Here is a 57,671-nt window from a genome sequence, read left to right on the forward strand (position 1 = left end):
ACGGCATTTTATAGGGCCACAAAATGGGTAGACGATAAAAAGATTCCCGGAACGCTGAACACGCAATGCGTCTTGCCGGTAGCGGTCATGGCACTGGCTTACATCAAGTCGATAGAAGTGGATATTTTGACTTTGGTTTTGTGTATTGTTTCCCAAACCTTGGGATCGTATATTCTGCCGCGCTTTGTGGTCAAGCTTCCGATTAAGACCATTCGCCGGGTGATTGGCTTTGGTCTTTTGGGTGCAACGGTTATCATTTTGATGGGTAAGTTTGGGTTATTCCCGATTGGCGGTGAGCTGACCGGTTTGACCGGCGTTAAGCTGTGGGTTACGGTTGCTTTGTTTGCCGTCTTTGGTGCTATGAATACCATCGGTATCGGCTCTTATCCGGTAACGATGCTAACAGTGTATGCTGTTGGTCTGAACCCGGTTATTGCTTTTCCGATTATGATGGGTGCGTGTACGTTTTCCGTGCCGGTGGGCAGTATGGAGTTTGTTCGCTTGGGACAATATGCCAGAAAGATTACGCTGATTTCTTCCTTTGTTGGTATCTTAGGGGTGTTATTGGCGGTTTTCGTGGTAAAGTCAATGGATATCGGAATGCTGCAGTGGTTAGTTGCCGCTATTTTGGTTTATAGCGGGGCAACGATGCTGTATAAGGAATATGCTCCGCAAAAGAAGGAGGCGTAAAAGGATAGGCTTTTATTGTCAGCTTCTTTGTCAAATGGTGTTGGTACAATTTAAAGAATAAAATCAACTTTCAAGGTGAGATTGCATTAGCGCTCTCACCTTTTATAGTAATGGGATAATAAGTTTTTTGTGATAAAGATTCTGTTTTTAAAATGGAAGAAACTGCGGTAACTTAGAGCAATGGCTTTCGGATTAATTATTTTCTAATTTGTTTCCAATTAGATTTTAATCATTTTCCACAACCAGCGGACGACTTCGCGTTGAATTTTTGCTAAGATAAGAATTGAAAAACCAAAGATTATCTTATATAATAAAAGGAGAAGAAGATGCTCAGGAATAAGGAAAAAATTGACGAAATCCGGACGGTTATCGAAAGCCCTGACAATATGCGCTTTACCGCCCGCAATGATTATGCGTTTAAGAAGTTGTTCGGACGGGCAGAGAATATCATCATCTTGCGGGAGTTCTTATCGGTGGTGCTGGAACTGGATAAGGAAGAACTTAGAGATATCGTGATTGAGAATCCAGCGGTGGGGAATTATTATGCCGATGACAAACAAGGGATATTGGATATTAAGCTAACTTTGCCGAATGGGCAAAAGGTTAATATTGAAATGCAGAATCTATGGGAGCCGCATTATGAAAAACGGACATATTTTTATTGGGCAAGCCGGTATCTGGAAAATTTTAAACCGGGCAAAGCCTATAAATATTTAGCCCGATGTGTCAGCATCCATATCTTAGGTGAGAAATTCCCGCTGACAGAGGAGATTCATTCGATTTACCGGGTGATGAATGTAAAAAGCTTTCAGCTGTTTTCGGATGATTTGGAGTTTCATTTTTTGGATTTGACGAAGGTAAAGCCGGAAGAAAATCAAAGTGATTTGGAACAATGGCTGCGTTTTATTCAAACCGATGACAAAGCTGTCCGGGAAGAATTAGGAAGGAGGAATGCGGTTATGCAATATGCCAATGAAGTCATGAATCAGTTCTATGCGGATAAGAAAGAAAGATGGAACTACGAAGCCGCGGTTCGCTATGAGTCCGACCGGGCGACATTGTGGGAAGCAGGCGTGGATAAGGGGCGGGCAGAGGGTATCCTTATTGGTGAAAAAAGAGGAGAAAAGCGAGGCGAAAAGCGAGGTGAAAAACGTGGCAAGCTGCAAACAGCTAAGAATATGAAAGCGAAAAACTTCGATGTCGAAACAATTCGAGAGATTACCGGCTTGACGGCCGAGCAGATTGCAGAGTTGTGACCGGGGCTTTGCTTTGCAGCAGCAGAAAGATAAGGCCGGGTTAGAAAATGGTTTAGAGGGATACGATGAAATTATCAGAACAGGCACAAAACTTAACAACCGGCAATATTTGGCAAAAAATGTTGCTCTTTGTTTTGCCGATTTTTTTGGGAACCGTTTTTCAGTCCTTTTATACGATTGCTGACGCGGTAATTGTCGGTCGTTTTTCCGGCCGGGATGGACTGGCGGCCTTGGAATCTGTTTATTTTTTGACAAAACTGCCGGTTAATTTCTTTACCGGCCTGGCTTCCGGTGCGGCCATCATTATTTCTCAATATTTCGGAGGGCGAAAGCTGGATCGCATTTCCGCCGCCAGTCATACGGCGGTGCTTTTTGCTTTTTTAGGCGGCGCCCTGCTGTCGGTCGGAGCTTGTTTGACTGCTCCGTTTTTTGTTCGGCTGATTGAAGTACCGGCGGAGATTGAAAAGGCGGCACTGACTTATGTCCTGATTTATTTCGGCGGAATGGCGTTTTCCATGCTGTATAATGTTGTCGCCGGAATTCTTCGGGCACTGGGCGATTCTAAGACGCCGTTTTATTTTTTGATTTTAGCCACCATTTTAAATGTCGGTTTAGACCTGCTGTTTGTGGCTGTCTTTGACTGGGGAGTAACCGGCGCGGCCGTGGCCACCCTGCTTGCACAAATTGTGTGTGCGGGACTGATTGTGTTTTTTTTAATGAAAACCGATTTACCCTGTAAACTCCGTCCGGCTCAACTCCGGTTTACCGCAAAATATCTGCGCAAAATCGTAAAGCTTGGCCTGCCGATTGGAATCCAGGCGATTGTTTACCCGTTGGCCAATATCGTTATTCAGTCGGCCATCAATACCTTTGGTGTCAGCTGTATTGCCGCCTGGTCGGTCTGCGGCAAACTGGACTTTTTGATTTGGTCGCTGTCGGACGCTTTTTATCTGGCGATTTCAACTTTTGTCGCCCAAAATTATGGAGCCGGTCAGTACCGGCGGGTACGGCAGGGGGTGCGGGCGGCACTGCTGCTGGCAGGCTGTCTGGTTTTGACAATTAGCGCAATTCTGTATTTCTGGCATATTCCGCTTGGCTATGCGCTGGTGGATGATGCCGAAGTAATCAGCATTATGTCGCAGATTATTCATTTATTTGCACCGCTTTACTTTTTATATATTTTTGGCTGCATCCTGCCGGGCGCGATTCAGGGGACCGGCGAAACGGCGGGGCCCATGATTTTGACTTTGATCGGCACCTGCGCCAGTCGAATCTTGTGGATTTATTTGGTATTGCCGCGGTATCGCAGCTTTATGACGGTTATGCTGTGTTTTCCGGTATCATGGGCACTGACGGCGGTGCTGCTGCTTGTTTTTTATGGCCGGGTGGCCCGGCGGCTTACGGATCAATAAGGGCGGCTGCTTCTGACCAGGAGATTCGGTTCCTGCTGATGAATATATGCTTCCAAGGTGTTTTTATCCACCAGTGACGGCACGACACCTTCCCGGGAAATACAGAACCCGGCGGCATAGCCGGCAATGGCAACCGCTTTTTTTAAGTCAAAGCCATACAGCAGATATGAAGCCAGAGCGGAAATAAAGGCATCGCCCGCTCCGGTATTATCAATTGAAGGAAAACTTTTGGCCGGAAAGCGTTCGTTTAGTTCCTCTGACAGGACATAACAGCCTTCCGCCCCCAGTGTGACAATGACGATAGCTACGCCTTGCCGGTAAAGGGAAGCGGCTTTTTCTTCAATCGGGCGGCCGCCCGGACAAATCTCAGACAGTTCTTTCGCGTTTAAGACTAAAATATCAACGCTGCTCAGCAACTCAGGACTTAAATAATTACAGGATGACGGTTTTAAAATCGTTTTGCCGCCGTGTTTACGCATCAGCCGACAAGCGGTTTCGGCCGCCGGCATGGGAATTTCGGTGCTGACTAAGCAATAGGCAGTATTTTCAAATAAATATTCTTTTTGCAGTAAATCAGCCGGCGACAGACTGTCATTGGCACCGGATAAAATCGTAATCGTGGATTCGCCCTTGGGTTCAACAAAAATATAGGCTTTGCCGGTAGAAAACTGCGAGCTCCGTTTTAAGCCGTCCGTATTGACGGTATGCTGCTGCAAGGCATCGTAAATAATATCCGCTTCCGATTGGCTGCCGACGGCGCTGATGATGGCTGCCCGGTGTCCCAGTTTAGCCGCGCCAATGGCTTCATTGGTTGCTTTGCCGCCGGCGTACAGGGAGGACTGGGTGGTGAGGATGGCTTTGCCGGAGGTCGGCAGCTGCGGTACCTTTAAATAAATATCCAAATTGGTGCTGCCGACGGCCAGGATCTTTTGGCTGTGCATAAAATGCGGCACATCAATGGTGGTTCGGCTGCTTAAAGCATATTCGGATTGAAAATGCTCCATAGGCAGCGGCAAGTTTTCCAGGCGGTGCAGAAGCTTTTGCCCTAAAAACCGACCATAGTCGTAACGGGAAATCGAAAAAGCGGAAATATCGGGAAAGCTGTCCTCCGGTCGGATATCATCCCGCAGGGAAAGCAGGGAGAAGTCCCAGGGGATTTGATAATGCTGGGCTAGGCTGCGGGCATAAAGATCGGCGGCGGCGGCATAATGGGAAGAAACTACGGCGGTAACCGCCCGACTGCTGATTTTATGCAGCAGCAGCGGCAGGCTTTGCTCATTAAACACCAAATCTTCGCGCAGTGGAATTTGCCGGTCAAATAAGCATTTCTTATAGCCGTTAAAAAAGTCCTCGGTTCTGGCGCCGGACAGCAGCAGGCAGGCAATGTCCCGATGATGACAGGCAATTAAGGCTTGCGTGGCCTGGTAGCCGAAAGCCTGATAATCAATGTTTTCCGATGAGGCAGTCGGAGAATTGAAAAGTAAGTAGGGGATTTTCAGTTTTTCCAGTTCAGGGGCAAAGTCTAAGCTGTTTTCGGCGGCCATTTCCCATAAGACGGCATCGGCCTTGTTCTTGCCGAAACCGGCCAGCGCTTTCTGTTCCTCGGCCGGGTCGCCGCCGGACTCGGCTAAAAGCAGCTGGTAGCCGTGCTCGCAGGCGACGGCCAAAATGCCGCTTAGGGTTTTGGATAGGCTTTTATGGGAGCGCAGCAGTACACCGATCAGGAAGCTCTTGGCGGTTGCCGGCAGAAAGGAATAGGGCGCATAATTATACTCCTTGGCAATCCTTAATACCTTTTCTCTGGTTTCCTGACTGATGCTGCTGTCTTTTTGATTCATGACCTTGGAAACGGTTGAAACCGAAACACCGGCCAGTCTGGCAATATCCTTTATATTCATATCCCAACCCTCTCATTTTCTGGTTTTTATCCTTAATTTTTCCCTGTAATGCTTTTATCATAACCTAATTACCGCCAAAAGTAAAGGCTTTTCCGTAAGCGGGAGTTTTTGCGCCGTCATTTTGCATAAAAATAGTTAGAAAATAATCAAAAAATAGACAAAAACACAAAAGAATATTGACAGAGACTAGGGGAAGCGCTAATATAAAGGCAATCAAGAAAAAAATATAGGAAACCATTTTCCTGTATAGAGCTGTATAGAATACGAAAAATGACAAGGCAGAGCCGATAAGACCGGGAAAGGCAAAAGATGAACGAAAAACAAAAAATTATTATGGATGTGGATCCGGGGATTGATGATTCCTTGGCGATTGTATTTGCCGGAATGGCCAAAGCAAGCTTAGAGCTTGTGGGCATAACGACAGTGAGCGGCAATGTTGAGGTTAACCAGGCTTCTTTAAATGCGATCAAGGCGCTGCAAATGTGCGGCCAGACGCAGGTTCCGGTTTATAAGGGAGCGGCGCAGCCGCTGTTCAAGGAATATTGCGACGCGACAGATACACATGGCCGGGATGGGCTGGGCGAAACATTTTTTTCGATAACAGATTGCTGTCAACCTATGCCGGCAACGGATTTTATTATTCAGCAGCTGGAACGCTTTCCGGGTGAGATTACGATTTTGGCTTTGGGGCCGTTGACCAATTTAGCTTATATTTTGCGGAAAAACGAGGGGGCGTTAAAAAAGGCCAGGCAGATTGTGATTATGGGAGGTGCGGCCAAAGTTCATGGGAATTGCTCACCGGTAGCGGAATATAATTTTTGGGTCGATCCCCATGCGGCGGCTGAGTTTTTTGTGGCAGGGCTGGAAAATGTAGTTATGGTGCCGCTGGATGTAACCTATTCCATTTTGCTGACGCCCAATATCCGGGAGATGATTCACCAGTTTGAGCTGCCGCTGGCGGATTATGTCGATAAAATTACGCGCTTTTATGTGGATTTTCATTGGCGGCAGGAGCGGACGCTGGGCTGTATTATCAATGACCCGCTGACCGTTGCCTACTTACTAAAACCGGAGATTTTAGGGCTTGCGACGGCGACGGTGCAGGTGGAAACAGAGGGGCTGTGTATCGGGCAGTCGATTTGTGATTTCCGTGCGCAAACCGGCAAAACTCAAATTGCTCTAACGGTAAATGAAAAGGAGTTTTTTCGCCTGTTTTTATTAACTTTATTTCCGGAAAGAGAAAAAGATATTTTACGAATGGAACAAAAAGGCTGGATTTAGAAGGAGCGGTTTATGCGAAAAATAATTATTGATACGGATCCGGGAATTGATGACGCATTTGCGATTGCGGCAATGGCCTTATGCAAAGAGGTTGAGATATTGGGGATTTGCAGTGTCGGTGGAAATAAAGGTATTGAAGTTACAACCCGCAATGCGTTATCCTTGGTGCGGTGGCTGGATTGTCCCGCTCTGGTCTATAAAGGAGCGGCGCAGCCATTGAATGAAATGGGGGGCGCCAGTCATACGGAAGATGCGATCCATGGTGTTAACGGCTTAGGCGGTGTTTTTTTGCCGGAGAATCCGGCGGGATTAGCGGCGCAGCCGGCGGAGGATTTCATCATTGAAATGGCAGAAAAATATCCGGGCGAAGTTGAGATCCTGGCTTTGGGGCCATTGACTAATTTGGCACTGGCAGCAGAAAAGAATGAAGCGGCGTTCAAAAAAATAAAAGCGATTTACTCCATGGGCGGCGGAGTGCTGTGCGGAAACGTAACGCCGGTGGCCGAGTTTAATTATTGGTTTGACCCGGAGGCGGTGGCGAGGGTGCTGCAAGTAACGGCGGAAGTACCTTTTTATATGCTGGGACTGAATGTCACCAATCAAGTTGTTTTTAGGCATCAGGATGTTTTCTTTTTGGAAAAGGAAGGCGACGAAAAAGGAAAGCTGCTGGCGCAAATGGTGCGTTCGTATTTGGACTTGTTCTGGCAGGACAGGCGCTTAATGGGCTGCGTTATCCATGATTTAACAACGGCATTGTTTATGCTGCAGCCGGAATTGGCAAAACCGGAACAGATTTGCCACGCCAATGTGAGAATGGCGGTGGAAGGGATCGCCCGCGGGCAGACGGTGGTTGATCTGGTGGATTCCTGGCATTTGCAGAAAAATGCTTTTGTGGTTATGGGGATTCAGGCAGATGCCTGCAAGCAAATGTTCATGGAATTACTGTTACCGGAAAAAGCGGAACTTTACCAAAAATATGTATTATAAACTTAACTTTTCCATATTTGTCCGAACAACCTTTTTTAGGCAGGCCGCTCATCCGGGCAGAAGTGCGAAGTACTTCGATTAGGGTAGGCCACCCGCCCGGGCAGAAAGCGGAGCTTTCGATCAGTGGAAAGTTGAGATATAAATCATGGAAAAGGCGGTAAGAGATAGAGCCGAACCGGGGACGATGGGGGTGTGTATTCGAGTAAAAGCGGGAAGTATTTTGGTAAGGGAAAGCCTAAGTTAAAAAAGGAAATTGCAAAGCAGCAAGGAGAGGAGAAAACAGTGAAAAAGAATTTATCTTTAATGAGTATTTTATTATTTCCAATTGCGATTGCGATTAATTTTGTCGGTGGCCAGATTGTTGCGCTGCTGCGGCTGCCGGTGTTTTTGGATTGCATCGGTACCGTGTTAGTCGGAGCATTAACGGGGCCGATCGGCGGCTTGATTGTCGGGGTAATGACTAATTTGATTTTGGGGATTACAGCTCCGACCTTTATTCCTTATGCAGTAGTATCGGCAGCGATTGGCATAGTATCTGGAATTTGTGCGAAGAGAGGAATGTTTAAAACTGTTAAAATGACTCTGTTGACCGGCGTGTTTGTTTGGATCGTAACACAACTGACGGCGATTCCGATTACGACTTTAGTGTTTGGCGGAGTAACGGGCAGCGGGACATCTTTTATTACCGGCTTTTTAGTTGGAGCCGGACAAGGGCTGTTTCAGGCAGTTTTCACGACCAGTATCTTAACAGAAACCATTGATAAGTTCATTACGGTTTTAATTGCGTATTTTCTGATTAAATCTATTCCGGCTAGAACTTTATCCAAGTTCCCATTGGGCGAAAAATATTTGGAAAATTAAGTGCAGTTGCGCGTTTGGATATATGGAAAAGCTCTGTTTTTAACGGAGGCTTTTATGTTGATGGGTTGATTTGGGTGAAGGGGGCGCTTTATGAAGAAAAAAGTTATTTCTGAACTTTACCCGATTACGAAATTAGCGGTAGTTGCAGCGCTGATTGTGATTGGATTTTTGTTTCAAAATTATGTGTATGGGTATTTTATTGTTTTGCCGTTTACTGTTTTAGCGGCATTTATTGATCGAAGCGGGAAGTCTTATTTGAAAAAAATTACAACGGCGATGTTGTTTTTTGTTCTGTTCTTTCTGGCCTTTAAAATTATGCTAGATACATCCGATTCCAGGATTTTGCTGAAGTGGGGTTTCATTACTGTCAGGGAGCAGGGACTTCTTAGCGGGGCAAATGATTCGGCTTTGATTATGGTATTTGCCGCAAGCTTTTTGCTGTTTTTTGAAACCACGGACATGGCGGATTTTATGATTTCTTTAAATAAGCTGGGGCTATCGCATGTAGGTTCTTATATTGCTTTATCTACCCTGCAAATGATTCCGGAAATGGGGAAAAAGAGTAAGGTGATTTTGCAGGCGCAGCAGGCACGGGGAATTGAAACAACCGGCAGCTTGTTTACCCGGATGAAAGCCTTTATTCCGGCGCTGGGGCCTTTGATTATCTCATCTATTACCGATTTGGAAGATCGGGCGGTTACTTTGGAGGTGAGAGCCTTTTCCAGCGAAAATCCCAAAACCTTTTATCGGGAACTGCCGTTTCGGCTGGCGGATAAGCTGATCTTGGGAATAACCTTTTTACTGCTGATCGGTTGCATTGTGGGGAGGATTATCCTATGGCTCAAATAGAAATAAAGGATGTTAGTTTTCAATATCCGCTGACGGATTTTCGGGCGCTGGAAAAAGTAAACTTAGAAATTGAAAAAGGAGAGTTTTTGGCGCTGATCGGCAAAAACGGGGCAGGAAAAACCACGCTGTGCAATGCCATTCGCGGATTGATTCCGCACTTTCAAAAAGGAAAGTACGAGGGAGAAATCAAGATTGACGGTGTCAGCACGAAGGAGATGGATTTGGGGAGTTCGGCAGCGAAGGTGGGCTTAGTATTTCAAAATCCATTTATCCAGGTAAGCGGGGTCAAGCGGACGGTGTTTGAAGAAGTATTATTTGGTTTGGAGAACCTGGGTGTTCCCCGTTCGGAAATGATAGACAGAACCAATGATATGCTGTGTCAGTTAAAAATTGACTATCTTAGGGATAAAAACCCAACCGAACTGTCCGGCGGGCAAAGGCAGCGAGTGGCGATTGCTTCGGTATTGGTAATGAGTCCGGAAATTTTGATTATTGACGAACCGACCTCGCAGTTAGATCCGATCGGAACAGAAGAAGTATTTGAAACAATCGCATTGATGAAAGAAAAGAAAATAACGATTATCTTGGTGGAGCAAAAAATCAATTTGATTGCCGAATATGCCGATCGGGTGGCGGTGATGGATAAGGGGAAAATTGTATTATATGGCTCGGCCAGAGAAGTGCTGACCAATAAAGAAATTGAAAATTATGGGGCGGCCTTACCGGAAGTGACGAAATTCAGCTATTTCCTGATGGATAAAAAACAAATTCAGCTGACAGAGATACCGATTACTTTGCAGGAAGCCAAAAAAACTTTTGTCGGTCGTTGCGCGGGGAAAGGGGCGGAGGACTTGTAATGGATGGAATAAGTTTAGATCATGTGAGTTTTCGCTATGATAATGGTTTTGTGGCAGTAGACGATGTCAGTCTGGAAATTGCCAAGGGAGAAAAAGTGGCAATCATCGGCCAAAACGGAGCCGGCAAGACGACAACGGTAAAACTGATGAACGGACTTTTGCGGCCATATTCCGGCTGTGTTCGGGTCGAGGGCGAGGATATTGCCGGAAAAACAACGGCAACCGTATCTCGCCGGGTAGGCTATGTTTTTCAAAATCCGGGAGATCAAATTTTTAACAAGGATGTCTATTCTGAAATCGCTTATTCCCCGAAGTACATGAAATTAAGTCCGGATGAGGTGAAAAAGCGGGTTCAGGATGCGGCCGAACTTTGCGGTATAGAAAAATATCTGACATTAAATCCTTATGAGCTACCGTTTTCTTTGCGCAAGTTTGTCACGATCGCATCGGTGATTGCGATGGGCTGTGAGTATGTTATTTTAGATGAACCGACAGCCGGGCAGGATTTAGAGGGGCTGCGCCTGCAAAAAAGAATTATTGATGAACTGATCGCCCGCGGAAAAACGGTCATTACCATTACGCATGATATGGAGTTTGTGATTGATAATTTTAGCAGGGTGATTGTCATGGCCAATAAAAAAGTAGTGGGGGATGGGGATGCTAGGGAAATTTTCTGGAACTTTGAAGTGCTAAAGCAGGCGGATTTAAAACAGCCCAATATTTTGCAGTTAGCAGATTTTCTGGGAATCCCGGATATTATCAATACCGGAGAGCTGATAGAGGCATTGCGATGACGAGGCAAACCAAATATGTAATTCTTTTCTTTATGTTTGTGACATTTTTCACGGTATTTGAGATGAATGTGGTCTTGCCGCTGGCCCCCTCGATTGCCAAGCGATATGGGATTGCTTTGGCGGATATTTCGCTTTTAAACTTGGGCTATTCCCTGATGGGGCTTTTGGCTCCGGTTTTCGGATATTATTCAGACAGATACAATATTAAATGGGTTTTATTACTGAACTTATTCATTTTTTGCGCGGGCTGCGCAGTGATGGTTTGGGGAACAGGGATTTTTGTTTTTGTGGCGGCCCGGTCCCTGATCGGTTTAAGCTATTATTCGATTGTCGGATTGACGGCGGCCTATACCGCCGGCGCTGTCAGTCCGGATAAAATCGGCTATGTTGGCGGGTTCTATAAGTTGGCATTTGGTATTGGCATTGTAACCTCGCCGATGCTGGGAGCATGGATCACAGAGTATTTTGATTTTACTGTGATTTATGTTCTGCTCTTGGGCGCAGGGCTTTTGGGGGCGGCAGGGGTGCTGTTTTTGCCGCCGACGGAAGAAAAAGAAGAGAAGATCACCTGGCCGGAAGCAAAAAGCCTGCTGAAAGAACGAAAAGTAAAGGTTTATATGCTGATTACCTTTGCTTTGTCCGTTCCGGCGGTCTTCTTTTATAACTATTATTCGGTGCATCTGGAAATGCTGTCCTTTTCGCAGGCCGAGATTGGCAGGATGTATACCTTTGTTTCGGCGGGGAGTGTAGCAGCAGCGTTTTTGATCATCTTGTGCGGGGAAAAAATCGGCAAGCTGCGGCTGGCGATTTGGGGTTTGGTCTTGTGTACGCTGACAGCGATGCCGCTGGCTTTCGGCAGTAAGTTGATTTTAATCATTACTTCGTTTTTCTTTGGCATTGGCTATGATACTATTTGGGGGCTGCATTTTCCGCTGAGCTCTTTGATTTACAAAAAAGGAAACAGCACTTTCTTAACAATTTTGAGTTTATCCATGGCGTTTACCAATGTGGTTGCTAACTTGACAGCTCCTCTCGTTTATCATGCCGGCGGCTTTTTATGGAATATGATTCTTTGTTTTGCGGCGCTGCTTTTGACCACCCTTTTGTATGTCAAGGAAAATCACCAGGATTTACGTTAAGTTATTTCGCTTATTTTCCAGCTTTCCTTGCCGGCTGTTTACCGGTTTTCTTAATCGCGGAGTTGACTCGGTGCAAGGATGTTCGCTTTATGAATTTTCGGGTTCAAAATCTGACTTTATTTTTTGGTCAGGTTGAAACTAAGGACGCACTCGCAATCGTTGACATTTTGACGAATTGCGAGTGCGTTTGTGCTTTAACGTCATTTTGCATAAAAATAGTTAGAAAATAATCAAAAAATAACCAAAAACACAAAAGGATATTGACAAGAACCAAGGGAAGCGTTAATATAAAAGCGATAAAGAAAAAGTTATAGGAAAACATTTTCCTAAGCAAAAAAGAAAGGGGAAGCAAATGAAGAAAGTATTAAGTTTGTTGATGGCATGTCTGCTCTGTTTCAGTTTGGCGGCATGCGGCAGTGCGGACAGTGGGAAGAAGGACAGCGGAAAGCCGGACAGTGGCCAGACGGATAGTGGAAAGAAAGAAGAAACCACCAAAACCGAGGAAGGCAAGAAAATCAGAGTATGTATTGTTTATACCGGAAATCTGGGCGACAAATCGTATAACGATTCCTGTAACGCCGGAGCGGAAAGAGCAAAAGCAGATTTTGGCATTGAGCTGAAATCCTTGGAAGGAACAACGGCCCAGGAATGGGAAGCAAACCTGGTAGCGGCCTGCGAGGAAGGCTATGATTTAGTTATCGGTGCTTCGTCCAATATTGCCGACTATATTACCGAGCATGCCGAGAACTACCCGAATGTTAAGTTCGCAGTGATTGATACGACCGTTGATCTGCCGACGGTTGAGTCCATCAGTTTTGCTCAAAACGAAGGTTCGTTCTTAGCCGGCGCGGCGGCAGCAATGTTTACTCAAAAAACGGATATTGAGGGTGTCAATTCAGAAAAAATTATCGGCTGGGTCGGCGGTATGGACATTCCGGTGCTGCATGACTTTTACATCGGCTATGAGCAGGGTGCCAAATATATTGATCCGGACATTAAGATTTTGCAGGCGTTTGCCGGCAGCTGGATTGATCCGTTAAAGGGCAAGGAACTGACACTGGCACAGTATGAGCAAGGCGCAGACATCGTTATGAACGTTGCTTCCGGTACCGGTTCGGGTATTTTGGAAGCGGCCAAAGAAGCGAAACGCTATGCCATCGGCGTAGACTTAAATCAGGATAATGACCAGCCCGGCCATGTTTTGACCTCAATGGTAAAAAGAGTCGACAACGCCTGCTATCTGGTTATTGAATCAGTGGTTAAGGGAACCTTTGAAGGCGGCAGCACCCAATATCTCAGCCTGAAAGAGGGCGGCGTCAGCTTAACCGATTTTTCGGTAATCAAAGCAGCCCTGGGCGATAAGTTCCCGCAGGACATCGTTGATAAGTGTAAAGAATTGGAACAAAAGATCATTTCCGGAGAAATTAAAGTTCAAAATTACGAAGGCTTTGGCCCGAAATAAAGCGTAAAAAAAGCTGCCGCACGGGGGTGGTACCGACCAGTCGGTAAAGTCATCCTGCGCGGCAGCTTATTTTTTGGAACAAAAGAGAAAAGGTTACAGTTCAGGCAAGCTCCCGATAATCTGCCGATATTTCGGTGAATTATGAGTATGGGCGGTAAGCATAAATATCCGTGTGTCTGAACCCGACCGGCAAATGAGGGAAAAGATGAGCGAATACATTGTAGAAATGAATAATATTGTAAAATCGTTCGGTGAGGTGCGGGCGGTGCGGCATGGCGAGTTTACTCTGGAAAAGGGCGAAATTCACTCTCTGATCGGAGAAAACGGAGCCGGCAAGTCAACGATGATGAAGCTGCTGTACGGGATGTATCCGATTGATGACGGAGAAATTATCGTCCGCGGCAAAATGATGCCGAAGCTGGAGCCAAGACTGGCGATTCAGCTGGGTATCGGTATGGTGCATCAGGAGTTTGTACTGGTTAACGATCTAACGGTTTTGGAAAATATTATTTTAGGCTTTGAGCCGAAAAAAGGTTTTACCATCGACTTTGACCGGGCCAGAAAAGACGTGAAGCGTTATATTGAGCAGTATAATATGGAGATTCAGCTGGATAAAAAGGTGGGTCAGATTTCCGTCGGCGAAGCGCAGCGGGTAGAGATTATCAAGACACTGATGCGGGGAGCGGAGGTCATTATTTTAGACGAGCCGACGGCGGTGCTGACGCCGCAGGAAACCAGAAAGCTGTTTGAAATCCTCCAGAATTTAAAGGAAGAAAAAAAATCAATTGTATTTATTTCGCATAAATTAAATGAAGTCATGGAAATCTCCGACCGGATCAGCGTCATGCGTCAGGGCAATTATATTCGGACCGTGCCGAAGGCAGAAACCAATCCGCTGGCGCTGACTAAGGATATGATTGGCCGCGAAGTTTTCCTCAATATTGAAAAGGATTATGACCGGCCCGGCGAAAAGATTTTGGAAGTCAAAGATGTCTGGGTGCCGAGCCAAAAGGAATCCTCTAAAATCAGAGGATTGTCCTTGTCCGTAAAGGAAGGGGAAATTGTCGGCATTGCCGGTATTGACGGCAACGGTCAATCGGAACTGATTGAAGCGATTACGGGCTTACGCCGGACGGAAAAAGGGCAGGTGCTGTTAAACGGCCGGGACGTGACGAATAAAAGTCCCAAAGAAGTGCGGCAGGCAGGTTTGGCGCATATTCCCGAGGACCGCAATGTTCGCGGGCTGAACCGGGAGATGAGCATAGAGGATAATCTGGTGGCGGTGGAAATCGATCAGCCCCGTTTTTCCAAAGGCCTTTTAAGAAATGAGCAGGCCCAGGCTGAACACGCCGGGCAGCTGGTCGGGCAGTTTGACATTCGGCCGGCCGACTATAAACTGGCGGCCTCGTCATTATCGGGCGGCAATGCCCAAAAAGTAGTCGTTGCCCGGGAAGTATCAATGAAGAAAAAACTGCTGGTTGCCTCCCAGCCGACGCGGGGGATTGACGTCGGAGCCATTGAGATTATCCGCTCCGCTTTGGAAAAAGCCAAAAAAGAAGGGGCGGGAGTGCTTCTGGTATCGGCCGAACTGGAAGAAATTATTTCTTTGTCGGATCGGATTTTAGTGATGCATGAAGGCCGGATTACCGGCGAAATGCCGGCGCAGGAAGCCAATGAAAATAACTTGGGCCTGTTGATGATGGGAGCAAAAGTGCAGGAAGGAGAGCAAAGTCATGAATCAATCCGTTAGGGCAGTTGTAAAAATAGGCTTGACTCTTTGCCTGGTGCTGGCCATCGGCGCGGTCTTTATTTTGGCGATCGGGGAAAATCCGGTCAGCGCTTATCGGGCGGTGTTAAAAGGTGCATTCGGTACCCGGCTGGGTCTGGGCAATACGATTGCCGGCTTTACACCTTTGCTTTTGACTTCCACGGCTTTTGCGGTGGCAGCCAAAGCCGGTGCCTTTAACGTCGGTGTCGAAGGCGAGGTTTGTCTGGGCGGGATTGCAGCCGCTTATATCGGCATTAACTGGGGCTTTTTACCGAAGCCGTTACTGCTCTTGGCCTGTTTTTTGGGCGCGATGGTGGTGGCCGGATTGTGGGCCTGCATCCCGGCTTTTTTAAGAGCATATTATGATGTTTCGGAGGTCTGCGTCACGATTTTGATGAATACGGTTGCCCTTTATATCGCCTCTTATCTGGTCAGCGGGCCGATGAGCGCCGGAACGGCCAATCCGCAGTCGCATCCCGTGCTGGTAACGATACCCAAGATTATGAAGCCGTCGTCGGCTAATGCCGGTATTTTTTTGGCGGCGGTCGTGGTCGGGCTGGTGGTGTTTATGCTGTATAAAACCAAGTGGGGCTACAAAATCCGAACGGTCGGCACCAATCCCTATCATGCCGATTATGTCGGGATTTCTTCAAAAAGAGTATTTATCCAGGCCATGATTTTATCCGGGATGCTGGGCGGAATGGCCGGCTGCATTGAGGTGCTGGGTGTGCATGGTTATTATTTGGATAACTTTGCCCGGGACTTGGGTACCAACGGCATGCTGGCGGCGTTAATTGTTAAATCCAATCTGATTTTCACGCCCTTTATGGCATTCTTTTTGGGAGCGCTTAAATCAGGAGCAATGGCCATGCAGCAGTCAACCGGCGTACCGAAATCAATTGTGGATACGATTTCTGCCGTTTTTATCATTGTGGCAACAATGGAGCTGCTGTTCCAGTGGAAAGCAAGATCCTCATTTCTTTCTAAATTAAAAAAGACGCAGCCGCAGACAGGAGCGGAACAAACCGAAGGAGGGAGCGAAAATAATGGAAAATCTGGCGAAAATCTTTAATCTTTCTTTGATTTACGCAACCTTTCGGGCGTCAACGCCGATTATTTACGCGGCGCTGTGCGCGGCTATCACGCAGCAGGCCAATATTTTAAATATCGGCACCGAAGGCATCATGCTGATAGGAGCGTTTACGGCCGTGGCGGTCAGCTTTTTTACCGGCAGCTGGATAGCCGGAGTTTTGGTGGCGATGTTGGCCGGCGGGCTGATTGCAATGATTATGGCGGTTGGACATATTCGCTATAATTCCGAGATTTGTGCGATTGGCATGGGCATTAACCTGTTGGCTATTGCCGTGACCAAGTTTTTGATGCAGGTTATTTTTAAGACCAACGGAACCTTTTCCAATCCGTCGATTGTACCGATTCCGCGGATTTCCGTACCGTTTTTAAAAAACATTCCAGTGATTGGCGAGATTTTAAATGATTGGAGTCTAACGGAATGGTTTGTCCTGGCATTCATTATCTTTCTTCAATTTTTATTTTATAAAACCGTTTGGGGACTGCGGCTGCGGGCAGTCGGCAAGCTCCCGATAGCGGCCCAGACGGCCGGCATTCATGTCAATGCCGTCAAATATCAGGCCATGTTTATTTCCGGAATTATCGGCGGCCTGGCCGGTGCACATTTATCGCTGGGTTACAGCCGGCAGTTTGTGGAAAATATGACAAGTAGCCGCGGTTTTATGGGCGTGGCAGCCATGTATTTCGGCGGCGGCGATCCGGTGCTGACGGCGGTGGGTTGTCTGCTGTTTGGCTTTGCTGATTCCATCGGCGCCCGCTTGCAGGCCTATGGTTTTCCGGCTCAGTTTGTCCTGATGATGCCGTATCTGGTTACGGTTTTAGTGCTGGCGGTGTCAATGTTTATTAAGATTAAAACTCATAAGAAAAAGGAGTCGTCGCTGATGACGAATTGATAACTCAATTTTCCTCGGGCGGGCGTTCTTGCCCTGGTCGAAACGCTATGCGTTTCTGCCCGGGTGGGCGACCTACCCTGATCGAAAGCTTCGCTTTCTGCCCGGGCGGGCGACCTACCAAAAAAAGGTTGTGCTGACAAATGCGGGAAATTGGATTCATAATTTCAAAAAGGAGAACAAAATGGAAAAAACAAAGATTATATTGGACTGTGATCCCGGACATGACGATGCGGTGGCGATTATGCTGGCGGCCAAAAATCCGGCGATTGAACTGCTTGGTATTACGGTGGTAGCCGGCAATCAAACCTTGGACAATACCCAGCGCAATGCTTTAAACATAGTCCAGCATCTGGATTTGGACGTACCGGTTTATGCCGGCTGCGGTCAGCCGATGGTACGGCAGAAGGTGACGGCCGGGGATATTCATGGCAAAACGGGCCTGGACGGTCCGGTTTTTGCAGCGCTGACCCGCGAACTGGAAAAGGAACATGCCGTTTCTTTTATCGTCAGAACACTGATGGACTCAGCCGGTGATATTACTATGGTAACAACCGGACCGATGACGAATTTGGCTATGGCGATGCGGATGGAGCCGAGAATTATTGAAAAAATTCAAAAAATTGTGCTGATGGGCGGCGCTTATACCAATGGCAATGTCACACCGGCAGCCGAATTTAATATTTTTGCCGATGCCGATGCGGCTCATGTTTGTTTCAGTGCCGGCCGGCCGGTGGTAATGGTTGGCCTTGATGTCACCCGTAAGGCGCTGTGTTACCCGGCGATTGTCGAGCGCATGGGTAAAATCGGCAACAAGGCTTCGGGCTTATTTGTCGATCTGATGGGACATTTTTGCCGGACGCAAAAGGAAATTTTCGGCTGGGAGGGCGGGCCGCTGCATGACCCGATTACAATTGCTTATTTGATTGACCCGACAGTCTTGACGCTGAAAGCAATGAATACCGAAATCGAGCACAGGAGCATTCAATCCTATGGCCGGACCAACTGTGACTACTTTGGCTATATGAAAAGAGAAGCCACGGCCGATATAGCGATTGATATTGATGTGGAAAAGTTTTGGGATATGGTTGAGGACGGTCTGCGTCTATACTCGTAGGGCGGGAAGGAGGACGTTAAGTGAAGGATTTAAAAGCAACATTGCAGGCGAATCAGGAAAAATATATCGAGGCCTTAAAACAGATTGTGGCGATTGATACGCATGATTTGGGGCATGGTATTCTGGGAGGGCTGGAAAAGCCCGGTCAGGAGTTTATGCTGGATTTATTCGGCCGGATGGGAGCGGAGGTTTTGACCGATCCGATGACGGAAGAAAGCATTCAGCGCTGTTACCGGCAATATCAGGAAGGAAACCTGGGGCATAATTATCAGGACCGGTTTAATGTCTATGCCACGTTTCGGGCAAAGCAGCCGGCGCCGACCCTGATGTTTAACGGGCATATGGACGTGATGCCGGCCGATAACACCGAGGACTGGACCAATCCGCCATTTGCGCCGGTGATTCGGGACGGCAAAATGTACGGCCGGGGAACGGCTGATATGAAGGGCGGCCTGATGGCGGCGGTGATGGCGGTTCAGCTACTGAAAGATGCCGGTTTAGAGGAGTTGCCGGTCAATGTCGCCATTACTTCGGTGTGTGATGAAGAAGGCGGCGGGAATGGCTCGATGCAAGCGATTATGAGCGGACAGCGGGCCGACGGTGTGGTAGTTTGCGAGGGAACGAGCGATGAGCTGATTTTGGCGCATATGGGTTTTGTTTTCTTTCGAGTGCAGATTAAAGGCAAGGCCTGCCATTCCGGGGATAAGACCAAGGGCGTAAATGCGATCGAAAAGGCGATCAAACTGATGGAAGCCTTGCGCGATAAGGAGCATGAGTGGCTTTTGCACTATAAACATCCGCTGCTGCCGCCGCCGAACTTAAACGTCGGCGTAATCAAGGGCGGCGATGCCGGTTCCACTGTGGCCGGAGAGTGCGAGTTTTCCACTTGTGTCCATTATATTCCCAATCAAATGTCGTACCAGCAGGTGGTGGATGAGTTTACCGAAACAATTCAGCGCACGGCAAAAGCCGATCCCTGGCTGGAGCAAAATCTGCCGGAGATTACGATTTATCAGGCCGGCGGCGGGTTTGAAATGGAACGGGAACATCCCTTTGTTCATGCTTTTGAGCGGGGGTATCTGGCGGCCAGGGATAAGGCCGTAAAAATTGTCGGTTCGCCGGCCGGCTGCGATTCCAGACTGTGGAAGAATATTGCCGGTTGTCCGACCATTCAGTTTGGCCCCGGCAATTTGGCGCAATGCCACGGAATTGATGAATGGGTCAGCCTGGATGCATATTTGGAGAGCATTTTGATTTATGCGCATTTGATTTTGGAGTTCGGTAAACCGGAACATTAAAGCAATAAGAATAAGGGAAAAAAGGCGAGAACCGCCGAAGCGGTGCGCTGCTTAAAACAATGAGAGAATAAAGTCCAACCAGCTGATATATCAGGAGGAGATAAGATGAGCAAAAAAGTTTTACTGGCCGGGGAATCCTGGATGAGTTACACCACCCATGTTAAGGGGTTTGATACCTTTTATACTTCGGTTTATGAAACCGGTGAAAGATATTTAAAAGCGGTGATGCAAAAAGCCGGGTATGAGTTTGTATTTTTGCCGAATCATTTGGCAATGGAAGAATTTCCCTTTACTTTAGAGGAATTAAAGCAGTATGATGTCATTATGCTGTCGGATATCGGCGCCAACACTTTGCTTTTGCCGACGGCCACTTTTACCAAAAGCCAGGTTCGGCCCAACCGCTGCAATCTGTTGAAAGAATATGTCCTGCAAGGCGGCGGGCTCTTGATGATCGGCGGATACATGACTTTTTCCGGGATTGATGGCAAAGGCAAATGGGGGGATACGGCAGTGCAGGATGTTCTTCCGGTCAAGCTTTTGTTCGGCGATGACCGGCAGGAGCACTGCGAAGGGATTCAGCCGCAGACGGTCAAAGCGCATGCCATCCTGCAGGGCATCGGCGAGTGGCCGAAGGTTTTGGGCTATAATAAAACCACCATCAAGGCAGAGGCCGAGCTGTTAGCGACGGTTGGAGACGATCCCTTTGTGGCGGCGGCTGAGTACGGCGCCGGCCGGACGGCGGTCTTTACAACGGATTGTGCGCCGCATTGGGCACCGGCCGAGTTCTGTGAATGGCCGGGTTATGAAACGCTGTTTGTCAATCTGGTAAAATGGCTGACTAAGGAAGTGTAATTATATCGTTCAGGCAAGCCGTCTGTAGCGGCGGAAGGAGTTCCGCCGGCATAGCAAGTATCAATCGTTGCTTGCCTGAACTGTAATCAAGTGTAAGGTGGTATCAAATGAAAATATTAAACTTTGGTTCGCTGAATATTGATTATGTATACAGTCTGGATCATTTTGTAAAAAAAGGAGAAACGATCTCATCCGATAACTTAGAGGTGTTCAGCGGCGGCAAGGGTCTGAACCAGTCGATTGCCATGGGCCGGGCGGGAATCAGCGTTTTTCATGCCGGGGCAGTCGGCACCGACGGAGAAAGCCTTTTGCAGCTGCTGCGGCAGGCGGGGGTGAGTACGGAGCTGGTGGCGGTATCAGAAGCGGTTCGGACCGGCAACGCCATCATTCAAAGAGACCGGAGCGGCGATAACTGTATTATTTTATACGGCGGAGCCAATCAAAGCATTTCCTCCGGGCAGATTGAGCGGACACTGGCCTTGTTTACAGCCGGTGATTATCTGGTGCTGCAAAACGAGATTAACGGCATGAAGGAAATTATGGAAAAGGCGCATCAGCGCGGGCTGCGGATTGTCCTCAATCCCTCGCCGATGAATGAGAAAATAGAAGGGCTTCCGCTCCGCTTTGTCGATTATTTCATTTTAAATGAAATTGAAGCCAAGGGTCTGCTGGGCAGGGAGGACTTGGAGGAAACGGACGAAAAAAAGCTGATTCGGCAGCTGGCAGACCGTTTTCCTGAGGCGGGAATCCTGTTGACTTTGGGCTCGGACGGCGCGATGTATTTGGATAAAAACGAAAATCTCTATCAACCGGCCTATAAGGTGGCGGTCAGGGATACGACGGCGGCCGGCGATACCTTTACCGGTTATTTTATGGCCGGTTTGCTGAAAGGTCTGCCGAAAGCGGAATGTATGAAGCTGGCAGCCAAGGCGGCGGCGATTGCCGTGTCCCGACCGGGAGCGGCGCCTTCCATTCCGGAGTGGGCGGAAGTCGAGCATTTCGGCGGCGAAGCCTAAAGAGCGGGAAAGGCACGCTGGTCTTTGGGCGGGTTTTGCGGCGAACGCAGCCGGCGAAAATTGCGGCTTTCAAGCGGAGAAAGTTGAGGAAATAAGAAAAATGAAAGCGGAAGAAGCGGTTCAATTTTTGGAAGAAATTTTAAGAATTCCATCGGTCAACGGCGAGCATGATGAAGGCAAGGTGGCGGAATATCTGCACCAATATTTCAGCTGGCATGGTATTGAAAGCAAGATTGACCGGCTGGATGAGAAACGAGCCAATGTGATTGCATTTGTACCGGGACGGGAAGAGGAAACAGTTGTTTGGAATGGGCATCTGGATACGGTTGAGTACGGTGACCGGCAGAAATGGCAAACCGATCCGCAAGTACCGGTGCGGCAGGACGGCCGGATTTATGCTCGGGGCGCTTCGGACATGAAAAGTGGGCTGGCGGCAATGGTATACGCTCTGACGCATTTACCGGGGCAGCCGCGGAAAAGCATTCAGTTTCTGGGAACCTGCGATGAAGAAAGAGGCGGCGCGGGCGCCAAAGCGGTTTTGGATAAAGGACAAATGAAGCCGGCCGGGCTTATTTTGGTGGGCGAGCCAACCGGTATGCGGCTGGGTATTGCCCAAAAGGGCTGCTTATGGCTGGAGATTAAAGTCAAGGGCAAAACCGGACACGGTGCTTATCCGGAAAAAGGGATTAATGCCATTGAGCGGCTGTATGCCCTGACGGAGCAGCTAAAATCCTATGTGCTTGGTTTTTCCCACCCCTATTTGGGGCGGTCGACCATGCAGATTAACCAGATTGCAGGCGGGATGGCGGCCAATATGACGGCTGATGACTGCCGGGCGGTTTTGGATATCCGGATGACACCGCCGCTGACGGCCGAGGATATTTTGCGCCGGGCCGGAGAGATTTTGCGGGAGCTTCAGCAGGCAAGCCCGGGACTGAGCATGGAGTTTGCGGCGCTTAACCGGCGGCGGGCGATTCAGATCGCACCGGAGGCGGAATGGGTTCAAAGCTGGGAGGAGTTGCTGCGCCAGAAAGGCTATGCCGGGGATAAAATCGGGATTAATTTCTTTACCGATGCCTCGATCTTAACGGCGCACAGCCCGGAGCAGGCAGTCCTTTTGTTTGGCCCGGGCGAGCCGGAAATGGCGCATCAGCCCAATGAATATGTGGAAGTTCAAAAATATGTGGACGCGATTGAACTGCTGCAGAGTTTTGCGGTTTTGTAAGCCGAAAACAGAAAAGTAAAATACGAAGTGAAGTACGAAGAAAAACAGAATACAAAAAGGGGCTGCTGCAAAATGCAGATTTTACGCAAGAATTTTTCTAAATCTTGTGTAAAAATCTTAAAATGCAACAGCCCCTTTTCAACTGCCGGCAGCGATTTTCCTCCGGCAGCAAACTTAGGCTGTAATTCTATTGATTTTTCCCTGTGCCGGGCAAGGCTTGTTTTCCGGCGAAGCGGCAGAAAATCGGATGTTATTCTACTTCCTGCACTTTCATCAAATTGGTGTTGCCGCTGATACCTAAGGGAATGCCGGCGGTGATGACGACCAAATCTCCCTCCTGGGCAATGCCCATTTGCTTAATGGTCGCTACGGACTTATAAAACAGGATTTCCGATGAGGTTTCCTGCTTGACCAGAATCGGCTCCACACCCCAGTAAAGCTGCATAATCCTTTGAATCTTCGGATTGGAGGTCGTGGCGACAATCATGGAATCCGGCTTAAACTTACTGATTAATCTGGCCGTATAGCCCTCGTAGGTCGGGCAGATGATGGCTTTGGCGTTTAAGTATTCGGCGGTGGTTACTGTGGCAAACGATACGGCGTTGGTAACCGAGGTTCCGCGGTCATAAATCGTGCGGTGGCGCTTGGTGCGGTCGCGCACTGATTTTTCGGTTTGAATCGCAATCCGCTTCATCATCCGGACCGATTCAATCGGGTAGGCACCGGCTGCCGATTCCCCTGACAGCATAATGGCATCGGCTCCGTCCCAGATGGCATTGGCCACGTCTGACACCTCCGCCCGGGTCGGCCGGGGATTTTTAATCATCGAGTCCAGCATTTGGGTAGCGATGATCACCGGCTTTTCCATATCATTGCAGATATCAACGATTTTTTTCTGCACTTCCGGAATCAGCTCCGGCGGCGTTTCCACACCGAGATCGCCGCGGGCGACCATGATGCCGTCGGCTGCCTGCACAATTTCCTTGATGTTATTGACACCTTCCTGATTTTCAATCTTGGCAATGATTTGCACATGCTTGCCGCCGTGGGTAACCAGATGTTTGCGGATTATTTCCACATCAGCCGCACTGCGGATAAAGCTGGCGGCAACAAAGTCAATATCCTGCTCGACGCCGAAAATCAAATCGGCTTCGTCTTTTGGCGTCAGGATCGGGAGATTTAAATGAATATTCGGCACATTAATGCCCTTATGATTTTTCACATCACCGCCGTTTTTAATCAGGCAGTGAATCTCGCTGCCTTTTATTTCTTTGACTTCCAACTCAATCAAGCCATCGTCAATCAAGATTGGGCTGCCGACCGCTACATCGGTATGGAGGGAAGGATAGGTCACGCTGATGCGGGAGCTGTCGCCTTCAAAGTCTTCCGGAGAAAGGATGACCATATCACCGGTTTTTAAGGTGGCGATGCCGCCCACAAAATTGCGGGTACGGATTTCTGGTCCGCGGGTGTCCATCAGGAGAGCAACGGGAATTCCCAGTTCTTCGCGGACTTCCTTAATCATATCAATGTTTTTGGCATGCATTTCCTGCTCGCCGTGAGAAAGGTTCAGCCGGGCAATGCGCAGCCCGCTTTTAACCAGTTCGGTAAATACTTCTTTACTGTTACTGGACGGTCCGATAGTTCCGATAATTTTGGTTTTGTTCATAATCATTCTCCTCCCCGGAAAAACGGGTCAATAAGAAATATCACGGGCTTCTTTTAATGCCCACATGAGTAATTCATCGAAATTCATTGTCTATCCCAATCTATCATAAGATAGCTGTTTTGTATTTGGACGAATCACAAATGGCTTGCCTGAACGGTAACGGTGTTTTAGAGGAAAAGCTTTAAAAATTTCCTTATAAATGATAAGTGTCAAATGCTTTGGCACCTATCATTTATATAGAATATCACAACAATCGGGTTTTGGCAAGAAGGAACAAAGAAGGAGTCCTAAAAAAAGACTCCTTTTTTCATGGTTCCGCTGAGCGCTTAATGAACCGATATGCTCATTGTTTTTCGAGCTTAAACAGCTTGGCTGTGATAGTTGCCATGACCGCCGACAGAACAATGCCGAGGATGAGGACGACCGGGAGCGCCCACATTGGGCTGACAGCCATCAGCGTATCGGCATAACCGACCGGCATTTCTTCAATTGAGTGTTCATAAGAATGAGCACGATTGAACCAGATTTGGATATAATAGCCGAAAGTAGAAAAAGTCATAAGAATTGCTCCAGCCACATTTCCCGTCCAGCGGTATTTCCACACATAACGAATCATTTCTGCCCCTAGGGCAATAACAATCAGCGGAATCACATGCCATCCATTGGCATCACCTATCATCAGCAGCATGATAATCGCGCCGGCCGATAAACATAGCGCCGCGCCGGCTGCCTTTACCCGGTCAAATGCTTTGATCACAATTCCGGTCAGCAGGATTCCGGCGGTAATCTGGTAGCAGACAAAAACTAACGGATGGATAAGCCCGGTCACACATACCAGCATAGTGCCGATTATGTACAGAAGCATATAAACAAGCATCCACAGGGCATTTCTTGAGGTCCATTTATTCATCGTAATTGCTCCTTTCGTTGGACTGTAATGTTTTTCTAATAGCCGAAAAAGTTTTTCCAGCTAAGGGTAAAGAATTTATCAAGTGTTTCGGCGTAATGGAGTGCTTCCTCTCGGGTAAAATTATGCCGCAGCGCCTGAAAAATGGCGTCCACATAGCTGGTTGTTAGCAGATGCAGTTCCTTCGTGCTGAAATTGTTCAGTTTTATTCCCATTGACCGGAGCTGGCCCATAAAGCTTAGCGTTCTTTCTTCCCCCAGCTTGGCGATATCATGCAAGAAGTTTTCGTATCGTGTTCCTTCTGCTTTGCAGACGGCCAGGCAGAAAGCATCGAAATGCTCATAAATATATTCCATGATCCAGACGGTTTCGTGAGAGCCTTCCCATATATGGGAAAAATCAGCTGTGTCTAGAATTCGGCGCGTTTCATCGGCGGATTGACGATACATCTCGATCAACCCGTCATACGCCGGTGCTACTAACGCCGCAAACATTTCTTCCTTGCTGGGAAAATGCTTATACAGACCCGAAGCGCTCATTTTAGCGTCAGCGGCGATGCGCCGCATAGAAGCGTCTTTAAAGCCATAGGTCATAAATTCTTTCTGTGCGGACGCAATGATTTTTTTATGGTTTTCCGTTTTGTCTTTGGGCATATTCTGCTTCCTTCCAAAAATTTAAAAGCGAACACTGTACTCTAACAATTAATAGAATACAGTGTTCGCTGTCATTTGTCAATATATTTTTTTACGCTCGTTAGAACTGCCTTTTTTAGGGGTCTTGTCATCAGACAGACTAAGTTTTTCGGTGCCGGGTAAGTTTTCATAGAGCCTCGGAAAATACTTTTTATCCAGCCGGTAAACAAAAAGCAGCAGGAGGACGGCAGCCAGTCCCGTGCCGATAATTGCGGAAAACGCCAAGAGGTAGGAAAAACGGTCGATAATCCGGCCGATGATCAGGCGGCTGGTGGTTGCACCCACGCCGTAACCGATGCCGATAATCGCCGACAACCGGCCCCGGTGCGAGCTGGGCACCCGCCGGCTGATATAGGGGGAGTTGCCAATGGTATTGATAATTTCACCGGCAGTAAAAATAAAAATCATAAGAAAGAACACAAAGTACGGCGGCCCGCCCAGAATCAGGAGAAAGCTGGCGGAATAAAGGCTTACGCCCAATACGGCCTTGAGCAGGCCCGGCAGCCGGTGCAGCAGGTAAGTGAAAATGGGCGTAAACAATATGACGACAAAGGCATTAAAGGACGATAAAAACCCATAATAAGCCGGGCCGTTTTCCCCAAAGACATAACTGGTATAAAGCGGCAGTGAAAAACCCCATTGGCTGTAAACAAAGGCCGACAAGGCGACGGCCGGCAGGAAAAAAAGCAGCGGCGGCCGTTTTTTCATCAGGGCAAAAGCGGTGGTTTCCGGCGCGATATCATTTTCATACTCATTGATTTCATCGCCGGCCAGAGTTTCTTTGGCAATCGGAAAAACAAATAAAATAATAAGGAGGGTGGAACTGATGGTTGTTAAACCGTCAAAAATAAAGGCCAGGGAAAGATAATTATTAAACAGCAGACCGCCAATGGCTGCGCCGAACATATAGCCGAGATTATGTCCGAGGTAGCTCAGGGAGTAGACTTTTTCTCTTTCTGCCGGTTTGGTGGCATCGGCGACCAGCGCATCATAAGCCGGCCCTTCCATACTGGCAAATAAGCCCGCCAGGCCGAACAGGAGAATCATCCAAAAACCGGGCTGAATGAAGGCGCAGCTGATGAAGAAAACCGTGCTGATAATATCAAAGACGATAATGATTTTTTTGCGGTTAAAGTGGTCGGCCAGTTTTCCGCCGGCAATGCTGCCGATCAGATAAAAAATCGACAGGCCGGTGGTGGCGTAAGCGCTTTCGGAAGCGGACAGGCCGATTTTCTGACTGAGGATTAAGGTCAGCAGCGGCCAAATAAAAGCGCCCATATTGGTAATCATTCGACCCAAAAATAAAATATAGGCCGCCCGGGAAAGCCCGCGGTATTGAAAGAATATGGATTTTATATGCTGCATAGCAGTCTCCTTTGGTGGTTGTTCGCTTTTGCCGGCGAAAGCGCCGATTCTTTTTGACCGGTTTTCTGCTCAGGCGATTTTTTGAGTATGGTCCGGCGCCGCTCCTTTTCGGCCGGCGGCGTGCTCGTCCAAGCCGCAAAGTACGCCGTTCCGGAAAAGCTTTAGGCTATTATATCAGCTTTGAGGGAAGAGAGCAAGAGGAGACGGGGCGGCGGAGCCTTTATGCGGGATAAATGAAAATCAGCGCTTTAAATTTGAAACATTTGTTTATTGACGCTGGATAAAGAAAAGAGTATAATAAAATCAAACGTCGGTAAACGTTTTCACGGATGTAAAAGAAAGGAAAAACTAATAAAATGGCAAAAGACAGGGTGATTTTTTTAAAAAAGTATATGATGAAACAGCCTCGGTACCTTAGCTGTGAACAAGCCCGCATTATTACAGAAGCCAATCGGAAACATCAAGGGAAAACGGAAATTTTAGTTCGAGCTTGGGAATTAAGAGAAGCCATGGAAAAAATCGCCATTGAGATCCTGCCGCAGGAGTTGATAGTTGGCAATCGCAGCACCGGCGTGAAAAGCGGGATTGTTTATCCGCGCTGTGGGTTGCTGTGGATTGATGATGAGCTGGAAACGCTCCCGGAAAGGAATCAGGATCCTTTTAAAGTGGATCCGGAAGACATTAAGGTATATCGTCAGGAAATTTTACCGTATTGGCGGGAAAAGGCTTTAGAGCGCAGAATAGAACAAGAAGCCGGAGAGTGGAGCAAAGCGCTGCAGGCGGTGGTTAAAGTTAATCAGCAGGGACGATCGCAAGGCCATATTATTCCGGACGTGGAAACTTGGCTGAAAAAGGGGCCGGCGCAATTAGCCCGGGAGGCGGCGCAAAAGAAAGAGGCAGCGCAGACAAGCGAAGAAAGAGACTGCTATGAGAGCATGCAAATCGTGCTGGAGGGAGCGGTCAGGTTTATCAGCCGGTATGAAGAGCTGGCTCGTGGGCTTTATGAAGAAACCAAACAGCAAGATTACCGGCAGATAGCGGATAATTGCCGGAACCTGGCGCGACGCCCGGCGGCGGGCTTTTATGAGGCTTTGCAAATGACTTGGTTTTTACTGGTATTGCTCCATTTGGAAGCGAATGCCATGTCGTTTTCCTTGGGCAGGATGGATCAGTATTTGCTGCCATATTACCAAAAAAGCATAGATACCGGAGAATTAGACGCGGAGCGGGCTATGGAACTGCTGGAGTGTTTTTATCTGAAATGCAATCAAATCGTTTGTATGTGCAATCATTTAGAAGCCCAATATTTTGCCGGCTTTCCGATTGGCTTTAATATTGTGGTCGGGGGAGGAGGAGACGAAAAAAATCGGGAAAATGAATTGACCTTCCTGTTTTTAAAAGCGCAGGAAGAATTGAATCTGCCGCAGCCTAATCTTTCGGCCAGACTTTGCCGGCAGTCGAGCGACGATTATTTGAGAGCCTGTGCGGATGTACTGGAACAGGGCGGCGGGCTGCCGCAGTTTTTTAATGATGAAAGCATTGTCCCGGCTTTGATGGAAAGCGGAATGACGAAGCAGGACGCTGAGGAGTACGGCGTAGTCGGCTGCGTGGAATTAAGCAGCTGCGGCAATATGTTGGGCTGGAGCAATGCTGCTATGTTTAATCTGGTCAAGGTTTTGGAACTGACCTTAAATCATGGCCGGTGTTTGTTGAGTGGGGAGCAGCTGGGACTGGATCTGGGCGGCCTGGATACCTATGCAGACTATGCCGCCATGGAAAAGGCGCTGGAAGCGCAAATGAATTATTTTATTGAGCAGATGATTAAACTGCATGAAATTGTTGACCGGCTTCATCAAAAATATTTACCGACGCCGCTGTTGTCATCGGTCATCAAAGGCTGCATGGAGACGGGCCGGGATGTTTCGGCCGGCGGGGCGAAATATAACCGGTCAGGGATTCAGCTGGTTCAGGTGGCCAATTTGATAGATAGTCTGTCGGTGTTAAAAAACTTGGTTTATTCCGGGGAAATCGGCCAGGATCAGATGCTAGGGCAGCTCCGGGATGACTGGCCGGATGAGGTTTTGCGCAGCCGGGTGATGAATTATGGTGAGTATTACGGAAACGATAAAGAAGAGGTGGATGCTTTAGCGCAAAAATGGGTGCAAAAGTTTCGAGAGAAATTGAAAGACTATAAAAATACCCGGAACGGCGGATATACGGTCGGATTATATACGGTCTCGGCGCATGTACCAATGGGCACAGGCGTTGGTGCTTCCTGTGATGGTCGAAAGGCCGGAACACCTTTGGCGGACGGTGGAATTTCACCGCGGGCGGGAGTTGACGTACACGGGCCGACTGCTGTTTTGAAATCGGCGGCGGCGGTTCCGTCTGTGCAGTGCGCTAACGGTACTTTACTGAATATGAAGTTTTCCAAAACAATGTTTTCGGAAAAGCAAAATAAAGAGCGGTTTCTTATGCTTTTGCGGGCGTTTGTTTATTTGCCGATTCATCATGTTCAATTTAATGTAGTAGACCGGCAAACGCTTCTATCGGCACAGGCAAGTCCCGATGAATACAGGAGCCTGATTATCAGGGTGGCGGGATACAGTGCTTATTTTGTAGACTTAGATCATGATCTGCAAAATGAGATTATTGCCCGAACGGAAAATATTATATAAGGCAGGATAGACAGATGAAAACAGATAGCCAAAAAGAAACCGGAATGCTGCTGGAAATTCAAAGATTTTGTCTGCATGACGGACCGGGCATTCGGACAACGGTATTTTTTAAAGGATGTCCGCTGCGCTGTAAATGGTGTTCCAATCCGGAAAGCCAAAGCTTTCGGCCGCAGCTCCAGTTTGTGGAAACAAGCTGTATTCGTTGCGGTCGGTGTATTAAGGCGTGTCCGGCCGGAGCGATGCGGCGGGATCCGACTGGGAAAACGTACCATTTGCCGGAAAAATGCGGCTCTCATTTTGCGTGTGTGGCGGTTTGTCCGACCAAAGCGCTGCGGATAGCGGGACGGCGCTGGACAGTGGAAGCGGCGGTACATGAAATTGAAAAAGACAAGGTATTTTTTCGCGAAGGCGGAGGGGTAACCTTTTCGGGGGGCGAGGTATTAGCGCAAATTGATTTTGCGGAACGGCTGGCCGAGGCTTTACACCAAGAGGGGATTCATATTACTTGTGAAACGACCGGCTTTTCTTCGGAGGAAAGTTTTCGCCGACTGCTCCGGTGGTGCGATTTGCTTTATTTTGACGTGAAGCATTGGGACAGCCGACAGCATTTACAGGGAACGGGCGTGGAAGTAGAAAAGATACTGGATCATTTGAAACTGGCAATTGACGCCAGGATCCCATTAGCAGTACGAATCCCGGTCATTCCGCGGTTTAATGATCAGCCGGAGGATCAACGGCAATTTTGCCAATTATTAAAAAAATATCAAATACAGGAAGTTCATTTGCTGCCGTTTCATCAATTTGGCTCAGGCAAATATCAGCAATTGGGGCTCGAATATGAGTATCAGCATGATAAGTCAATGAAGAAAGAAGAACTGGAAGGTTTTGCGGAGATGCTGAGACAGGAGATTCCTAAGGTACAAATTGGCGGATAAAGAGGAGAATTTTTGCTGCAAAAATGGGGCTGCTGCAAAGTACAGATTTTACACAAATGTGTAAAAATCTTAAAATGCAACAACCCCATCAAGGCGGACGGCAGTCATTTACTGAAAGGCCCGTTTGTTTTTATGGAAGAGATGCTGCTGCCTTTGTAGAAAGCCAATTTCAGTTCAACATCTTTGATTTTGCTTTTGGGTTTATCTAAACGAGACAGAACAATATTTACCAGCTTAGCGGCATAGGTTTCCTCTTTCTGCAACAAGCCGGTCAGCGGAATTTCGCTGATATCAAACTCACTGGGAGTGGCATAACCGGCAAAGGACAGGGAAGAACGACCACCCTTTAAATAAAGCTGATTTCTTTCCATTAGAAACCAGTTTAGCTTTTTGGGAGAGGTAATAATAGCGGCAGATATTTGGTCTTGAACCAAAAGTTTATAAAACTCCTGCCGGCAGGTAAGCTCATCCTGAGCGGGAATTACCAGATAATCTTGCGGTGAAATATTGTTTTGCTGCATCGCCTGCAAAAAGCCCTGATAACGCAGCACAGCGGCGCTGGAACTGGTTGCACCCAAGGTGTAAGCAATCCGGCGGTGACCGCAATTGAGGACATGATTGGTTAATTGCCGGCAGGAATCAAAATCGTTGGCGTATAACTGATCGGTAGCAATGCCGTCTTGCTTGCGGTCAAAAATAATGACCGGCGTAGTCTGACAGATGCTTTTTAATAATTCATGATTCGAACCGGTCGGCGCAATAATAATGGCATCGACTCTTTTTTGCAGCAGACGGTAAAGATATTCTCTTTCTTTTTCTTCGTCTTCATCGGAATTGCAAAGCAGGACAAATATTTTTTTTTCAAAAAGTAGTTCTTCAATATTTTTAAAAATTTTAGCAAAAAAACTATTCGAGATATCAGGAAAGATAATGCCAATGATTTTTTCGTTTTTGGATCGGAGCGCCCGGGCATTGTCGTTGGGTATGTAACTGAAATGCTCAATTGCTTCCTGAATACGGGCGGCGGTTTCGGGGTTTAACTTCCGCGTTTGATTGATATATCTGGAAACGGTAGCAGTAGATACATCAGCGTATTTGGCAATATCTTTGATGGTTACGGTTTGACTTTTCATAGTTCTCCTCGGACGGTAAGGACGGCGGCAGGAATAGTAATTGAATAAATTGATTTTATCACACCGGAGATGCCTTTTCAAGATAAGGAGCGGAAAAAAGAAAAGATTCAATCAAAGTTTTGTAAGGTAAGACGTTTGAAAATCAAGAGAAGAAAGCAAGGGAATTTTCAAGGAATAAAACCAATAAAACGAGAAAAAACAAAAGAGAAAAAGGAAAAAAGACGGGAAGAACATCAGAAGGATAAAAAAGAAAGGAAAAATGTACAAAAAAGATTGCAAAAACAAAAAAAATATGGTAATCTATATATGGAAAACGATTACATGGAAAACGATTACAAAAGAACGGGATGGAAGTTCAGGAAGGAACGAAACATGGAAATCAGAAAGTTGACGGAACGAATTGCTAAGATGCGGAAAAATATTATTGATATTCCAGCCTCGATTTGCCCGGAGAGAGGGGAAATCATTACCAAGGTATATGAAGAATATGAATACCTTCCCGTAGTCCGGCTGCGGGGAAAGAGTTTGGAAGCGATTTTAAGAAATATGACGATTTATATCGATGAGGATGGCCTTTTGGCGGGAAATCAAGCCAGCCGGGACAAGGCGGCGCCGGTCTTTCCGGAGTATGGGATCGACTGGATGATGAAGGAACTGGATGAGTTTGCCCAAAGAGATGGTGACCGATTTGAGATCAGTGAAGAGGCAAAACAAAAAATCCGTGATTTTGCCCCATATTGGAGTAATAAAACCTTAAAATTAAAGGCTCTTTCGACTATGACGGAAGAAGCAAGGCTTTATTATGATCAGAATATTATCAAAGCGGAAGGCTGTATTACTTCGGGAGACGGACATGTAGCGATGGCATATGACGATATCCTGAAGCGGGGACTGCTGTATTATAAGGAATACGCGCTGCAAAAATGTCGGGAGTTGGATACTTCGGATTATACCAAACTGAAAAGTTACCATTTTTATCAGGCATTTGCCGGAGTCGCGGACGCGATTATTGATTTTGCTGAAAGATACGCTGTCTTGGCGGAAAAAATGGCGGCGGAAAAAAATGTTGGAGACGGGCGCCGGGAAGAATTGATGAAGCTGGCCGAGATTTGCCGGAAGGTGCCGGCTCATCCGGCGGAGGGCTTTTATGAAGCTGTTCAGTTTGTTTGGTTTATTCATTTGATACTGCAGATTGAGTCGAACGGGCATTCCTATTCTTACGGACGGCTGGATCAGTATTTAGCACCGTATTATCAAAAATCGATAGAAGCGGGAGAAATTACGGAAGAAAGAGCCTTGGAGCTGATTCAGAACTTATGCATAAAAACCTTGTCAATCAATAAAATCCGCAGTTGGGAAATGACTAAGACCGGCGCGGGGATGCCGCTGTATCAAAATATCACCATCGGCGGACAAACTGCGGATCGAAAAGATGCGGTTAATCCGGTTACGATGCTGATTTTAGAAGCGGTCGGAGCGTTAAAACTGCCGCAGCCCAACTTGACGGTGCGCTATCATCAAGGAGCGTCGCCGGAATTTATGAAAGCCTGCATGGATGTGGTAAAAAGGGGATTTGGCATGCCGGCCTTCAATAATGATGAAATCATTATTCCGTCATTTATCGCAAAAGGTGTAGAAGAGAAAGATGCTTATGATTATTCGGCGGTAGGCTGTGTTGAAGTTGCGGTGCCGGGCAAATGGGGATATCGCTGTACCGGTATGAGCTTCATTAATTTTCCGCGGACTTTATTGACGGCACTAAACGATGGGGTGGAGCCGAATTCGGGGATTAAGATTTTTGAAGGTGCCGGACATCTGCAGAATATGACTTCCTTTGATCAGGTATTGACAGCATGGCGTAAGGGGATTAAAGAAGTGACAAGAGTTTCGGTCATTATTGATAATTGCGCCGATGTATGCTTGGAAGAGGGATATCCCGATGTTTTATGCTCTGCTTTGACGCAAAATTGCTTGGAAACGGGAAAAACATTAAAAGAAGGCGGTTCAAAATATGATTTTATCAGCGGCCTGCAGGTAGGAATTGCCAACTTGGGTGATTCTTTGGCTGCCATCAAGGATATTGTTTTTGAACAGAAGCTGATTACTCCGGTAGAGCTTTGGCAGGCAATGAAGGATAATTTTTCCGGAGAATGGGGACAGGAAATACAAAGACTTTTGCAAAACAGCAGCCATAAATATGGAAATGATGATTATGTCGATTATCTACTGGCAGAAGCATATGGGGATTATATTAAAGAAATCAGAAAATATACCAATACTCGCTACAATCGGGGGCCGATTGGCGGCGGTTACTATGCGGGTACTTCGTCAATCTCGGCCAATGTTCCTCATGGCGCCGCTACAATGGCGACACCGGATGGAAGAAAGGCTGGTCAGCCTTTGGCCGAGGGGTGCTCGCCGGCTCATAATCGAGATACGAATGGGCCGACAGCGGTATTTAAGTCTGTTTCCAAATTGCCGACGAAAGAGATTACCGGCGGTGTGCTGCTGAATCAAAAAATCAATCCCCTGTTACTGCAAGAGGATAAAAATGTAGAAAAATTAATTTTAATGGTCAGGGCATTTTTTGATGATTTAAAAGGCTTTCATGTTCAATTTAATGTCGTATCCAAAGAAACCCTGCTTGATGCGCAAAAACATCCGGAAGATCATAAAGATTTGATTGTCAGAGTGGCGGGATACAGTGCGTTCTTTAACGCTTTATCAAAAATGACACAGGATGATATTATTGCCCGGACGGAACAAAGCCTTTAACAGTGGTTTGTGTGGTCGCCGGATAAAAATAAAGGAAGTGAGGTTAAAAATGAAAATATTTATTGATACGGCTGATGTTGCTGTAATTAAACAGCTTTATGGCAGATATCGGTTTGATGGGGTAACAACGAATCCAAGGCTGCTGGCCAGGATGCAGGGAAAACCAATGGAACTTCTGCAGGAGATTCACCGTGCCATCCCAACGGAAGCGGAGCTTCATGTTCAGGTTGTTTCGCTGAAAGCAGAGGAGATGATTAAGGAAGCAGAACATATTCTAAAAGTATTGGGTTCAGATGTGCATATTAAGGTTCCGGTCAGTGAGGACGGCTATCGAGTCATTCGGCATCTGGCGGAAAAAAGGGTTTCAGTGACGGCAACTGCAATTTTTCAGCCAATGCAGGCGCTGCTGGCTGCGGAATCGGGGGCGGCTTCGGTAGCACCGTATGTCCGCCAGATTAGTAATAAGAGCAGTGACGGAGTGGCGGTAGCTAAGGAGATTCAAAGGCTTTTGGATGTTAACGGCTATCAAACCGAGCTTTTGGCAGCAGCTTTTGAAAGCGTTCATCAAGTGGCAGAAATGGCTGCTTGTGGTGCAAAATCGGTAACGATAGCACCGGAAATTTTGACAGAGATGCTGAGAAACGGATTTACGGAAAACGCGGTTAAAGGCTTTTATGAGGAATTTAAAAGCAGCTTTAATCAGGAAAATATGTTGCAGTAACAAGTGATACAAACCGGCGGTATCGGAAGAGAAATCCGGAATACCGGTAAAGGTCAAATGAAGAAAACAAAAAAGGAGGGTTCAGCATGAAGAACAAACGGATGGCAAGATGGATGTTAATGATGGTATTGGTTGTAACGCTGGCAATGGCGGGGTGTTCGGGAGAAACCAAGAACAACACTGCATCTGTGAAGAAGCTGGCAGTTTCGGGGATTAGCAGTACATCGCAGTATTTACCGGTTTATGTGGCGCACCAAAAAGGGTGGTTTAAAGAAGCGGGCTTGGAAGTAGAAGATGTAATGTTTACCAACGGGCCGGTTCAAATGGAATCCTTATCATCAAACTCATGGGATATCGGGCTAACCGGTATCGGCGGTGTACTGTCAGGAACCATTCGGTATGATGCTTTGCTGGTTAGCGCCAGTTCAACGGACGATGGCGGGCAGTATGTATTTGCCAGAAAAGATTCGCCGATTGTAGCGGCCGGGAAGGGCAATAATAAGATTGATCCGGAAATTTACGGAACAGTTGAAACCTGGAAGGGTGTTAAAGCATTATGCAGCGCGGGTACCACTTTGCAGTACACTTTATCCAAAACCTTATCCGGTTTTGGTCTGACAAAAGAGGATGTTGACTTTGTAGCCATGGATGGGCCAACGATTTACAGTTCGTTTTTGGCCGGAGAGGGCGATGTTTGCGTTTTGGGTAACGCGGCCGGTGCTTTCAGTATGCTGAAGATGAGCGACGAATATGTTCCGGTTTCTAATGGCCGGATTGCACAGACCGGGTTGATGACGAATATTATGGCAAATAAAAACAGTTATAATGATCCGGAAAAATATGAAGCCATGAAAATATTTTTACAGGTATACTTTAAAGCAACGAAGTGGATTGAAGAAAATCCGGAAGAAGCAGCCAAGCTGATGCTGGATTTTGCAGAAGACGGCGGCAGCAAAGTAGACCTTGAGACATGTAAGACTCTTTTGCAGGCGGATCAATACTATACGCCGGAAAGTGCCTATAAATTAGCAACAGAAAAAGCTGAAGGTCAGGATTATTCGGTGATGGAGGGTAAGCTGATGGGCTGCTTGGAATTTTTCATCGAAACGGGGAACTATAAAGAAGAAGATAAAGCTGGATTTTTAAATCATACCGATGCAAAATTAATTACAGATGTGTATAACGCAATGAAATAATTTGGGGTAAAGATATGAGTACGACAGATTCGGTAATGATTAATACAAATTATCAGGAATGGAAAAAGAAGCGGCGGAAAGAGCAGTTAAACTATCTGATTCTTTGCGGCTGCGGTATCTTGATATTTTTTGGCCTGTGGCAGGCGGCAGTCAGCTTGAGAATTGCGGATGCGAAACTGCTGCCTGCACCTGTGCAGGTATTTGAAACGATTGTTCAGAAGGTTTATCAAAAAGAACCGGATGGAAATGTCTTGCTGGCTAATATTTTGGCCAGTCTGCAAGTCGCTTTATCGGGCTTTTTGCTGGCGCTGATAATCGGAATTCCGCTGGGCCTGGTTATGGGCTGGTACCGTTTGGCAGAGGCTTTTTTTCGGCCGATTTTTGAACTGGTGCGTCCGATTCCGCCAATTGCATGGATTCCGCTGGTAGTAGTTTGGCTGGGAATTGGGTTGAAGGCCAAGGCACTGATCATTTTTTTCTCAGCTTTTGTTCCCTGTGTAATTAATGCGTATACGGGAATTCGCCTGACAAATCAGACCTATATCAATGTAGCCAAAACTTTCGGGGCATCGGAAACGGAAATTTTTTACAAAGTAGGAATTCCGTCGTCGCTGCCGATGGTTTTTGCCGGCATTCGGGTAGCGCTCGGTAATTCGTGGTCAACCTTGGTGGCGGCGGAAATGTTGGCAGCTACAGCCGGGTTAGGCTATATGATTCAGTTCGGGCGAACGATTGCCCGGCCGGATCTGGTCATTGCCGGTATGGTAGTAATAGGTGTTATCGGAGCGATATTATCCGCTATTCTGTCTTCGGCCGAGAACCGTTTTGTCAAAGGCAGAAAAAATGGAAACAATTAGGCAGGAGTAGTCGTATGGAAAAAGGAAAGAGAACCAATTTCTTTAATATGGTGTGCGTTTTTTTATCAGTGCTGGCGGTAACGCTGATATTGGTAGGCTGGATTTCTTTTGCTGCATTGAATCCGCGCTTGATGCCGGGACCGGCGGAGGTGATAGAACGCTTGATTCGGACTTTCACGAAGCCAATCGCCAATACGATTCTGTTTGGTCATATTTGGGCCAGTCTTCGCCGGGTATTGATTGGTCTCATTTTTGCGTGGCTGGTCGGGATTGGACTGGGGATATTGATTGGCTGGAATAAGAAAGTAAAGGCGGTTTTGGGCAGCGTTCTTGAGATCCTGCGTCCGATTCCGCCGATTGCCTGGATTCCTTTAGTTATTATGTGGTTTGGGATTGGTGAGTTTTCAAAAGTTTTCATTGTGTTTATCGGGACAATATTTGGCTTAATTGTCAATACTTCAGCCGGGATTCGGTTGGTAGACAGCATTAATGTTGATGTTGGCCGGGTTTTTCAGGGAAACCAGCGGCAAATTCTAATGGATATTGTGGTCCCGACGGCACTTCCGTCTATATTTGCCGGTATTCGGACTTCCGTCAGCTCCGGTTGGACAACGGTAGTAGCGGCAGAGATGTTGGGAGCGAAGTTAGGCTTGGGCTCTTTGGTAACAAAAGGATGGCAGGGAAATGATATGGCACTGGTGCTGGTGGCGGTTATCAGTATTGCGGCGATCGGTGCCCTGCTTTCGACAGTATTATCGAGATTGGAAAAGGTAGTGTGCCCATGGAACAATATATAAAAACAAAATTAGAAGTAAAGAATATCAGCAAAACTTTTTTCACGGAAGCCAAGGAAACAATCGTTATCAAAGATATTTCCTTTCAGGTAAAGGAAGGAGAATTTTTGGTAATTTTAGGGCCGGGCCGCTGCGGAAAAACGGTGCTGTTGGATATTATTTGCGGGTTAGAGGAGCGAACTTCCGGAGTAATTTATTATCAGGATAAGGAAACAAGCGGGCTTAATCCGGAGATTGGTCGGGTTTTTCAGAAAATTGCGATCATGCCTTTTAAAACGGTGCGGGAAAACGTGGAATTAGGTCTAAAATTTACCGGTATAAAAAAAGAAGAAAGGAAAAAGATTTCACAGCATTATATTGACTTGGTAGGATTAACCGGATTTGAAAACTCGTATCCAACACAGTTGTCCGGCGGGATGAAGCAGAGGGTCGGAATTGCTAGGGCTTATGCCATGCATCCGGGAGTACTGATTATGGATGAGCCGTTTGGCCAGTTGGATGCGCAGACCAGATATTCGATGCAAAATGAGATTTTACGGATCAGCAGCGAAGAGAAAAAAACGATTATTTTTGTCACCAATAATATTGAAGAAGCATGCAGTTTGGGGGACAGAATTGTGTTGTTGAGCAGCCGACCGGCAGAGGTAAAAGCGGTTTACGATATGAGCTTTTTACCAAAGCCGAGAAATATGGTCAGCGAGGAGTTTTTGGCAATCCGGCAAAAAATTTCAGAGAATACAGACTTAGCCTTATAGAGAATAAGAGGTTTAATCAATGGGAATGGACAATCGGGAAGTAAAAGTAAAGGTGGATAACTTGACGAAACAGTTCGGAGAGTTATTGGTGCTGAACGATATCAGTTTTGACATTAAAAAAAATGAATTTTTATGTGTAGTCGGACCGACCGGCTGTGGTAAAACCACATTTTTAAACTGTTTGACAAAAATCTATTCTCCAACTAAAGGAGAGATTAAGATTGACGGCGAGCCGGCAGACCCGAAAAAGCACAATATATCTTTTGTGTTTCAGGAACCGTCTGCTTTTCCGTGGCTAACTGTCCGAGAAAACTTGGAATTTGGGTTAGGCGTGAAGCGTGTGGATAAAAAAGAAGCGCAAAAGCGGGTGGATAAGATATTGAGTCTTATGGGTTTAAAAGAAGTGGAAAACGCGTATCCCAGAGAACTTTCCGTTAGCGTTGAGCAGCGTATTATTATCGGACGTTCGTTTGTGATGCAGCCGGATCTCTTGCTGATGGATGAGCCGTATGGACAGATGGATATTAAAATGCGGTTTTATCTGGAGGACGAAGTTATTCGCCTGTGGAAGGAATTGGGCAGTACGGTTATTTTTATTACCCACAATATTGAAGAGGCCGTTTACTTGGCGGAGCGAGTATTGATCTTAAGCAATAAACCGACTACGGTTAAGGAGTCATTACCGATTGCTTTGCCCCATCCCAGAAATATCAGTGATCCCAAGTTTATTGAATATCGGAATTATATTACCGATGCTATTAAATGGTGGTAACAGAAGAAGGGCGGTTGTGTGGGCCGGTATTCCTAACATCCGGCGGTAATTGAGATCGTAATTGTTCCGATTCTTCCTGTACTGAAATCATTTGACCAAAATCATTTGACAAGCTCTTGACAAAAGAACAGCTTGAAATTATCGGCTGTTTACGCTATACTAAATAAAGAACTTAATAAGCGCGGGCCGGAGGCGGTAAGCGCTTTGATAAAATAAGTTACCGTTCAGGTAAACAACTGAAATTATATAAGAAAACACAGGAGGCTATTATGAAATTTGAATTACCAAAGTTACCGTATGCCTATGATGCATTAGAGCCGTACATTGACGCTATGACCATGCAGGTTCATTATGAAAAGCACCACGCTACTTATACCGCTAACTTCAATGCGGCGATTGAGGGATTAGATGTGCCGAGCTGCCCGCGTAAGCTGCTGGCCGAGATTGATCGGATTCCGGCGGACAAGCGTCAGGCTGTTATCAATAACGGCGGCGGGTATTATAATCACAAATTATTCTGGGAAAACCTTGCACCTAATGCCGGCGGCGAGCCGACCGGAGAATTGGCGGAAGCAATTAAGGAAGCTTTCGGGTCTTTTGCCGAGTTTAAGGAAAAGTTTAATACCGCAGCTAAGACTCGCTTTGGTTCGGGCTGGGCTTGGCTGACGATGAAGGATTTAAAATTAGAGGTGCTTTCCACTGCCAATCAGGATGCGCCCTTACAGGACGGCCGCCGGATTCTACTGGCGTTGGACGTTTGGGAACACGCCTATTACTTGAAATATCAAAACCGCCGTCCGGATTATGTGGAAGCATTTTGGAATGTGGTCAACTGGGATGTCGTAGCGGAAAGATATCAAAAGAGTAAGGAAAAGCAAAGCGGCGGCTGTGCCTGCCATAAATAAGCAGTTTAAAAACTGAAACCGGCTAAGAAGCCGCTCTCCGAGGAAGAAGATTCAAGGAGAGCGGTTTTTTGATGTGGCGGAAAGTTTATTGACGAATACGCATCGATTCCTTCTTGGTTGAACTTTGAAGCGGAGCGGGCGGGTGTAAACTTTTCTGCTGTTTTACAGGCGGCGCTGAAAAGTGAATTGCATATTACCGGAAGATAAAGAAAGATCTTCAACTTTTGGCTTTTATCATCAGCACCATCATATAATTTGCAAACAGTACTTGATTTTTTGTCATAAAAGCGATATATTGTGTTATATATCAAAAATTGGATATATTTTATTGGAAAGCGCATAGTTCTTGCGAAGAATAGGAGGAAAGCGATATATGACCAAAATCAAGATTGCAACCGATTCCACCGCTGACATTCCGAAATCATTGGCGGAGGAATTAAATATTGCCGTCCTGCCGCTGACGATTTTAGCGGGCGATAAGGAATATCTGGACGGAGTGGATATTACGCCGGAGGAGTTTTATCGTGTTTTGGAAACGGCGGATAAATTGCCGGTTTCTTCCCAGGTGTCGGTTACGCTTTATCAGGAGCTGTTTGAAAAGACCTGGCGTGAGGGCTATACCGATATTATTCATGTGATTTTGAACTCCAAAGGATCCGGCACATATCAGGCGGGAGTCCTGGCCAGAGATTTGTTTCTGGAGGAGCATAAGGAAGCGGCGGAGCAGTTTCGGATTCATTTGATTGATTCGGGAACTTACAGCATGGCATATGGCTGGGCGGCGGTCGAAGCGGCGCGGATGGCGGCTAAGGGAGAAGAAGTAGCGGCGATTATTGCTCATATTCAGGATTGGGTCAGTCACGCCCGGCCGATGCTGGTGCCGCTTAGTTTGAAATTTGTCAAAAAATCCGGTCGGGTGTCCGCGGCAGCGGCGTTTGTCGGCGACGCGATTGGCCTGAAGCCGATGATTACCTTTGAACAGGGGGAATCCAAGGTTGTGGGCAAAGCCCGCGGCGAAAAGAAAGTGGTACGGGAATTGGTGGAGCTTTGCCGGAAGGAGCGGCGGCCGGGAACTCCCTATATGCTGGTTTACGGTAATAATCAGGAACAGCGGGAGCAACTGCGTGAGCTTTGCCGGGAAATGCTTGATCAGCCGCCGACGCTGGAATATCCGGTCGGTTGTATTATTTCAATTAATACCGGCCCGAATATGGTGGCGTTGATTTACCGGATGTAATTTAATAGGTAGAGAAAGAGGCGGTAAAGTTTGGGTAAGGTGTACCCGGTTCAGACAAGCCCATTCGGGCAGGCCGGTTCAGACAAGCCGCTGATAATTGGCTATAAGCGAATTATCAGCGATGTTCCGCAAATAGAAAGTAATACTTGATATGACTTTAGAAAGCAAGCTTTCTGCGGTATATTATAGTAGGGATAGTCCGGGATAGTATGGCACAGTTCAGCCAAGCCGCACCGATAATTCGCTTGCAGCGAATTATCGGTGTTTGCGTTCCGCAAATAGATATGGACACTTAATATGTCTCCAGAGAGCGAGCTCTCTGTTGTCATATTAAGCATCCATATCTGCTTGTCTGAACTGTGTTACAAATTTATTACATATCTTTTTAAGGTATTGACGAGGTTTTGAGCGGGTGATATAATCCATCATGTAATGTAATGGGGGGAAGAATCCCTGAAAACTAATATTCCAATCAAAAGGAGGAAAAGAGTAAATGAAAAAGATTTTAGCATTTACACTTGCATTGGCAATGGTATTGTCAACCATGACAGTTACTTTTGCCGCCAGCAAGGAAGTAGAAGCTCTGGCTAACTTGAAGTTGCTGTTGAATACGACAGACGCTGAAGTAAACGCTGAGCTGAACAGAGCTGTTGGTCTTGCAATGGTATTGAAGGCTTTGGGCTATACCCAAGAAGACGCCAATGCCAAAGCAGCAGACAACAAGTTCACCGACATGGAAAAGGCTGCATGGGCTAAGGGCTTTGCAACGCTGGGTGAAGAATTAAAGCTCACCAACGGCGTAAGCGTAGAGCCGAAGCTGTTTGCACCGGCTGCTAAATTGAGCAAGCAGGCATTTGTAACCTTCATGCTGCGCGCATTGGGTTATGATTCTAACGAAGCTTGGGCAAAAGCAGGCGAATTGGCTAAAGAAGCTAAGTTGGTTGAAGACGCTACTTTGGAAGACGCTTCTTTCACCAAGGGCGAAGCTGCTGTTGTTATGTACAACGCTTTGATGGCTAAAGTACAGGGCGACGAAAAGGGCAGAACTTTGGCTGAAAAGTTAGTAGCAGACGGCAAGATGAACAAGGAATTGGCAGTTGCCAATGGCTTGGTATCGGGCGAACCGGAAAAGTTGGAAGTAGCTGAAGTAAAAGCTGACAACTTAAGAGAAGCAGTTGTTACCTTCAACGGAACTGTTGATAAGGCTACCGCTGAAAAAGTTGGCAACTACAAGGCAACTGGCAAGACCTTTGGCAAAGCTAAGTTAATGGAAGACAACAAGACTGTTGTTTTGACCTTAAGCGGCAACAACGCTTTTGAAAACAACAAAACTATCAAATTAACCGTTACCGGCGTGAAGAACGTAGCCGGCGTGGTTATGGCTAAGCAAGAAATTAACTTCACTCCGAAGGATGTAGAATATCCGACTGTTAAGAGTGTTGTTTACACCGGTCCGAAGTCCTTGGAAATCACTTTCTCCGAGCCGATGAAATCTGCTGGAAAAGTTGTTTTGAAGGCCGGAAACTCGACCTTGAGCGCTACCGCTAAAGTCAGCAAAGGCGATGAGAAAGTAGTAGAAGTTACTATGTTCTCTACCTTGAAAGACGGCACGGAATACTTGGTATGTGTTGGCGATCCGAAGAACAACGACCAATACGCTAAGGACTACGCTAACTATCCGAATATTTACTTTGAGGGAACTTACGCTTACACCGCAGATAAGACCGCTCCGGAAGCTAAGATTGTCAGCGCCGATCAAAAGGTTGTCGCTGTTGAGTTCAATAAGCCGGTTACCGGTTTGACGGTAAAACACTTCTATCACAGCTTTGCCGCTTATACTGCTAAGAAGTTGTATAAGGACGCTGAATTGAAGGAAGCTTTAACTGATAAGAACGAAGCTGTTTCTAAGGTTTGGGTACAATTCTATGATGAAAAGTTAGCAAAGAATGATAGAGGCAATGCCTTACCGGCGGGCAATGTTCAGTTTACCATCATGAACGAAGCCGATAAGGTTAAGATTCAGGATAACTGGAAGAACAATTTTGCCAGCACCACCTTTGACTTAACCATCGTAGCCGATAGAGAAGCTCCGGAAGTTGTAAGCGTTGAAGTAGACGGCGAGAAAGATATCAAAGTTACTTTCAATGAAAAGATTTCCAATATTAAGAGAGAACGTTTCACCTTACTTGACAAAGACGGTAAGGAAATTGAAAAAGGCAGCAAGATGAAAGTTTCGGCTGAAGATGGCGACAAGGTTGCTAAGTTATCCTTAAGCGAATCCTATGCCGGCAAGACGGTTACTCTGCAGATTAAGGGCATCAAAGATGCTTCTCTGTATGAGAACATGATGGCTGACTATACCACCACCTTTGAATTCGGCGATAAGACTTGGAAAGGTCTGAAAACCGTAGAATTCAAGCGGGAAGGTAGTGCGCCAGAAAATTACAGATTCTTTGTTTATGCTACCTTTGGGGAAGATATGGATAGTTCGGCAGTTAATGTTGATAACTATAAATTCCAAAAAGGCGGTAAGACTGTAAAAGTAAAGGGTTCGGCTGATTTCTTTGAAGGTAAAGCCAATATAGTAGTCTTTGAGTTATCTTATGACAAGGATAAGAACGACGGCAGCACCGATGCTTCGTTTGTTGCTGACAATGGTCTTACCGCTTATGTGGATAATTCGGTTAGCTTGTTGGTAAACAATGCGGTTAAGGATTTGGCCGGCAATACCAATCCGAACTTCCAGCAGGCACATCCAATCATTAATTGGAGTAAAACTGAAGGCGCTCCGAAGATTGAAAAAGTAGAAGCAGTTGAGACCAGAAAAGTAGTGGTTAAGTTCGATAAGAACTTGCAGGAAATCTCTACTGGCAGTTTCAAGATTTGGAAGAACTATGGAGCTACTGATGCTGTAGATATGACCAAGGATGCAAGCTATAACTGGGATAATGCTAAGACCTTAGAAATCTACTTGGCGGATGATAAGGCTTTGCCGACTGGCCAATTGACGCCTTCTTACAAATTGGTATATACCAAGACCACCGGTACTTATGATGTCTATGGTCGGTATTTGGAAATTGTAGCTGGAGATGTTGTTAACGAGAATGGCACAATAACACCTGCTCCGGTACCTAAAGACCTTGCCGATAAAATGGCTCCGGCCGTTGCTTCTTTTAAGTATATCAGCGGCAATGCAAATACAAGTGCAACCAGTGCAGCATTTGCTTTAGATGGCAAGACCGGAAACGACAACTTAGACGGTAAGCCGATTATCAAGGTTACAAGTAATCTTGAAGATCCTTCTCCGGCGGATGCTGATGGAGTGGTAATTGGTGCAGTGGTGGAGGGTAAGAAAGAAGTAAAGGTTAGGCAGACAGTTACTGTATTGTATACAGAGGAAGTTAAGGATGCGTCCTTGTCTATTACGACTTATACTTTCAATAATGACTTTAGTGTAACGGTTCGGCCGACTGCTGCAGCATCGGACAGAAAAGTCAATATTACGATTAAGAAAGTATACAAAGTTGATGCCAATAAACCAGAGGCTGATATCAAAGCAGAAATCTTGGATTGGCTGAACGATTTAACCGTAACTCAGGTTAACTCAGTTGAGGATATGGCTAACAACGTAATGTCCGGCAACAGCAATGCGCTGGATATCTTGGATGTCAAATAAGCTGAGGTAGCAAGTAAATAAAAATCCTCGTCATGCGGGGTGAAAGAAGAGCCGGTTGCCCGACTCTTCTTTTTGCGAATTTTATGGTTTGCTTGGTGCTATTTTTTATTTAAAATTTCCCCTGAAATTCCACAAATTGCGGACGACTTTCAAGTTCTTTTTTGCTAAAATGGTTGTAGAGAGCAAGATATTTTAGTATAATGAAGGGAGAAAGTATAGTGGGGTCTAAGAATAAAAAGTATGGAACCGGAACAGCTGCCGGAAAGTTTGAAGATTGGAAAGAGATTGAAAGCCGCAAAAACGTTGATAATATGCGCTTTACCGTCCGCAATGACTATGCGTTTAAGAAGCTGTTCGGACGGACGGAAAACATCATCATCTTGCGGGAGTTCTTATCGGTGGTGCTGGAATTAGGTAAGGAAGAGCTTAAAGATATCGTGATTGAAAATCCGGCGGTGGGGAATTATTATGCCGATGAAAAACAGGGGATTTTAGATATTAAGCTAACTTTGCCGAATGGGCAAAAGGTTAATATTGAAATGCAGAATCTGTGGGAGCCGCATTATGAAAAACGGACGTATTTTTATTGGGCCAGCCGGTATCTGGAAAAGTTTAAGCCGGGCAAAGCCTATAAATATTTAGCCCGTTGTGTCAGTATTCATATCTTAGGGGAAGAATTTCCGCTGACAGAGGAGCTGCATTCGATTTATCGGGTGATGAATGTCAAAACCTTTCAGCCGTTTTCGGATGATTTGGAGTTTCATTTTTTGGACTTGACGAAGTTAAAGTCAAAACAGGATGACAGCGAGTTGGAACAATGGCTGAAGTTTATTGAAACCAATGATAAAGCGGTTCGGGAAGAATTAGGGAGGAGGAATGCGGTCATGCAATATGCCAATGAAGTAATGAATCAGTTTTATGCGGATAGGCAAGAACGCTTGAACTATGAAGCCGCCGTTCGCTATGAGTCTGACCGGGCGACACTGTGGGAAGCAGGCGTAGATAAGGGAATCCTTATTGGCGAAAAGCGTGGCGAAAAACGCGGAGAAAAACGTGGCTTACAGCGAGGGCAAAAACAAGGTCATGCGCAGGCTATGCTTCAAACCGCGCGCAATATGAAAGCGAGAAACTTTGATGCCGAGACCATTCGGGAGATTACCGGTCTTACGGCGGAGCAGATTGCGGAGTTGTAATGTTTGAAACCAAGGATGCAAAGAATAGAGAAAATACAAAAAAATACAAATCGAATATAGAAGAGCATAAATCGTTCCGATTGGGAAACCAAGAAGGAATGATTTTTTTCTTTCACTTTACCCGCAATCCTATTGGTCTTAGGTGGGAAAAAATGATGGAATATATAGTCGAATTGTGATATTATATACTCAACTTTCCCATGTTCGTCAGAACAGTCTTTTTTAGGCTCGTTGCATGGCGGGAACGATAGGCAAATTGCGGAGCAAATTGCCGAAAGTGGAGTCCATGCACCCGCTCTCTGAGCGGGATAGAGCCAAAAAAGACTATGGGAAAGTTGAGTTATATAGATACAAAACAAATGACTTAATAGTTCAGCTGTCATCAATACAGTAAGAGAATGAAAAAGGAGGCGGCTATGGCATCATTACAAGAATTGATTCGACCATCGGCGGATTTGAGAAATCATTATAGTGAAATTTCAAGGCAATGCAGAGAAAATAATGAAATCGTGATTATCACGGTCAACGGTAGAGGCGATACTGTGTCTATGGGTTATGAGGAGTATAAAAGAATGAAGGCGAGGCTGGAGCTTTTAGAGCTTTTGGCAGAAGCGGACAATGATGTGAAAGAAGGAAGGGCAGCACCAATTCAGGAAACATTTGAGGACTTGCGAAATATTTTACAGGAGGAAAACCTGTGAGGTATCGGATAATCAGAACGGATGTAGCAGATTCTCAAATTAGAAGTATTATTTTGTATGTTGCGGAGGTTTTTGGTAATCAAGTAGCATTGGAAAAGTTGAAAGAATTAGAAGAAAGTATTTTGGCATTGGCAGAAAATCCGTATTTAGGAACAAGGCCTCAGTATCCGGTATTAAAAAGACAGGGATACAAAGTATTGATTTTAAAGAAAAATTTGGTTTTTTATAAGGTAAAAGAAGAACAAAAAGAGGTCATAATTTATGCTGTAATTGATGGAAGGCAAGAGTACCTTCGAATTATTCAGGGACTGTAAATAGAAATCAGAGAAACGCAAATTCGGCGAAAGTTACCGGGTTTGCGTTTTTTGTATGGTATTTACTACCTCTCGAAATCGCCTGATTGCTCGCAAGGCAAACTTCGCACATACTTTTGGGGTATTTAAATATGGCCGATTTTGAGTATGTGCTAAAGACGACCCATACCTATGCAGAAAAATTTTTCTGAAATTCCACAAATTGCGGACGACTTTCTTTTGAATTTTTGCTAAGATAGTTGTATCGAACAGAATATTTTAGTATAATGAAAGGAGAGAGTGTGGTGGGACATAAGAATAAAAAGTATGGCACCGAAGCAGTTGCCCGAAAGTTTGAAACTGGGAAAGAGATTAAAAGCCGAAAAGACGTTGAGTACCAGAAAGATATCGACAATATGCGTTTTACCGTCCGCAATGATTATGCGTTTAAAAAGCTGTTCGGGAGACAAGAGAATATCATCATCCTGCGAGAATTTCTATCGGTGGTGCTGGAATTAGGCAAGGAAGAGCTTAAAGATATCGTGATTGAAAATCCGGCGGTAGGGAATTATTATGCCGATGACAAACAGGGGATTTTGGATATTAAGCTAACTTTGCCGAATGGCCAAAAGGTTAATATTGAAATGCAGAACCTGTGGGAGCCGTATTATGAAAAACGGACTTATTTTTATTGGGCCAGCCGGTATCTGGAAAAGTTTAAGCCGGGCAAAGCCTATAAATATTTAGCCCGTTGTGTCAGTATTCATATCTTAGGGGAAGAATTTCCGCTGACAGAGGAGCTTCATTCGATTTACCGGGTGATGAATGTAAAAAGTTTTCAGCCGTTTTCGGATGATTTGGAGTTTCATTTTTTGGATTTGACGAAGTTAAAGCAAGAGGATGACAGCGAGTTGGAACAATGGCTGAAGTTTATTGAAACCAATGATAAAGCTGTTCGGGAAGAATTAGGGAGGAGGAATGCGGTTATGCAATATGCCAATGAAGTAATGAATCAGTTTTATGCGGATAGGCAAGAACGCTTGAACTATGAAGCCGCTGTTCGCTATGAGTCTGACCGGGCGACACTGTGGGAAGCAGGCGTAGATAAGGGAATCCTTATCGGTGAAAAACGCGGTTTGCGGCGCGGGGAACAGCAGGGCCGTCGCAGTGAAAAAATCGAAACGGCCCGGAATATGAAAGCGAGAAACTTTGATGCCGAGACCATTCGGGAGATTACCGGTCTTACGGCGGAGCAGATTGCGGAGTTGTAACATAAATTATTGTGAAAGGAAGGAGTTTAAAATGTTATCAGAAAAAATGGTAAAATTATTAAATGAGCAGGTTAACAAGGAGCTTTACTCGGCATATCTTTATTTGGATATGGCTAATTTTTATACGAATAAAAATTTAAAGGGTTTTGCTAATTGGTACTATGTACAGGCACAGGAGGAAATGGCACATGCGATGCTGTTTCGGGCTTATGTGCTGCGGGAAGGATATCCGGTGGAATTAGAGGCGATTGCCAGGCCGGATGTGGCGTTTGCTGAACTGGTCGATCCTTTAAAAGCGGCATATCAGCATGAAGTCTATGTGACCGGCACCATTCACAATATTTATGCAGCAGCGCAGGAGGAAAAGGATTACCGGACCATTACTTTTGTTGACTGGTTTGTTAAAGAGCAGGCGGAAGAAGAGGAAAATGCCAGCGACTTGGTTCAAAGATTTGAATTGTTTGGTCAGGATATGAAAGCCCTGTATTTGCTGGATGCGGAATTGGCGACCAGAACCTATACCCCGCCGACATTGACGATTTAAAGGACGATGGATAAAAATAAAACAAATGCCATGCGGATGCTGGATAAACAAGGAATTGCCTATGAAGCGTTGACTTATGATGCCAGTGACGGCAATATCGACGGCGTATCGGTGGCGGCTAAGGTTGGCTGGGATCCTGCCCATGTTTATAAAACGTTGGTGCTGCGGGGGAGTGACAGAAATTATTATGTCGGAGTAATTCCGGTGGCGGCAGAACTGGATTTAAAAAAGGCGGCCAAGGTTTTCGGCGTGAAAAACGTGGAGCTCATTCCGGTAGCGGATCTTTTGCCGGTGACCGGTTATATTCGGGGCGGCTGTTCGCCGATTGGCATGAAAAAGGATTTTCCGTTGTGTGTTGACCGCAGTGCGGAGGAGCTGGATTTTATCCTGGTCAGTGGCGGCCGGATCGGCACGCAGATTAAGCTGGATCCGCGCCGGTTAATGGCATTGCGTCATGCACGCAGCGCTGATCTGCTGAAAGCATGATTGCAGAGAACAGGCGGGAGAATAGCGGCCGGGTCGGTATGCGGATTGCTTGATTAAGGGTTTGGCATTTTGGGGCAAGGGCAGAACGGCAAAAATCGAGTTAATGATTTGTTTCGGCGCAAGTAAGCGGATAGGTATGCTTGATACGGCCGGAAGGATTGCCCGAACTCTGACCATTATTTTAAGTTTATTAGTAGAAACAGGAGAAAAACATGGAAAATATTGTCGATAAATTTATTCGCTATGCTAAGATTGAAACGACTTCCGATTTTTATTCGGAAGCATCGCCGACAACAGCGGTGCAGTTTGATTTGGCGAAGCAATTAGTTAAGGAATTAACGGAGATGGGTCTGACCGAGATTGAATTGACGGAGCAGTGCTATGTTTATGCTACGCTGCCGGCCAATACCGACCGTGAACTGCCGGTTATGGGCTTAATTGCGCATATGGATACGGCGCCGGATTGCAGCGGCAAGGGAGTGTCGCCGCGGATTGTGGAAAATTATGACGGCAAGGTCATTGCCTTAAACTCATCTGTCAGCCTTGATCCGCGGGAATTTCCGGAACTGCTGGATTATGTTGGGGAAACGTTGATTGTAACTGACGGCAATACCCTGCTGGGCGCGGATGATAAGGCGGGCGTGGCCGAGATTATGTCGGCGCTGGAATATTTGACCGAGCATCCGGAAATTAAGCACGGTAAGATTCGAATTGGCTTTACACCGGACGAGGAAGTCGGTAAGGGCGCGGATCATTTTGATGTGGCTAAGTTTGGGGCCGATTTTGCTTATACCATGGACGGCGGTGCCAGAGGGGAATTGGAATATGAAAGCTTTCATGCGGCGGATGCTTTTGTCAGGATTGCCGGCAAAAGTGTTCACCCCGGATCGGCTAAAAATAAGATGATTAATGCTGCAAATGTCGCCTGTGAGTTTCATGCCCTACTGCCGGTGGCCGAGCGGCCGGAGCATACCGAAGGCCGGGAGGGCTTTTTCATGCTGCACGAGATTCGGGGAGGCATTGAGCAGGCGGAAATGCGCTATTTGATTCGCGACCATTCGCGGGAGCAGTTTGCGCGGCGCAAAGAAGTGATGCAGCAGGCGGCGGATTATTTAAATCAAAAATACGGCGGCCGGATTCAGTTGGAACTAAAAGACAGCTATTATAATATGCGGGAGAAGATTGAGCCGGTCATGTGGATTGTCGATTTGGCCAAGGCGGCGATTGAAGCCGAAGGGATGGCGCCGTTGATTCAGCCGATTCGCGGCGGAACGGACGGTTCCCGTCTTTCTTATATGGGCTTGCCTTGCCCCAATATTTTTGCCGGCGGGCTGAACTTCCACGGCCGGTATGAATATTTGCCGGTTAAATCGCTGGAAAAGGCCAGGGATGTTATCCTGCGGCTGGTTCAGCTTTTGAACGAGCGTTAATTCTACTTTTGAATTCAGGAATCGCATTCTGATCAAGCGCGTAACTTTTTCTGACCGGAAGGTTTCGCTTTTTTGTCCGAGGGGAATACTTTTTATTTCTGCGGAGAGGAGCGCTCACAAAATTTAGATTTCGGCCGATATAATAAAGGAAAATAAGAATAATAAGCATGGAGGAAAGGAAGGATTATGGCAAAAAGATTTTTTACATCCGAATCTGTAACCGAGGGGCATCCCGATAAGATTTGCGACCAAATCTCGGATGCGGTGCTGGATGCGATTTTAGAGCAGGATCCCAAAGCCCGGGTGGCCTGCGAAACCACCACTACGACCGGAATGGTGTCGGTGATGGGAGAAATTACAACGGATTGTTATGTGGATATTGCCAAGATTGTTCGCAGGACGGTTAAGGAAATCGGTTATGACCGGGCAGAATATGGTTTTTCCGGCGATAACTGCGCAGTTATTACCAGCTTAGACGAGCAGTCGCACGATATTGCCATCGGCGTCAATTCTGCGCTGGAAGCCAGGCAGTCGGATGATACACAGGAAGAGACGGAAAATATCGGCGCGGGCGATCAGGGCATGATGTTTGGTTTTGCCTGTACCGATACACCGGAACTGATGCCACTGCCGATTGCTTTGGCGCATCGTCTCAGCAAACAGTTGGCTCAGGTCAGAAAAGAGGGAACGCTGCGTTATTTGAGACCGGACGGTAAAACCCAGGTAACGGTTGAGTATGATGATGATAAACCGGTACGGATTGATACGGTAGTCGTCAGTACGCAGCATGACCCGGATGTGACCCAGCAGCAAATCCGGGAGGATATCTTAAAATATGTGGTCAAACCGATTATTCCGGCGGAGTGGCTGGATGCGGCTACCAAATATTATATTAACCCGACCGGTCGTTTTGTGATTGGCGGACCGGCCGGCGACAGCGGACTAACGGGCCGCAAGATTATCGTTGATACCTATGGCGGCTATGCCAGTCACGGCGGCGGCGCTTTTTCGGGTAAGGATCCGACGAAGGTTGACCGGTCGGCCACTTATGCGGCGCGTTATGTGGCCAAAAATGTGGTGGCAGCCGGTTTGGCGGAGCAGTGTGAACTGGAGTTGGCTTACGCCATCGGCGTAGCCGAACCGGTTTCGATTTATGTGAATACCAAGGGCACCGGCAAAATAGCCGATGATAAGTTGGTAGAAATCATCCGCCAGGTATTTGATTTGCGCCCGGCGGCGATTATTCGGGATTTGAACCTGCGCCGTCCGATTTATCGACAGACAGCGGCCTATGGTCACTTTGGCCGGCCAGAGCTGGATTTGCCGTGGGAGAGAACAGACAAAGCCGAGCTTTTAAAACAAAAAGCCGGATTGTAAAGCGAAAAACAGATAAGGGAACGTCAGTAGTGGCGTTCCCTATCCGTATATTTGGAGTGGCAGACTTTAGGCTGGGTGCTCGCCCGGGCAAAAAGCGAAGCTTTAGAGCGGGGGTGGATATCCGCCCGAGCAGAAGCTGAAGCGCTTCGCTCAGGGGCAGATCGCCCGTTCGGACAGAAGCCAAAGCTTTCGATCGGGGAGGTCATGCAGAAACAAGCAGCGCTTTGGCAGCAGAAAGTTGAGTTAGAAATTACCGGCACAGCAGACAGGATAGTGGAGAAGTCATGGAGAAAAAGAGCGGGATTATTGAGGATATCATTTTTCGAAATGAGGACAATGGCTATACTGTATTTGAAGTGCTGACAGACAGTGGTGCCGAAACCTTTGTCGGAACGGCGCTGAAGCTTTCGGTCGGAGAGGAGATCACGGCTCAGGGCGAGTACAGCGAGCACAGTGTCTACGGCCGGCAGTTTCAGGTTAAGGAATGTATTACCCGGATCCCGCAGGGAGTGAAAGCGATGGAACGCTATCTGGGTTCGGGCGCGGTCAAAGGCATCGGGCCGGTGCTGGCCGGGAAAATTGTGGCTCGTTTTGGCGAGGATACCTTTCGCATCATGGAGGAGGAGCCGGAGCAGCTGGCGCAGGTCAGCGGCATCAGCCACAAAAAGGCAATGGCGATTGCCGAAGCTTTTTTTGAGCAGCGCAATATGCGTCGGGTCTTTCTTTTTTTACAGGAATATGAATTGTCAATGACCTATGCCTTGCGGATTTATGAGGCATACCAGGAAAAAACCTTTTTTGTGGTCAAAGAGCAGCCTTACCGGCTGGCAGCCGAGATTGCCGGTATCGGCTTTCGAATGGCTGACCGGATTGCCGAAAAAGCGGGGGTGGCTCGTAATTCGCCGGAGCGGATTTTAGCGGGGATTCGCTATGTGCTGGAGGAAGCGGCCGGCGAGGGACATGTTTATTTGCCGAAAGAAGAACTGTTCAGCCGGGTCTGCTGTCTGTTGCAGATTGAGATTGATTATTTAGAGCCTTATTTAATGGAAATGCAGATGAAGCAGCAGGCGGTTGTCCGCAAAAAAGGAGAGGGCGAAGCGGTTTATCTGGAAAGCTATTACCGGATGGAGCGCTATATTGCGGTCAAGCTCCTGACGCTGCAAAGCTTTTCTGCGGTGGGTACCGGCGGTGAGTTTGGCGGGCAGGATAAGCTGCCCGGAGAAAACAAAGATTGGCAGTTAGATGAGGTGCAGGCGGAAGCGGTTGAGCAATCGCTCAGGGAAAATGTGCTGGTTATTACCGGCGGGCCCGGTACCGGCAAAACTACGATTATCAACCGGATTATCCGGCTTTATACCGGGGCCGGCTATCAGGTCGAGCTGGCGGCACCGACCGGCCGGGCGGCCAAGCGGATGGCGGAAGCAACCGGGCATCCGGCCCGGACGATTCACCGCCTGCTGGAGAATTATTATTCGGCCGATAAGAATCAGCAGAAGTTTCAGCGGGACGAGGATTATCCGTTGGAATGCGATTTGCTGATTATTGACGAAGCTTCCATGCTTGATATTTTCTTGACATATCATGTTTTAAAAGCGCTGCCGGAAGGCGCCCGGCTGATTTTGGTCGGCGACCGTGATCAGCTGCCGTCCATCGGTGCCGGTAATATTTTAAAAGATATTTTAAACAGTCAGATTCCGAGCGTCCGTTTAAACCGGATTTACCGGCAGCGGGACGATTCGGCAATCGTTGTCAATGCTTTTCATATCCGGCAGGGCGAAAGCATGGAGTATAAGGGCAAGTCCGATTTCTTTTTTATTAGGCGATCGCAGCGCCAGCAAATGGTGGCGGAGATTATCGGACTGATTAAGACGCGGTTGCCCAAGTTTACCGGCTTTGACCCGGTGACGGAAATGCAGGTGATTACGCCGATGCGCAAAGGCCCTTTGGGAGCGGCGCAGCTAAATGCCGAGCTGCAGAAGGCGCTCAATCCGCCGGCGCAGAAAAAATATGAAAAAGCTTTTCGTGAGTTGATTTTTCGCGAGGGCGACAAGGTCATGCAGATCAAAAATGATTACCAAATGGAATGGAAGATTTACTCGCCGGCCGGTGAGGTGCTGGAGGAAGGCAGCGGCATTTTTAACGGTGATATCGGCCTGATTGAGGATGTCAATGATTTTGAGGAATGTCTGACGGTTTGCTTTGACGAAGAAAAGCGGGTTAAATATCCCTATGCTGCTTTAGAGGGGCTGGATTTGGCCTATGCGATGACAGTGCATAAATCGCAGGGCAGCGAATATCCGGTGGTTATTCTGCCGCTTTTTGACGCCGGCAGCCGGCTGCTAACCCGAAATCTTCTCTATACGGCTATTACCCGGGCCAAAAATTATGTGGTCTTAGTCGGCGAGGAACGGATTGCCGAGCAAATGATTGCCAATAACCGGGAGATTAGCCGGTATTCGGGTTTGGCTGAGATTCTGGCGGAAATGGAGCAGATTTTTACCGGCAAAGGAGGGCCTGATGAAGGAGTGGATTAGCGCGGCGCTGGACTTTTTGTATCCGCCGAAATGTGCACTCTGCGGCTGCTTGCGTGCGCCCCAGGAAAAGGGGATTTGCCGGCATTGCTATGAGAGCCGGGGCTTAATTTTGGAAAATTATTGCCGGAAATGCGGAAAAAATCTTTACAAGGATGAGTTTTTTTGCTATGATTGCAGCCGTCATGACCATGAGTTTGAAGCAGGACACGCTTTATTCCCCTATGCCCAGATTAAGGACGCGATTTGGGCAATGAAGTACGGCCGGGAAAAATGGCGGGCCTTAGCACTGGCTGAGCTGATGGGATGGCTGTTTGAGACGGAAGTCCGGCAGTGGGGAATCGAGGCGCTGGCCTTTGTACCGCAGCATTTTTCGGCACTGGGCCAAAAGGGTTATAATCCGCCGGCAGCGGCGGCGCGGTATTTGGCGGCAAGCTTTCATCTGCCACTAATCGAGGTTTTGGCGGCGCGGCGCAAAGCACATGCTCAGAAAGAGCTGTCTGCGGCGGCGCGGCAGAAAAACTTAAAAAATATTTATTTTTGCAAGGAAAAAGTTCCTTTTCGGCGTATTTTACTGATAGACGATGTATACACCACGGGAGCGACAATTGACGCCTGCAGTCATCTTTTGAAAGAAAGCGGCGCAGAAAAGGTTTATTTTTTAACAATGGCAATCGGTAGTTTTAATGAATAGGAGGAGTAGGAATGGACGTTAGAAATTGTGTTCGCTGCGGAAAGATTTTTAATTATATTACGGGTTATCCGATCTGCGCGGATTGCAAAAAGGAACTGGAGCAAAAGTTTGCGGAAGTAAAGCAGTATTTGCGGGAAAATCCGCATTCCAGCATTCAGGAAGTGGCGGATGCCAATCAGGTTGATATCCGTCAGATTAAGCAATGGATTCGCGAGGAGCGGATTACCTTTGCTGAGGATTCCATGGTCGGGATTGAATGTGAGCGCTGCGGGACGACCATTCGGACCGGGCGTTTCTGCGCCAAATGTAAATCAGAAATGGCCGGAAACTTGGAGAGTTTTACCCAGAGCGCGACACCGGCGGAATCACCGCTGAAGAGCAGCCTTCCCCCTCAAACAGAGGAAGATCGTCTGCGTTTTCGCCGATAGAGAAAATAAGCATTTGATAAAAACTTTTTTACAGCCGTTTCGGGGGCGGAGTGCCGCTTACTGAAACGGCTGTATTATTTTGATTAACTCACGCTTGCAAGTTCTTTATTTTAGAGGATTAGGGGGGCTTACTGGAACTGCAACGTTTTTTTACACAAAAAAGGTTAAGGATTCCCAAAAGTGAGACGATAATAATTATAGCAAAAATATACAGCGTAAAGGTGGTGTAAAAAATGAGAATCGTAGGAACAGAAAAAGTTCAGGGCATTTACGGGAAACAGTCGGTGAAGCGGACGGAAACGAAGGCGGGAGCATCTTACGGCAAGGACAGCGTAGTGTTTTCCAATTTGGCGAAAGAATTGCAGCTGGCGAGCAAGGCGGTAAAGGAAGCCCCGGAGGTCAGAACGGAGAAGGTTGACCGGCTGAAGGCTCAGGTGGAAAGCGGTCAGTATAATGTCAGCGCCAGTCAGATTGCTGAGAAGATTCTGGGCTTTTAGGTGGCATAAATGGCAAGTTTGATGGATGATTTAATCGCGGTCATGGAGCAGGAAGCGATTTGTTACGAGAACTACTTAAAAACAGCGAATAATAAAAAGGAAGTTATTATTAAGGGAGATGTGCCCGGCTTACAACAAATTACCCAAGAAGAGGAAATTGTGGCCGGGCAGCTTTTTCGTTTGGAGAAAAAGCGGCAGGCAGTTGTCAGTGATATCTGCACCGTCACCAATCGCAACGCCGAAACTTTCACGGTGTCGGCGCTGGTCAGAGATTTGGCAGCCAGACCGGAAGAAAGCGAAAGGCTGAAAATCGTGGCAGACCGCTTGAGCAAGGCGCTGGAAGCTTGCCGGCAGATTAATCAGACCAACAAGATGCTGATTGAACAGTCGCTGGAGTTTTTGGAGTTCACGATTAATG

General features: G+C 46.8%; 53 protein-coding genes and 1 pseudogene (2 of these 54 only partly in view). 48 read left to right on the forward strand and 6 right to left on the reverse strand.

Features of this window, described 5'->3' with window-relative positions; all coding sequences use genetic code 11:
• The 3 genes from C3V36_05165 to C3V36_05175 form a co-directional block, all read left to right on the forward strand.
• Window positions 1–690, forward strand: the 3' portion of a protein-coding gene (locus C3V36_05165; protein AVM68681.1) for a hypothetical protein. The gene continues 201 nt to the left of window position 1, outside the view; 690 of the gene's 891 nt are visible here — the last part of the coding sequence; its start codon lies beyond the left edge, outside the window; the stop codon is at window positions 688–690.
• Between the two features lie 326 nt (window positions 691–1,016).
• Entirely contained in the window at window positions 1,017–1,946 is a 930-nt protein-coding gene (locus C3V36_05170) for a hypothetical protein (GenBank protein ID AVM68682.1), read from the forward strand.
• Between the two features lie 65 nt (window positions 1,947–2,011).
• On the forward strand, window positions 2,012–3,358 hold the full coding sequence (locus C3V36_05175; protein ID AVM68683.1) for an MATE family efflux transporter: 1,347 nt from the start codon (window positions 2,012–2,014) through the stop codon (window positions 3,356–3,358).
• Here the strand turns inward: C3V36_05175 and C3V36_05180 are convergent.
• Window positions 3,352–5,256, reverse strand: a complete 1,905-nt coding sequence (locus C3V36_05180) for a ribokinase (protein ID AVM68684.1) — start codon at window positions 5,254–5,256, stop codon at window positions 3,352–3,354. The genes C3V36_05175 and C3V36_05180 overlap by 7 nt on opposite strands.
• A gap of 309 nt (window positions 5,257–5,565) precedes the next feature.
• Here C3V36_05180 and C3V36_05185 point away from each other — a divergent pair, with 309 nt between their 5' ends.
• The 16 genes from C3V36_05185 (at window position 5,566) to C3V36_05260 (ending at window position 22,741) form a co-directional block, all read left to right on the forward strand.
• Window positions 5,566–6,537 carry a nucleoside hydrolase gene (locus C3V36_05185; GenBank protein ID AVM68685.1) on the forward strand — a complete coding sequence of 324 codons (972 nt, stop codon included), beginning with the start codon at window positions 5,566–5,568 and terminating at the stop codon, window positions 6,535–6,537.
• 12 nt (window positions 6,538–6,549) lie between these two features.
• On the forward strand, window positions 6,550–7,524 hold the full coding sequence (locus tag C3V36_05190; protein ID AVM68686.1) for a hypothetical protein: 975 nt from the start codon (window positions 6,550–6,552) through the stop codon (window positions 7,522–7,524).
• A gap of 303 nt (window positions 7,525–7,827) precedes the next feature.
• Window positions 7,828–8,385 (forward strand): ECF transporter S component, encoded by a 558-nt coding sequence (locus tag C3V36_05195; GenBank protein ID AVM70449.1) that lies wholly within the window; start codon window positions 7,828–7,830, stop codon window positions 8,383–8,385.
• A 90-nt stretch (window positions 8,386–8,475) separates the two neighbouring features.
• Window positions 8,476–9,234 (forward strand): energy-coupling factor transporter transmembrane protein EcfT, encoded by a 759-nt coding sequence (locus C3V36_05200; GenBank protein AVM68687.1) that lies wholly within the window; start codon window positions 8,476–8,478, stop codon window positions 9,232–9,234.
• A complete protein-coding gene (locus C3V36_05205; protein ID AVM68688.1) occupies window positions 9,222–10,091 on the forward strand; it encodes an ABC transporter ATP-binding protein in 870 nt (289 codons plus the stop codon). Before C3V36_05200 ends, C3V36_05205 begins: the two co-directional genes overlap by 13 nt.
• On the forward strand, window positions 10,091–10,885 hold the full coding sequence (locus tag C3V36_05210; protein ID AVM68689.1) for an ABC transporter ATP-binding protein: 795 nt from the start codon (window positions 10,091–10,093) through the stop codon (window positions 10,883–10,885). The genes C3V36_05205 and C3V36_05210 overlap by 1 nt, the downstream gene beginning before the upstream one ends.
• Window positions 10,882–12,024, forward strand: coding sequence for a hypothetical protein (locus C3V36_05215; protein ID AVM68690.1), 1,143 nt, complete (start codon window positions 10,882–10,884; stop codon window positions 12,022–12,024). The genes C3V36_05210 and C3V36_05215 overlap by 4 nt, the downstream gene beginning before the upstream one ends.
• Before the next feature lie 352 nt (window positions 12,025–12,376).
• Complete coding sequence (locus C3V36_05220; protein AVM68691.1) at window positions 12,377–13,486, forward strand: BMP family ABC transporter substrate-binding protein; 1,110 nt, start codon at window positions 12,377–12,379, stop codon at window positions 13,484–13,486.
• 205 nt (window positions 13,487–13,691) lie between these two features.
• Window positions 13,692–15,236 carry an ABC transporter ATP-binding protein gene (locus C3V36_05225; protein AVM68692.1) on the forward strand — a complete coding sequence of 515 codons (1,545 nt, stop codon included), beginning with the start codon at window positions 13,692–13,694 and terminating at the stop codon, window positions 15,234–15,236.
• On the forward strand, window positions 15,220–16,326 hold the full coding sequence (locus tag C3V36_05230) for an ABC transporter permease (GenBank protein ID AVM68693.1): 1,107 nt from the start codon (window positions 15,220–15,222) through the stop codon (window positions 16,324–16,326). Before C3V36_05225 ends, C3V36_05230 begins: the two co-directional genes overlap by 17 nt.
• Window positions 16,301–17,236 carry an ABC transporter permease gene (locus C3V36_05235; protein ID AVM68694.1) on the forward strand — a complete coding sequence of 312 codons (936 nt, stop codon included), beginning with the start codon at window positions 16,301–16,303 and terminating at the stop codon, window positions 17,234–17,236. The genes C3V36_05230 and C3V36_05235 overlap by 26 nt, the downstream gene beginning before the upstream one ends.
• A gap of 181 nt (window positions 17,237–17,417) precedes the next feature.
• Window positions 17,418–18,350: a ribonucleoside hydrolase gene (rihB, locus tag C3V36_05240; GenBank protein ID AVM70450.1), complete on the forward strand. Its 933-nt coding sequence runs from the start codon at window positions 17,418–17,420 to the stop codon at window positions 18,348–18,350.
• 20 nt (window positions 18,351–18,370) lie between these two features.
• A complete protein-coding gene (locus tag C3V36_05245) occupies window positions 18,371–19,648 on the forward strand; it encodes an acetylornithine deacetylase (protein AVM68695.1) in 1,278 nt (425 codons plus the stop codon).
• A gap of 105 nt (window positions 19,649–19,753) precedes the next feature.
• Window positions 19,754–20,500 carry a cytoplasmic protein gene (locus tag C3V36_05250; protein AVM68696.1) on the forward strand — a complete coding sequence of 249 codons (747 nt, stop codon included), beginning with the start codon at window positions 19,754–19,756 and terminating at the stop codon, window positions 20,498–20,500.
• Window positions 20,501–20,607: 107 nt separating this feature from the next.
• Window positions 20,608–21,516: a ribokinase gene (locus C3V36_05255; GenBank protein ID AVM68697.1), complete on the forward strand. Its 909-nt coding sequence runs from the start codon at window positions 20,608–20,610 to the stop codon at window positions 21,514–21,516.
• A gap of 100 nt (window positions 21,517–21,616) precedes the next feature.
• Window positions 21,617–22,741 (forward strand): ArgE/DapE family peptidase, encoded by a 1,125-nt coding sequence (locus C3V36_05260; GenBank protein AVM68698.1) that lies wholly within the window; start codon window positions 21,617–21,619, stop codon window positions 22,739–22,741.
• 250 nt (window positions 22,742–22,991) lie between these two features.
• On the opposite strand, the gene pyk is transcribed toward C3V36_05260, so the two are convergent.
• From pyk to C3V36_05280, 4 genes are all read right to left on the reverse strand, one after another.
• Window positions 22,992–24,416: a pyruvate kinase gene (pyk, locus tag C3V36_05265; protein ID AVM68699.1), complete on the reverse strand. Its 1,425-nt coding sequence runs from the start codon at window positions 24,414–24,416 to the stop codon at window positions 22,992–22,994.
• Between the two features lie 337 nt (window positions 24,417–24,753).
• The gene (locus tag C3V36_05270) at window positions 24,754–25,320 is read right to left on the reverse strand and encodes a hypothetical protein (protein ID AVM68700.1); all 567 of its coding nucleotides are present in this window, start codon (window positions 25,318–25,320) and stop codon (window positions 24,754–24,756) included.
• A 35-nt stretch (window positions 25,321–25,355) separates the two neighbouring features.
• Window positions 25,356–25,970 carry a TetR/AcrR family transcriptional regulator gene (locus C3V36_05275; protein ID AVM68701.1) on the reverse strand — a complete coding sequence of 205 codons (615 nt, stop codon included), beginning with the start codon at window positions 25,968–25,970 and terminating at the stop codon, window positions 25,356–25,358.
• A gap of 78 nt (window positions 25,971–26,048) precedes the next feature.
• Window positions 26,049–27,374, reverse strand: coding sequence for an MFS transporter (locus C3V36_05280; GenBank protein AVM68702.1), 1,326 nt, complete (start codon window positions 27,372–27,374; stop codon window positions 26,049–26,051).
• Between the two features lie 11 nt (window positions 27,375–27,385).
• On the opposite strand from C3V36_05280, the gene C3V36_05285 reads away from it, so the two are divergent.
• From C3V36_05285 to C3V36_05295, 3 genes are all read left to right on the forward strand, one after another.
• Entirely contained in the window at window positions 27,386–27,607 is a 222-nt protein-coding gene (locus C3V36_05285) for a hypothetical protein (GenBank protein AVM68703.1), read from the forward strand.
• 123 nt (window positions 27,608–27,730) lie between these two features.
• Window positions 27,731–30,052: a formate C-acetyltransferase/glycerol dehydratase family glycyl radical enzyme gene (locus C3V36_05290; protein ID AVM68704.1), complete on the forward strand. Its 2,322-nt coding sequence runs from the start codon at window positions 27,731–27,733 to the stop codon at window positions 30,050–30,052.
• A 14-nt stretch (window positions 30,053–30,066) separates the two neighbouring features.
• Window positions 30,067–30,987 (forward strand): glycyl-radical enzyme activating protein, encoded by a 921-nt coding sequence (locus C3V36_05295; GenBank protein AVM68705.1) that lies wholly within the window; start codon window positions 30,067–30,069, stop codon window positions 30,985–30,987.
• Window positions 30,988–31,091: 104 nt separating this feature from the next.
• Here C3V36_05295 and C3V36_05300 read toward each other — a convergent pair whose 3' ends face one another.
• Window positions 31,092–32,120, reverse strand: a complete 1,029-nt coding sequence (locus C3V36_05300; protein AVM68706.1) for a hypothetical protein — start codon at window positions 32,118–32,120, stop codon at window positions 31,092–31,094.
• Window positions 32,121–32,492: 372 nt separating this feature from the next.
• Between C3V36_05300 and C3V36_05305 the strand changes: the two genes are divergently transcribed.
• From C3V36_05305 to C3V36_05430, 26 genes and pseudogenes are all read left to right on the forward strand, one after another.
• Window positions 32,493–34,895 carry a formate C-acetyltransferase/glycerol dehydratase family glycyl radical enzyme gene (locus tag C3V36_05305; protein AVM70451.1) on the forward strand — a complete coding sequence of 801 codons (2,403 nt, stop codon included), beginning with the start codon at window positions 32,493–32,495 and terminating at the stop codon, window positions 34,893–34,895.
• Complete coding sequence (locus C3V36_05310) at window positions 34,861–35,616, forward strand: fructose-6-phosphate aldolase (protein AVM68707.1); 756 nt, start codon at window positions 34,861–34,863, stop codon at window positions 35,614–35,616. The genes C3V36_05305 and C3V36_05310 overlap by 35 nt, the downstream gene beginning before the upstream one ends.
• A gap of 113 nt (window positions 35,617–35,729) precedes the next feature.
• Window positions 35,730–36,812, forward strand: coding sequence for a hypothetical protein (locus C3V36_05315; protein AVM70452.1), 1,083 nt, complete (start codon window positions 35,730–35,732; stop codon window positions 36,810–36,812).
• A gap of 14 nt (window positions 36,813–36,826) precedes the next feature.
• On the forward strand, window positions 36,827–37,669 hold the full coding sequence (locus tag C3V36_05320; protein ID AVM68708.1) for an ABC transporter permease: 843 nt from the start codon (window positions 36,827–36,829) through the stop codon (window positions 37,667–37,669).
• A gap of 14 nt (window positions 37,670–37,683) precedes the next feature.
• On the forward strand, window positions 37,684–38,466 hold the full coding sequence (locus C3V36_05325) for an ABC transporter permease (GenBank protein AVM68709.1): 783 nt from the start codon (window positions 37,684–37,686) through the stop codon (window positions 38,464–38,466).
• Window positions 38,451–39,218 (forward strand): ABC transporter, encoded by a 768-nt coding sequence (locus tag C3V36_05330; GenBank protein ID AVM68710.1) that lies wholly within the window; start codon window positions 38,451–38,453, stop codon window positions 39,216–39,218. The genes C3V36_05325 and C3V36_05330 overlap by 16 nt, the downstream gene beginning before the upstream one ends.
• 19 nt (window positions 39,219–39,237) lie before the next feature.
• Window positions 39,238–39,990, forward strand: a complete 753-nt coding sequence (locus tag C3V36_05335; protein ID AVM68711.1) for an ABC transporter ATP-binding protein — start codon at window positions 39,238–39,240, stop codon at window positions 39,988–39,990.
• A 269-nt stretch (window positions 39,991–40,259) separates the two neighbouring features.
• Window positions 40,260–40,895 carry a superoxide dismutase gene (locus C3V36_05340; GenBank protein ID AVM68712.1) on the forward strand — a complete coding sequence of 212 codons (636 nt, stop codon included), beginning with the start codon at window positions 40,260–40,262 and terminating at the stop codon, window positions 40,893–40,895.
• Window positions 40,896–40,997: 102 nt separating this feature from the next.
• A pseudogene (locus tag C3V36_05345) lies at window positions 40,998–41,102 on the forward strand (HicB family protein).
• A 166-nt stretch (window positions 41,103–41,268) separates the two neighbouring features.
• On the forward strand, window positions 41,269–42,132 hold the full coding sequence (locus tag C3V36_05350) for a DegV family protein (protein AVM68713.1): 864 nt from the start codon (window positions 41,269–41,271) through the stop codon (window positions 42,130–42,132).
• A gap of 493 nt (window positions 42,133–42,625) precedes the next feature.
• On the forward strand, window positions 42,626–45,808 hold the full coding sequence (locus tag C3V36_05355) for a hypothetical protein (protein AVM68714.1): 3,183 nt from the start codon (window positions 42,626–42,628) through the stop codon (window positions 45,806–45,808).
• Between the two features lie 200 nt (window positions 45,809–46,008).
• Window positions 46,009–47,001, forward strand: a complete 993-nt coding sequence (locus C3V36_05360; GenBank protein ID AVM68715.1) for a hypothetical protein — start codon at window positions 46,009–46,011, stop codon at window positions 46,999–47,001.
• Window positions 47,001–47,180, forward strand: a complete 180-nt coding sequence (locus tag C3V36_05365; protein ID AVM68716.1) for a hypothetical protein — start codon at window positions 47,001–47,003, stop codon at window positions 47,178–47,180. The genes C3V36_05360 and C3V36_05365 overlap by 1 nt, the downstream gene beginning before the upstream one ends.
• Window positions 47,181–47,417: 237 nt before the next feature.
• Entirely contained in the window at window positions 47,418–47,702 is a 285-nt protein-coding gene (locus C3V36_05370) for a type II toxin-antitoxin system Phd/YefM family antitoxin (protein AVM68717.1), read from the forward strand.
• Window positions 47,699–48,016, forward strand: coding sequence for a type II toxin-antitoxin system RelE/ParE family toxin (locus C3V36_05375; GenBank protein AVM68718.1), 318 nt, complete (start codon window positions 47,699–47,701; stop codon window positions 48,014–48,016). Before C3V36_05370 ends, C3V36_05375 begins: the two co-directional genes overlap by 4 nt.
• Before the next feature lie 266 nt (window positions 48,017–48,282).
• Window positions 48,283–49,266 (forward strand): hypothetical protein, encoded by a 984-nt coding sequence (locus tag C3V36_05380; GenBank protein AVM68719.1) that lies wholly within the window; start codon window positions 48,283–48,285, stop codon window positions 49,264–49,266.
• 31 nt (window positions 49,267–49,297) lie between these two features.
• Entirely contained in the window at window positions 49,298–49,810 is a 513-nt protein-coding gene (locus C3V36_05385; GenBank protein AVM68720.1) for a ferritin, read from the forward strand.
• A gap of 6 nt (window positions 49,811–49,816) precedes the next feature.
• Entirely contained in the window at window positions 49,817–50,296 is a 480-nt protein-coding gene (ybaK, locus tag C3V36_05390; protein ID AVM68721.1) for a Cys-tRNA(Pro) deacylase, read from the forward strand.
• Window positions 50,297–50,345: 49 nt separating this feature from the next.
• Window positions 50,346–50,528 carry a hypothetical protein gene (locus C3V36_05395; GenBank protein AVM68722.1) on the forward strand — a complete coding sequence of 61 codons (183 nt, stop codon included), beginning with the start codon at window positions 50,346–50,348 and terminating at the stop codon, window positions 50,526–50,528.
• The gene (gene pepT / locus C3V36_05400; GenBank protein ID AVM68723.1) at window positions 50,509–51,726 is read left to right on the forward strand and encodes a peptidase T; all 1,218 of its coding nucleotides are present in this window, start codon (window positions 50,509–50,511) and stop codon (window positions 51,724–51,726) included. The genes C3V36_05395 and pepT overlap by 20 nt, the downstream gene beginning before the upstream one ends.
• Before the next feature lie 186 nt (window positions 51,727–51,912).
• Window positions 51,913–53,103: a methionine adenosyltransferase gene (locus C3V36_05405; GenBank protein ID AVM68724.1), complete on the forward strand. Its 1,191-nt coding sequence runs from the start codon at window positions 51,913–51,915 to the stop codon at window positions 53,101–53,103.
• Window positions 53,104–53,387: 284 nt separating this feature from the next.
• The gene (locus C3V36_05410) at window positions 53,388–55,637 is read left to right on the forward strand and encodes an ATP-dependent RecD-like DNA helicase (GenBank protein ID AVM68725.1); all 2,250 of its coding nucleotides are present in this window, start codon (window positions 53,388–53,390) and stop codon (window positions 55,635–55,637) included.
• Entirely contained in the window at window positions 55,621–56,328 is a 708-nt protein-coding gene (locus C3V36_05415; protein ID AVM68726.1) for a hypothetical protein, read from the forward strand. The genes C3V36_05410 and C3V36_05415 overlap by 17 nt, the downstream gene beginning before the upstream one ends.
• A gap of 11 nt (window positions 56,329–56,339) precedes the next feature.
• Window positions 56,340–56,756, forward strand: a complete 417-nt coding sequence (locus C3V36_05420) for a flagellar protein (protein ID AVM68727.1) — start codon at window positions 56,340–56,342, stop codon at window positions 56,754–56,756.
• Window positions 56,757–56,989: 233 nt separating this feature from the next.
• A complete protein-coding gene (gene flgM / locus C3V36_05425) occupies window positions 56,990–57,253 on the forward strand; it encodes a flagellar biosynthesis anti-sigma factor FlgM (protein AVM68728.1) in 264 nt (87 codons plus the stop codon).
• Window positions 57,254–57,262: 9 nt separating this feature from the next.
• Window positions 57,263–57,671, forward strand: partial view of a hypothetical protein gene (locus tag C3V36_05430; protein AVM68729.1) — the 5' portion only. Its footprint extends 107 nt past the window's final position; 409 of the gene's 516 nt are visible here — the first part of the coding sequence; it begins with the start codon at window positions 57,263–57,265; its stop codon lies beyond the right edge, outside the window.

The organism is Lachnospiraceae bacterium oral taxon 500 (assembly GCA_002999035.1).
GTDB lineage: Bacteria > Bacillota > Clostridia > Lachnospirales > Vallitaleaceae > W11650.

What these genes read in the sequence shown, in the direction of transcription:
- C3V36_05385 (AVM68720.1), top strand. Translation starts at nt 49,298, where the DNA reads ATGTTATCAGAAAAAATGGTAAAATTATTAAATGAGCAGGTTAACAAG.
- C3V36_05205 (AVM68688.1), top strand. Translation starts at nt 9,222, where the DNA reads ATGGCTCAAATAGAAATAAAGGATGTTAGTTTTCAATATCCGCTGACG.
- C3V36_05200 (AVM68687.1), top strand. Translation starts at nt 8,476, where the DNA reads ATGAAGAAAAAAGTTATTTCTGAACTTTACCCGATTACGAAATTAGCG.
- C3V36_05295 (AVM68705.1), top strand. Translation starts at nt 30,067, where the DNA reads ATGAAAACAGATAGCCAAAAAGAAACCGGAATGCTGCTGGAAATTCAA.
- C3V36_05360 (AVM68715.1), top strand. Translation starts at nt 46,009, where the DNA reads ATGAAGGGAGAAAGTATAGTGGGGTCTAAGAATAAAAAGTATGGAACC.
- C3V36_05300 (AVM68706.1), bottom strand. Translation starts at nt 32,120, where the DNA reads ATGAAAAGTCAAACCGTAACCATCAAAGATATTGCCAAATACGCTGAT.
- flgM (AVM68728.1), top strand. Translation starts at nt 56,990, where the DNA reads ATGAGAATCGTAGGAACAGAAAAAGTTCAGGGCATTTACGGGAAACAG.
- C3V36_05235 (AVM68694.1), top strand. Translation starts at nt 16,301, where the DNA reads ATGGAAAATCTGGCGAAAATCTTTAATCTTTCTTTGATTTACGCAACC.
- rihB (AVM70450.1), top strand. Translation starts at nt 17,418, where the DNA reads ATGGAAAAAACAAAGATTATATTGGACTGTGATCCCGGACATGACGAT.
- C3V36_05275 (AVM68701.1), bottom strand. Translation starts at nt 25,970, where the DNA reads ATGCCCAAAGACAAAACGGAAAACCATAAAAAAATCATTGCGTCCGCA.
- C3V36_05195 (AVM70449.1), top strand. Translation starts at nt 7,828, where the DNA reads ATGAGTATTTTATTATTTCCAATTGCGATTGCGATTAATTTTGTCGGT.
- C3V36_05315 (AVM70452.1), top strand. Translation starts at nt 35,730, where the DNA reads ATGTTAATGATGGTATTGGTTGTAACGCTGGCAATGGCGGGGTGTTCG.
- C3V36_05415 (AVM68726.1), top strand. Translation starts at nt 55,621, where the DNA reads ATGAAGGAGTGGATTAGCGCGGCGCTGGACTTTTTGTATCCGCCGAAA.
- C3V36_05340 (AVM68712.1), top strand. Translation starts at nt 40,260, where the DNA reads ATGAAATTTGAATTACCAAAGTTACCGTATGCCTATGATGCATTAGAG.
- ybaK (AVM68721.1), top strand. Translation starts at nt 49,817, where the DNA reads ATGGATAAAAATAAAACAAATGCCATGCGGATGCTGGATAAACAAGGA.
- C3V36_05410 (AVM68725.1), top strand. Translation starts at nt 53,388, where the DNA reads ATGGAGAAAAAGAGCGGGATTATTGAGGATATCATTTTTCGAAATGAG.
- pepT (AVM68723.1), top strand. Translation starts at nt 50,509, where the DNA reads ATGGAAAATATTGTCGATAAATTTATTCGCTATGCTAAGATTGAAACG.
- C3V36_05305 (AVM70451.1), top strand. Translation starts at nt 32,493, where the DNA reads ATGGAAATCAGAAAGTTGACGGAACGAATTGCTAAGATGCGGAAAAAT.
- C3V36_05190 (AVM68686.1), top strand. Translation starts at nt 6,550, where the DNA reads ATGCGAAAAATAATTATTGATACGGATCCGGGAATTGATGACGCATTT.
- C3V36_05220 (AVM68691.1), top strand. Translation starts at nt 12,377, where the DNA reads ATGAAGAAAGTATTAAGTTTGTTGATGGCATGTCTGCTCTGTTTCAGT.
- C3V36_05270 (AVM68700.1), bottom strand. Translation starts at nt 25,320, where the DNA reads ATGAATAAATGGACCTCAAGAAATGCCCTGTGGATGCTTGTTTATATG.
- C3V36_05330 (AVM68710.1), top strand. Translation starts at nt 38,451, where the DNA reads ATGGAACAATATATAAAAACAAAATTAGAAGTAAAGAATATCAGCAAA.
- C3V36_05405 (AVM68724.1), top strand. Translation starts at nt 51,913, where the DNA reads ATGGCAAAAAGATTTTTTACATCCGAATCTGTAACCGAGGGGCATCCC.
- C3V36_05310 (AVM68707.1), top strand. Translation starts at nt 34,861, where the DNA reads ATGATATTATTGCCCGGACGGAACAAAGCCTTTAACAGTGGTTTGTGT.
- C3V36_05215 (AVM68690.1), top strand. Translation starts at nt 10,882, where the DNA reads ATGACGAGGCAAACCAAATATGTAATTCTTTTCTTTATGTTTGTGACA.
- C3V36_05250 (AVM68696.1), top strand. Translation starts at nt 19,754, where the DNA reads ATGAGCAAAAAAGTTTTACTGGCCGGGGAATCCTGGATGAGTTACACC.
- C3V36_05355 (AVM68714.1), top strand. Translation starts at nt 42,626, where the DNA reads ATGAAAAAGATTTTAGCATTTACACTTGCATTGGCAATGGTATTGTCA.
- C3V36_05325 (AVM68709.1), top strand. Translation starts at nt 37,684, where the DNA reads ATGGAAAAAGGAAAGAGAACCAATTTCTTTAATATGGTGTGCGTTTTT.
- C3V36_05380 (AVM68719.1), top strand. Translation starts at nt 48,283, where the DNA reads ATGAAAGGAGAGAGTGTGGTGGGACATAAGAATAAAAAGTATGGCACC.
- C3V36_05255 (AVM68697.1), top strand. Translation starts at nt 20,608, where the DNA reads ATGAAAATATTAAACTTTGGTTCGCTGAATATTGATTATGTATACAGT.
- C3V36_05175 (AVM68683.1), top strand. Translation starts at nt 2,012, where the DNA reads ATGAAATTATCAGAACAGGCACAAAACTTAACAACCGGCAATATTTGG.
- C3V36_05320 (AVM68708.1), top strand. Translation starts at nt 36,827, where the DNA reads ATGAGTACGACAGATTCGGTAATGATTAATACAAATTATCAGGAATGG.
- C3V36_05335 (AVM68711.1), top strand. Translation starts at nt 39,238, where the DNA reads ATGGGAATGGACAATCGGGAAGTAAAAGTAAAGGTGGATAACTTGACG.
- C3V36_05365 (AVM68716.1), top strand. Translation starts at nt 47,001, where the DNA reads ATGTTTGAAACCAAGGATGCAAAGAATAGAGAAAATACAAAAAAATAC.
- C3V36_05420 (AVM68727.1), top strand. Translation starts at nt 56,340, where the DNA reads ATGGACGTTAGAAATTGTGTTCGCTGCGGAAAGATTTTTAATTATATT.
- C3V36_05170 (AVM68682.1), top strand. Translation starts at nt 1,017, where the DNA reads ATGCTCAGGAATAAGGAAAAAATTGACGAAATCCGGACGGTTATCGAA.
- C3V36_05225 (AVM68692.1), top strand. Translation starts at nt 13,692, where the DNA reads ATGAGCGAATACATTGTAGAAATGAATAATATTGTAAAATCGTTCGGT.
- C3V36_05280 (AVM68702.1), bottom strand. Translation starts at nt 27,374, where the DNA reads ATGCAGCATATAAAATCCATATTCTTTCAATACCGCGGGCTTTCCCGG.
- C3V36_05230 (AVM68693.1), top strand. Translation starts at nt 15,220, where the DNA reads ATGAATCAATCCGTTAGGGCAGTTGTAAAAATAGGCTTGACTCTTTGC.
- C3V36_05370 (AVM68717.1), top strand. Translation starts at nt 47,418, where the DNA reads ATGGCATCATTACAAGAATTGATTCGACCATCGGCGGATTTGAGAAAT.
- C3V36_05210 (AVM68689.1), top strand. Translation starts at nt 10,091, where the DNA reads ATGGATGGAATAAGTTTAGATCATGTGAGTTTTCGCTATGATAATGGT.
- C3V36_05350 (AVM68713.1), top strand. Translation starts at nt 41,269, where the DNA reads ATGACCAAAATCAAGATTGCAACCGATTCCACCGCTGACATTCCGAAA.
- pyk (AVM68699.1), bottom strand. Translation starts at nt 24,416, where the DNA reads ATGATTATGAACAAAACCAAAATTATCGGAACTATCGGACCGTCCAGT.
- C3V36_05185 (AVM68685.1), top strand. Translation starts at nt 5,566, where the DNA reads ATGAACGAAAAACAAAAAATTATTATGGATGTGGATCCGGGGATTGAT.
- C3V36_05180 (AVM68684.1), bottom strand. Translation starts at nt 5,256, where the DNA reads ATGAATATAAAGGATATTGCCAGACTGGCCGGTGTTTCGGTTTCAACC.
- C3V36_05290 (AVM68704.1), top strand. Translation starts at nt 27,731, where the DNA reads ATGGCAAAAGACAGGGTGATTTTTTTAAAAAAGTATATGATGAAACAG.
- C3V36_05260 (AVM68698.1), top strand. Translation starts at nt 21,617, where the DNA reads ATGAAAGCGGAAGAAGCGGTTCAATTTTTGGAAGAAATTTTAAGAATT.